General features: G+C 72.8%; 46 protein-coding genes and 1 tRNA gene (2 of these 47 only partly in view). 13 read left to right on the forward strand and 34 right to left on the reverse strand.

Features of this window, described 5'->3' with window-relative positions:
- From DEU32_RS17485 to DEU32_RS07745, 21 genes are all read right to left on the reverse strand, one after another.
- Positions 1–1758: the 5' portion of an FHA domain-containing protein gene (locus tag DEU32_RS17485; RefSeq protein WP_258554812.1), read on the reverse strand. The gene continues 15 nt to the left of window position 1, outside the view; only the first 1758 of its 1773 coding nucleotides appear in the window; the start codon lies at positions 1756–1758; its stop codon lies beyond the left edge, outside the window.
- Complete coding sequence (locus DEU32_RS07645; RefSeq protein WP_147281423.1) at positions 1755–4220, reverse strand: transglutaminase domain-containing protein; 2466 nt, start codon at positions 4218–4220, stop codon at positions 1755–1757. The genes DEU32_RS17485 and DEU32_RS07645 overlap by 4 nt, the downstream gene beginning before the upstream one ends.
- Positions 4217–5629, reverse strand: a complete 1413-nt coding sequence (locus DEU32_RS07650) for a DUF58 domain-containing protein (RefSeq protein ID WP_114849996.1) — start codon at positions 5627–5629, stop codon at positions 4217–4219. Before DEU32_RS07650 ends, DEU32_RS07645 begins: the two co-directional genes overlap by 4 nt.
- Entirely contained in the window at positions 5626–6597 is a 972-nt protein-coding gene (locus DEU32_RS07655; RefSeq protein WP_114849997.1) for a MoxR family ATPase, read from the reverse strand. Before DEU32_RS07655 ends, DEU32_RS07650 begins: the two co-directional genes overlap by 4 nt.
- Before the next feature lie 67 nt (positions 6598–6664).
- Entirely contained in the window at positions 6665–12478 is a 5814-nt protein-coding gene (locus DEU32_RS07660; RefSeq protein WP_147281424.1) for an Ig-like domain-containing protein, read from the reverse strand.
- A complete protein-coding gene (locus DEU32_RS07670) occupies positions 12475–13884 on the reverse strand; it encodes a serine/threonine-protein kinase (RefSeq protein WP_114850000.1) in 1410 nt (469 codons plus the stop codon). The genes DEU32_RS07660 and DEU32_RS07670 overlap by 4 nt, the downstream gene beginning before the upstream one ends.
- A 185-nt stretch (positions 13885–14069) precedes the next feature.
- Positions 14070–14891, reverse strand: a complete 822-nt coding sequence (locus tag DEU32_RS07675; protein ID WP_229666818.1) for a PP2C family serine/threonine-protein phosphatase — start codon at positions 14889–14891, stop codon at positions 14070–14072.
- A 60-nt stretch (positions 14892–14951) separates the two neighbouring features.
- Complete coding sequence (locus DEU32_RS07680) at positions 14952–15617, reverse strand: FHA domain-containing protein (RefSeq protein ID WP_114850001.1); 666 nt, start codon at positions 15615–15617, stop codon at positions 14952–14954.
- A complete protein-coding gene (locus DEU32_RS07685; RefSeq protein ID WP_114850002.1) occupies positions 15614–16210 on the reverse strand; it encodes a hypothetical protein in 597 nt (198 codons plus the stop codon). Before DEU32_RS07685 ends, DEU32_RS07680 begins: the two co-directional genes overlap by 4 nt.
- Before the next feature lie 89 nt (positions 16211–16299).
- On the reverse strand, positions 16300–17070 hold the full coding sequence (locus DEU32_RS07690) for a YaaA family protein (RefSeq protein WP_114850003.1): 771 nt from the start codon (positions 17068–17070) through the stop codon (positions 16300–16302).
- Positions 17067–17330, reverse strand: coding sequence for a F0F1 ATP synthase subunit epsilon (locus DEU32_RS07695; RefSeq protein ID WP_058740380.1), 264 nt, complete (start codon positions 17328–17330; stop codon positions 17067–17069). The genes DEU32_RS07690 and DEU32_RS07695 overlap by 4 nt, the downstream gene beginning before the upstream one ends.
- 1 nt (position 17331) lies before the next feature.
- Entirely contained in the window at positions 17332–18786 is a 1455-nt protein-coding gene (gene atpD, locus DEU32_RS07700) for a F0F1 ATP synthase subunit beta (protein ID WP_114850004.1), read from the reverse strand.
- Positions 18787–18834: 48 nt separating this feature from the next.
- Positions 18835–19737 carry a F0F1 ATP synthase subunit gamma gene (locus tag DEU32_RS07705; protein WP_058740382.1) on the reverse strand — a complete coding sequence of 301 codons (903 nt, stop codon included), beginning with the start codon at positions 19735–19737 and terminating at the stop codon, positions 18835–18837.
- The gene (gene atpA / locus DEU32_RS07710) at positions 19738–21366 is read right to left on the reverse strand and encodes a F0F1 ATP synthase subunit alpha (RefSeq protein ID WP_058740383.1); all 1629 of its coding nucleotides are present in this window, start codon (positions 21364–21366) and stop codon (positions 19738–19740) included.
- Between the two features lie 107 nt (positions 21367–21473).
- Positions 21474–22268 carry a F0F1 ATP synthase subunit delta gene (locus tag DEU32_RS07715; RefSeq protein WP_058740384.1) on the reverse strand — a complete coding sequence of 265 codons (795 nt, stop codon included), beginning with the start codon at positions 22266–22268 and terminating at the stop codon, positions 21474–21476.
- Between the two features lie 2 nt (positions 22269–22270).
- Positions 22271–22825: a F0F1 ATP synthase subunit B gene (locus tag DEU32_RS07720; protein ID WP_058740385.1), complete on the reverse strand. Its 555-nt coding sequence runs from the start codon at positions 22823–22825 to the stop codon at positions 22271–22273.
- A gap of 9 nt (positions 22826–22834) precedes the next feature.
- Complete coding sequence (gene atpE / locus DEU32_RS07725) at positions 22835–23071, reverse strand: ATP synthase F0 subunit C (RefSeq protein WP_027465781.1); 237 nt, start codon at positions 23069–23071, stop codon at positions 22835–22837.
- Between the two features lie 56 nt (positions 23072–23127).
- Positions 23128–23913: a F0F1 ATP synthase subunit A gene (gene atpB / locus DEU32_RS07730; RefSeq protein ID WP_114850005.1), complete on the reverse strand. Its 786-nt coding sequence runs from the start codon at positions 23911–23913 to the stop codon at positions 23128–23130.
- Between the two features lie 180 nt (positions 23914–24093).
- Positions 24094–24573 (reverse strand): hypothetical protein, encoded by a 480-nt coding sequence (locus tag DEU32_RS07735; protein WP_058740386.1) that lies wholly within the window; start codon positions 24571–24573, stop codon positions 24094–24096.
- The gene (locus tag DEU32_RS07740; RefSeq protein WP_114850006.1) at positions 24570–25796 is read right to left on the reverse strand and encodes an MraY family glycosyltransferase; all 1227 of its coding nucleotides are present in this window, start codon (positions 25794–25796) and stop codon (positions 24570–24572) included. The genes DEU32_RS07735 and DEU32_RS07740 overlap by 4 nt, the downstream gene beginning before the upstream one ends.
- On the reverse strand, positions 25793–26467 hold the full coding sequence (locus DEU32_RS07745) for an L-threonylcarbamoyladenylate synthase (RefSeq protein WP_114850007.1): 675 nt from the start codon (positions 26465–26467) through the stop codon (positions 25793–25795). The genes DEU32_RS07740 and DEU32_RS07745 overlap by 4 nt, the downstream gene beginning before the upstream one ends.
- A gap of 37 nt (positions 26468–26504) precedes the next feature.
- Here DEU32_RS07745 and DEU32_RS07750 point away from each other — a divergent pair, with 37 nt between their 5' ends.
- Positions 26505–27167 carry an HAD family phosphatase gene (locus tag DEU32_RS07750; protein WP_147281425.1) on the forward strand — a complete coding sequence of 221 codons (663 nt, stop codon included), beginning with the start codon at positions 26505–26507 and terminating at the stop codon, positions 27165–27167.
- Here the strand turns inward: DEU32_RS07750 and prmC are convergent.
- From prmC to argS, 9 genes are all read right to left on the reverse strand, one after another.
- Positions 27164–28039, reverse strand: a complete 876-nt coding sequence (prmC, locus tag DEU32_RS07755; protein ID WP_058740389.1) for a peptide chain release factor N(5)-glutamine methyltransferase — start codon at positions 28037–28039, stop codon at positions 27164–27166. The two genes, DEU32_RS07750 and prmC, sit on opposite strands and share 4 nt — an antisense overlap.
- A 16-nt stretch (positions 28040–28055) precedes the next feature.
- Positions 28056–29141, reverse strand: coding sequence for a peptide chain release factor 1 (gene prfA / locus DEU32_RS07760; RefSeq protein WP_058740390.1), 1086 nt, complete (start codon positions 29139–29141; stop codon positions 28056–28058).
- A 3-nt stretch (positions 29142–29144) separates the two neighbouring features.
- A complete protein-coding gene (gene rho / locus DEU32_RS07765; protein WP_114850009.1) occupies positions 29145–31316 on the reverse strand; it encodes a transcription termination factor Rho in 2172 nt (723 codons plus the stop codon).
- Between the two features lie 161 nt (positions 31317–31477).
- Positions 31478–32434, reverse strand: coding sequence for a homoserine kinase (thrB, locus tag DEU32_RS07770; protein WP_058742866.1), 957 nt, complete (start codon positions 32432–32434; stop codon positions 31478–31480).
- Between the two features lie 32 nt (positions 32435–32466).
- Positions 32467–33546 carry a threonine synthase gene (thrC, locus tag DEU32_RS07775; RefSeq protein ID WP_058742856.1) on the reverse strand — a complete coding sequence of 360 codons (1080 nt, stop codon included), beginning with the start codon at positions 33544–33546 and terminating at the stop codon, positions 32467–32469.
- Positions 33547–33595: 49 nt separating this feature from the next.
- A complete protein-coding gene (locus DEU32_RS07780) occupies positions 33596–34915 on the reverse strand; it encodes a homoserine dehydrogenase (RefSeq protein WP_058742857.1) in 1320 nt (439 codons plus the stop codon).
- A 26-nt stretch (positions 34916–34941) separates the two neighbouring features.
- Positions 34942–36363 carry a diaminopimelate decarboxylase gene (gene lysA, locus DEU32_RS07785; protein ID WP_114850010.1) on the reverse strand — a complete coding sequence of 474 codons (1422 nt, stop codon included), beginning with the start codon at positions 36361–36363 and terminating at the stop codon, positions 34942–34944.
- A gap of 100 nt (positions 36364–36463) precedes the next feature.
- Positions 36464–37222 carry an LmeA family phospholipid-binding protein gene (locus DEU32_RS07790; RefSeq protein WP_058742859.1) on the reverse strand — a complete coding sequence of 253 codons (759 nt, stop codon included), beginning with the start codon at positions 37220–37222 and terminating at the stop codon, positions 36464–36466.
- Positions 37223–37423: 201 nt separating this feature from the next.
- Complete coding sequence (gene argS, locus DEU32_RS07795; protein WP_114850012.1) at positions 37424–39088, reverse strand: arginine--tRNA ligase; 1665 nt, start codon at positions 39086–39088, stop codon at positions 37424–37426.
- A gap of 71 nt (positions 39089–39159) precedes the next feature.
- On the opposite strand from argS, the gene DEU32_RS17130 reads away from it, so the two are divergent.
- The 4 genes from DEU32_RS17130 to DEU32_RS07815 all read left to right on the forward strand — a co-directional run bounded on the left by DEU32_RS17130 (position 39160) and on the right by DEU32_RS07815 (position 45519).
- Positions 39160–39738: a hypothetical protein gene (locus tag DEU32_RS17130; RefSeq protein WP_180225392.1), complete on the forward strand. Its 579-nt coding sequence runs from the start codon at positions 39160–39162 to the stop codon at positions 39736–39738.
- A gap of 322 nt (positions 39739–40060) precedes the next feature.
- Positions 40061–40132: transfer RNA gene (locus tag DEU32_RS07805), tRNA-Arg, on the forward strand.
- 135 nt (positions 40133–40267) lie between these two features.
- Positions 40268–44194 (forward strand): Pls/PosA family non-ribosomal peptide synthetase, encoded by a 3927-nt coding sequence (locus tag DEU32_RS07810; RefSeq protein ID WP_114850013.1) that lies wholly within the window; start codon positions 40268–40270, stop codon positions 44192–44194.
- A complete protein-coding gene (locus DEU32_RS07815) occupies positions 44191–45519 on the forward strand; it encodes a M1 family metallopeptidase (protein WP_114850135.1) in 1329 nt (442 codons plus the stop codon). Before DEU32_RS07810 ends, DEU32_RS07815 begins: the two co-directional genes overlap by 4 nt.
- A 15-nt stretch (positions 45520–45534) precedes the next feature.
- Here the strand turns inward: DEU32_RS07815 and DEU32_RS07820 are convergent, their stop codons facing one another.
- Entirely contained in the window at positions 45535–46182 is a 648-nt protein-coding gene (locus tag DEU32_RS07820) for a 4'-phosphopantetheinyl transferase superfamily protein (protein WP_114850014.1), read from the reverse strand.
- 31 nt (positions 46183–46213) lie between these two features.
- On the reverse strand, positions 46214–46417 hold the full coding sequence (locus DEU32_RS07825; protein WP_058729997.1) for a hypothetical protein: 204 nt from the start codon (positions 46415–46417) through the stop codon (positions 46214–46216).
- Positions 46418–46726: 309 nt separating this feature from the next.
- Between DEU32_RS07825 and DEU32_RS07830 the strand changes: the two genes are divergently transcribed.
- The 5 genes from DEU32_RS07830 (at position 46727) to DEU32_RS07850 (ending at position 52482) form a co-directional block, all read left to right on the forward strand.
- Positions 46727–48655: a YgcG family protein gene (locus tag DEU32_RS07830; protein ID WP_181819228.1), complete on the forward strand. Its 1929-nt coding sequence runs from the start codon at positions 46727–46729 to the stop codon at positions 48653–48655.
- Between the two features lie 113 nt (positions 48656–48768).
- Entirely contained in the window at positions 48769–49494 is a 726-nt protein-coding gene (locus DEU32_RS07835) for a PspA/IM30 family protein (protein ID WP_114850016.1), read from the forward strand.
- 50 nt (positions 49495–49544) lie between these two features.
- Entirely contained in the window at positions 49545–50363 is an 819-nt protein-coding gene (locus tag DEU32_RS07840; RefSeq protein ID WP_114850017.1) for an arginase family protein, read from the forward strand.
- Positions 50364–50716: 353 nt separating this feature from the next.
- The gene (locus DEU32_RS07845) at positions 50717–52120 is read left to right on the forward strand and encodes an NAD(P)/FAD-dependent oxidoreductase (protein ID WP_114850018.1); all 1404 of its coding nucleotides are present in this window, start codon (positions 50717–50719) and stop codon (positions 52118–52120) included.
- A gap of 2 nt (positions 52121–52122) precedes the next feature.
- The gene (locus tag DEU32_RS07850; protein ID WP_175325499.1) at positions 52123–52482 is read left to right on the forward strand and encodes a Fe-S oxidoreductase; all 360 of its coding nucleotides are present in this window, start codon (positions 52123–52125) and stop codon (positions 52480–52482) included.
- 147 nt (positions 52483–52629) lie between these two features.
- On the opposite strand, the gene DEU32_RS07855 is transcribed toward DEU32_RS07850, so the two are convergent.
- Together DEU32_RS07855 and DEU32_RS07860 are read right to left on the reverse strand one after the other, a co-directional pair.
- Positions 52630–53457, reverse strand: coding sequence for an ABC transporter ATP-binding protein (locus tag DEU32_RS07855; protein ID WP_114850136.1), 828 nt, complete (start codon positions 53455–53457; stop codon positions 52630–52632).
- Entirely contained in the window at positions 53454–54386 is a 933-nt protein-coding gene (locus DEU32_RS07860; protein WP_258554814.1) for a siderophore-interacting protein, read from the reverse strand. The genes DEU32_RS07855 and DEU32_RS07860 overlap by 4 nt, the downstream gene beginning before the upstream one ends.
- A 77-nt stretch (positions 54387–54463) precedes the next feature.
- Between DEU32_RS07860 and DEU32_RS07865 the strand changes: the two genes are divergently transcribed.
- The 3 genes from DEU32_RS07865 to DEU32_RS07875 form a co-directional block, all read left to right on the forward strand.
- A complete protein-coding gene (locus tag DEU32_RS07865) occupies positions 54464–55411 on the forward strand; it encodes an alpha/beta fold hydrolase (protein WP_167510093.1) in 948 nt (315 codons plus the stop codon).
- Between the two features lie 61 nt (positions 55412–55472).
- Positions 55473–56999, forward strand: coding sequence for an ABC transporter substrate-binding protein (locus tag DEU32_RS07870; protein ID WP_114850020.1), 1527 nt, complete (start codon positions 55473–55475; stop codon positions 56997–56999).
- 37 nt (positions 57000–57036) lie between these two features.
- Positions 57037–57671, forward strand: the 5' portion of a protein-coding gene (locus DEU32_RS07875) for an ABC transporter permease (protein ID WP_114850021.1). Its footprint extends 319 nt past the window's final position; 635 of the gene's 954 nt are visible here — the first part of the coding sequence; its start codon is at positions 57037–57039; the stop codon falls past the right edge of the window.

The raw sequence follows: 57671 nt of genomic DNA on the forward strand, positions 1-57671 counted from the left end.
GAACTGCTCGCCGATGTCCACCCGGGCCCCGCGCTCCACGCGGTAGCGTCGCCCCGGCTCGCAGCGGCGGATGGAGCCGTCGATGTGCCGGATGACCGTGCCGTTGCCGGAGAACCGGTCGGAGACCCAGAGGTCGTCGCCGTCCCGGCCGAGCTCGAGGTGCGTCTTCGACACGGACTTTCCCGGGTCGTGAACGGTCACCAGGTCGTCGAACCGCTCCCCCGGCTGCGGCCGCGGCAGGCGTCCGAGCAGCCCGGTGCCGTGCACCTCGACGCGTTCCCCGGTGCTGCAGTGCAGGACGAAGGGATCCCGGCCGGTGTCCTTCGTGACGATCCGAGTCGCTTCGACGTCCTCGTCCAGGTCATCCGCGCTCGACGGAGCCGTCGCCGAACCGGTGGGCGGCAGGACCGGTCCGGTCGTCCCCGGAACAGGCGGGAGCGGTGCGGCGATGGGGGCGCTCGAGGCCGGGGACGCGACGTCCGTGACGGGCGGCGCGGTCCACTCGGCCACGGGGGCGGACGGTACCGTCGGCGAACCGGGTACCGGTGGGAGCGGCGCGGCACCGACGGCCCCGGGCGCTCCGCCGAACGCGCCTGCACCGGTGTCGTGCTCGTCCGCGCTGGGCGCATTCACGTCGGCGGCGTGCTCGTCGGCGTCAGCGTTCATGTCCGTGTCGTGCTCGGTCGCGTCGTCCCCGTCCGCACCGTGCTCGTCCTCGGCGCTCGCGTCGCTCGCATCAGCGTCGGCGGCGGTCGCGTCGTCGCCGCGACTGTCCTGGTCGCCGTCGTCCACCGCGTCGGCTGCGACGAGCGCTTGGTCGTCGGCAGCCCAGTCCGGGCGGGCGATCGGCAGCGGGACGACGGGTCCGGTGAACGCTGCGGTCACCGCGGGACGCACGGCTCCGCACTCGGCGCAGAAGATGTCGTCGGGCTCGAGCGGGTGTCCGCAGACGTGACAGGTAGCGGGTCCGCTCCCGGGGGTCACGAGCGGTGTCGGGCGCGAGGGGCGCCGGTCGACGAGGGGCTCGACGACGGCGGTGTCGTTCTCCGTGGGTCGCGACACGTCCTGGGCGGCGGCGGTGTCGGTCCGCTCGGCGTCGGTGACGTCGGTCAGGGTCTCCTCAGCGGCCGGCGGGCGGCCGACCCACCACGACGGACGGGAGGGCGCGACGGGGGTCGACTGCGTCGGAGGCTGCCAGACCGGGGTGGTGGGCGGCTCGGGCACGTCGACCGGGTCCGTCTGCTCGGCCGCTCGCTCACGGGGAGCCGCGGGGCGCGTCCACTCGGCGTCGGCACCGTCCGGCACCGAGGTCGACGGGTACTGCTCCGGGTCGAGGGGCGGCTCCGGCTGCGCGGACGGAGCGCCCGTCGCGGGGACGTGGACGCCGGAGACCGCACCGTGCGCGTGCGTCCGTGCACCACGCGGATCGGCACCACGCGGATCGGCACCGCGCGGATCGGCACCACGCTGGTCGATGCCGTGCGGTGCGGCGGGGGCGGGGGTCGGGTTCGGGTCTGAGCCGGTCAGCCAGGCCCGGGTCGCGGGGTCCAGGGTCGCCTCGGGCAACCACGCCTCGGTGGCCGGGTCGGGGCGACGGCCCTGCGGATCCGGCTGCTGCAGCGGCGGCGGTGTCGTCTGGTCGTTCCGGGCTGCCGGCGCGGGACGACGGTTCGCCGCGACGTTCACCGATCGCCCGCACTCACCGCAGAAGATCGCCCCCTCGGGGAGCATCGACCCGCAGTGTTCGCATCTGATCACGGTTGTTGGTCCTCACTCGGCCGTCCACGACGCTCGCCGGCCTCCGGCCCATCGTAGTCACGCGTGCCCGGACGACCGCGGTGCCACCGGCCGTCCGACGGGACACGTCGGGACCCCGTTCGGGGGCTGCTGCCCGTTCGCAGGGACCGGACGGACACCGCCGCACGCCACCGCTGCCGTCGGTTCCGCCCGGTGCGGAGGCTCCGGACCGCTTCCTCGGTCGCCGACCACATCCGGCTCGCGATGCGGTCGTCGGGGTCGTCCGGCCCGAAGACCGCACGGTCCGCCAGCGCAGCGAGGCCCGTTCCGCCCTCGCCCGGTGCACCGACGACCGCCTCCTTGCGGGTGGCTGCTCGGGTGACGTCGTGCCCTCGGTCGACGAGGGCGTCGCGGTACTCGTCCCAGGCGCCGACGATCCGCCCGCGCGGGGTCGGGGCTCGGCGCCGCCGTCGTCGTCGCAGGCGCTTGAGCAGGACGACGACGGCGAACGGCAGGAGCACGAGGGCCGACAGCGCGAGGACGCCGAGCACCCACGGCAGCACGGCGAGCAACACCTGCAACCAGAGCGGCTGCACCGGCGGGGTGCTCCGGTCGCTCTGCGGCGGCGCCTGCCGGTCCGGGTCCTGCTGCTCGACCGGCGGCGGCGGGACGACGGTCTCCGGACGCGTGACCGGCTGCGGCGTCTGGTCCTGCTCCTCGGGGATCTCGCGCACGACCGGGTTCGGGTCGAGCATCACCCACCCGTACTGCGCGGTGTCGACCTCGATCCGCGCGGTGACGTCGGAACCGCGGAACGTGGTGGTCCCGCCGGAGCCGCCCGCCGTCTCGGCGGCGTCCCCACCGGCGTCTCCCCCGGCGGTGAAGCCCATCACCACCCGTGCCGGGAAACCGAGCTCGCGCGCCATCAGGGCGGCCGTGACGGCGTACTGCTCCTGGTCGCCGATCATGAGCGGGGACGTCAGGAGTTCCTGGATGCGGTCCGCCCCGTGACCCGAGCGGCTGGCGCGGTCGTCGCCGACGCCGTGGCTCACGTAGCCCGTCCGCCTGAGGTCCTGCACCGCAGCCAGGAGCTTCGCGCCGTCGGAGCCCGCGTCGGCGGTCGTCGCCTCGACCCGCTCGCGGACCGCGTCCGGCACGCCGGACGGCGTCGGGACGGAGGCGGTGCCCGGTCGGGCGTCGGCGAGCTCGGCGTCCGTCGGCTGGTTCGGGACCACGGCGTCGAGCTGGTAGCGGGTGCGGTCACCCACCCCGCTCACCACCGCTCCCGTGCTGGTGGTGCGGTTGTAGAAGAACGCACCGCGTTCGGAGCCCGCGTCGCCGCCCTGGAACGTCACCGAACGGAGGTCGCCGACGGTCGGCAGCCACACGCCCCGGTACCCGTCGACCCGCACGTCGACGCGGACGTCGGTGCCGGACACGCCGCGCACGTCGACGCTCGTCGGCACGCGCTCGAAGGTGCCGGACGCCGACGCCCCGTCGTCGCCGCCGACGCGGTACACGACCCCGTCGTACGTGTCGAGGGTCGCGATCCGGACGAAACCGTCCGCGGGCAGACCCGTCACCGTCAGCTGCGGTGCATCGGCGGCGCCGAACTCCTCGTACGCGCGGAACCCGCTCAGCGGACTCACGTGGTCCCGTGGGTCGAAGGGCTTCACGACGTCGCTGCGGGCGACCGTCCGGTCCGCGGCCGGTGGCACGACGAGTCCGAGTCCGGTCGCCACGACCCCGGCCGCGACGATCGTGCCGGTCCCGACGAGCGCGGGTCGGAGCACCGAACGCCAGACCGGCACCCGCGCCCCGACGGTGCGCGACACGGCCGCGGCGCGACGGACGTACCGCACCGTCAGCGCCCAGACGAGTGCGATCCCGCCGAGCAGGACCGCACTCGCCACGGACACGTCGAGTCGCGTCGGACCGACGACGACGCCGGCGGCGAAGAGGACGAGAGCCGGGATGCTCGCGAGTTCCGGACGGGAGGCACGGGTCGCCACGCTCACGGCCGTCACCGTCGCGACGAGGAGCGTGACGAAGAAGGGGACGAGCAGCGACTCGTAGGACCCGACCGGCAGGCTGATGGTCACCAGACGCTTCCAGTCGAGTGCGACACCGGCCGCGAGGTCCACCAGACCGGGTCCGGTCGGCAGCAGACCGGCCGCCTCGGACGGCACGGCAGCGGGGACGCCAGTCACGGCGAAGGCCGCAGCGGTGGCGACGCCGACGACGAGGGCGGGCAGGCGGAGCGCCGCCCCCGCGAGGGCGACCGCCGAGCCGGCGACCACCGCGGTGACGGCAGCGGCGACCATGGACCCGTCGCGGTAGATCGGCCACCACGACACGCTGCCGACCGCGAGCAGGAGCCAGACCACGAGCGTGCCGCCGACCAGGCGCAGCGGTTCGCGACGCGCGTCCCGACGCCGGGCTGCACGCCGTGCGTCGGCCCGCGTCCCGGTCACGGCGCTCACGCGGCGGCCGCCTGCCGGTGCAGGGCGGTGCGGAGGTCGTCCAGGTAGCCGATCGTCACGACGGTCAGACCGGCGACGCGGAGGAACCGGGGCTGGGCCTCCGGTTCGCAGATCACGGCGACCACCTCGACGCCGACCGGGAAGCGTGTCGCCGCGAGTCGGAGGGCGGGCAGGCCGACCGTGGAGCCGACCACGAGGAACGCGACGGAGATCCCGGTGGTCTCGACCCCCACGATGCGCGACACCTCGGCCACGGGCAGGCACGAGTCGGCGAGCCCGACCGTCGCGAAGGCGTCGAGCAGTCGGGTGGGCGTCACCGTGGGCAGTGGCTGGACGGCGTAGACGGCGCGCTTGGCGTACTCCGGGGTCCGCGCGGAGACGACGACGGAGACCTCCCTGCCGTCCCGGACGGCCCGGGTGCCGAGCGACGCGGCGGCGCTCACGGCGAGCTCGAACTCGTCGTCGTCCGCGAACTCGCCGCGTCCGACGCCGAGGGCGACGACGAGGTGGGACCGGCGCGTGTCCTCGAACTGCCGGACCATCAGGGCGCCCGACTTCGCCGTCGACTTCCAGTGGATGGTCCGGGGGTCGTCACCGGGCAGGTACTCGCGGATCGCGTGGAAGGCGATGTCCGCCGGCGAGAGGTCGGTGGTCGCCTGTCCCTCGAGGTCCCGGACCAGACCGGTGCTCGTCGAGGGGATCGCGATCGTGCGGGGGTGGACGATGACCTGCTCGCGGGCGGTCCACACGACCTCGCGCCGGACCAGCCCGACGGGGTCGGCACGCACACCCGTGACGGGTCCGACGTCGAGCACGCCGCGTCGGACCGTCGGGACCGGGACGCGCTGCTCGAACGTGCCCCGCGGCGGGATGCCCGGGATCGCGACGTCCACCAGCCCCGGACCGACCGGGACCTCGACCGTGGCGGGCACCGACGGCAGGCGCGCCGGGTTCTCGGCCGTGACCACGACACCGGCCTCGTCCCCCACGGCGACGCGGTGCTGTGGCAGGCGCATCCGGATGAGCAGGCGCGAGCGACCGACGAGGGCGACGGCCGCGACGAGGACCAGGACGGTCCCCGCCCACCCGACCACGACGACCTCGCGCAGCCCGGACCGGTACCCGACGACGAACGCGACCAGCGTGACGGCGGCGACCGCCCATCCCAGGCCGGTGACCACCGAGGCGACCTCTGCCCACCCGCGACGGACGAGCCTCCAGGCCGTGGACCAGGCCTTCGCGAGCCCGACGACCGCGTCGGCGGCGACCCCCTCCCGGTCGCCGACCAGGCGGGTCCGGACGTTCGTCAGCCCGGCGACCGTCCCGGTGCGCTCCGTGACGGTGGCGCCCCGACGTGACCGGGTCGCGGCGCGCCGTGAGCGCGTCGCGGCGGACCGACGATCGTTCACGAGACCGCCCGGTCGCTCGGCGGCGGCGTCTCGACGAGGAGCTGCGCGACGACGCTCGTCGTGCTGACCCCGTCGAACTCGGCTTCGGCGTCGAGGACCAGCCGGTGCGCGAGCACCGGGACGGCGAGGGCCTTGACGTCGTCGGGCGTGACGTAGTGGCGGCCGTTCAGCGCGGCGAGGACGCGCGACGCCCGGACGAGACCCATGGCACCGCGCACGCTCACGCCGAGGCGGACCTCGTTCGCGGAGCGCGTGGCGTCCACCAGGCGCGCCACGTAGTCGGCGATCGTCGGGTCGACGTGCACCGTCCGGGCGAGGGCGGCCATCTCGGTGATCGTCGCGGCCGGCACGACGGCGGCGAGCGGTACCGAGGCCGACGGCGCGGACGAGGTCTCGAGGATCCGGACCGTCGCGGCGTGGTCCGGGTACCCGATCGAGGTCTTCATGAGGAAGCGGTCGAGCTGCGCCTCGGGCAGGCGGTAGGTGCCGGCCTGCTCGACGGGGTTCTGCGTCGCGATGACCATGAAGGGTGCGGCGAGGCGGTGGTTCACGCCGTCGACCGTGACTGCGGACTCCTCCATCGCCTCGAGCAGGGCGGACTGGGTCTTCGGGCTGGCACGGTTGATCTCGTCGGCGAGCACGATGTTCGCGAACACCGGGCCGCGGTGGAAGTTGAACTCCTGGGATCGCTGGTCGTAGACGCTGATCCCGGTGATGTCACCCGGGAGCAGGTCCGGCGTGAACTGGATGCGGTTCGTCGACCCCTGCACGCTCTGCGCCATCGCGCGGGCGAGGCTCGTCTTGCCCGTGCCCGGGACGTCCTCGAGCAGCAGGTGTCCCTCGCTGAGCATCGCGGTGACGGCCAGACGGATCACGAACGTCTTCCCGAGGAGCACCTGCTCGACGTTGGTCACGATGCGGCCGGCGACGTCGGCGAACCAGGTGGCCTGCTCGGGGGTCATGCTCATGCGGGAGGGTCCTCGTTCTCGGGGATGCGGTGTCAGCAGCGTACGGGGAGCGGGGCTCGGCCCGGGGTCACCCGGCCGTGGGTGTGGAGGGATCGTTGCTCGGCGCCTGGTCGACCTGACGGGTGACGCCCTCGGGATCCTGGACGCCATTGACCGTCGCCCGGACCCAGATCGTCGCGTAGCCCGACGGCACGGCGTCTGAGGTCGTCCAGGCTGCCCCGGTCGCCGGGTTGGTCGTCGAGCACAGCAGGTGCGGCGCGATCGGGCAGTACTGGACGTCGTAGGCGCTCGGCTGGAACCGGCCGTTGTTCGCCGGAGGGTTGATGACCGGCGCCTGTCCCTCGGTCGCGACGGAGACGCTCGCCCGTGTCGCGAACGCGGTCGCGGTGGACGCGCTGCTCGATGCGCAGTAGTCACCGTCGACAGCGCAGGACGTGAACACCACGCTGCTGTCGACCCCGTAGCCGGCGCCCGCGCCGATCGAGGCGGAGCCGGAGAACCGCTGCGGCGATCCGCCGTTCACCGAGTAGTACAGGAACGGCGACGTCGGCGTGGCCTGCACGGTCAGGTCGACGTTCCCGTCGCTGTCGACGCCGTCGGTCGTGACCGATCCGCTCGGAGCGTCTGGGGTCTCGTAGCCCTGGACGCTCGCGGCTTGGGACGCGGAACAGAACGATCCGTTGTCGGCGTACGCGACGTAGCGGAACTGCGTCGAGATCCGGTCCGTGGCGGAGGCCGCGCTCCAGACCTGCACCGCTCCGCTCGTCGAGCAGCCGTTCGGGATCGGGGTGCTCACCGCGTACTTCGCGATCTTCCAGCTCCGGCTCCCACCGCCACCCCAGTCGCCCTCGGATGCCTGCAACGACACCGCTGTCGAGGTGCCGTCCTTCTGGCCGGTCGCGTTCAGGCTCGGCGTCCCGGGGACGCCCACCGCGGTCCCGGACGCCCGCGCCTGGTTCCACTCCACGACCGAGCCGTCACGGTCCGCGGCGTTCCGCGCCGAGACCTGCACGTCGTACGACTGCCCGCTCTGCGCGCCCGAGAACGAGGTCGACGTCGACGACCCCGTGCTGCGGGTCGTCGAGAGCCCCGGTCCGGAGATCGTCACGACGTAGTTCGACACCGGGGTGCCGCCGTTCGGTGCGGGCACCGCGTCCCACCGCACGTCGAGCTGGTTCGGCGTGCCCTGGCTCGCCGTCACCGCGAGGCCCTTCGGCGCGGTCGGCACGAAGTCCGCACTGATCGGTGCCGAGGACGCCGACGCGACGGAGTCCCCGATCGCGTTCGTCGCGACGACGGTGAAGCGGTACGAAGCGGACGGGTCGAGACCGGTCACGGTGCAGACGGTCGACGTGCCGCAGTCCTTCGCGACCCCGTTGGTGCCCTGCACGCGGTACCCGGTGATCGGCGAGTTGTTCGCCTGCGGGGTGGACCACGCGAGGGTGACCTGTCCGCCCTGGTTCGACCCGGTGCGGCTCGGGGCGCCGGGTGCGTCCGGGACGTCCTGGACCGAGATCGTCACGTCGCCCCAGACGTACCGGTCGGGGTCGTTCGTCGCGTCGGCGACCTGGTACTGCAGGTGAGCGTCGACCGGCTGCGCACCGTCCGCGACGGACACCTGGAGTCGCGAGCGGTCGCTGCTCGGCGTGACCGAGACCCCGGCGGGCAGACCGCCGCCGAGACCACGGATCGCGACGACGCGGAGCGCCTCGTCCGGGAACGGGTTCGTCGGTTGGTCGTTCGACAGGACGTCGATGGTCGTCGTCGCACCGCGCTTGGTCACGGCCCGGTCGGCCCCCGGTTGCACGAGCGGCCGGGTGGAGCCGACGACGTCGACCGTCACGCTGCCGGCACGTCCGGCGTTCGCCGCGTCCGCGACGCCGATGCCGATCGACGCCGTCGTGTCCTTCGGCGCCGTGTCGGCGACCGAGATGCGGAGCTGCTGCCCGTCGATCGTCGCGGTCGTCCCGGACCCCGGTCGGCTCACCACGCTGTAGCGCAGCTCGGGGAGGTCGGCGGGGTACGGGTAGTCGGTGAGCTTCGTGAGGTCGATCGTCCGGGTGTCACCCGGTTGCATGTCGACCGTCGAACCCGTGAACGCCGGGGGTTGGTTCGCCCGCGGGGTCACCTTGATCGGCAGGACGAGCGTCGCGACGCGTCCCTTGCCCCCGTTCGCGCTCGAGCCGTCGGTGACCTCGAAGGAGATCGAGGCGTTGCCGTAGTAGAGCTTCGACGACGTGAACTGGAGCGTCGAGCGGTCCACGACCAGGTCGTCGCCGTTCGCGTGCGTGGCCTTGACCGTCGCGCGGTCGGTGAGCTGCGCGGTCCGGCCGTTCGCCGTCACGACGTACTTCTCGAGCGGGATCCGGACGGTCGCCTCGCTCTTCACGGTGACCACGCCGGCGCTCCGGTCGACCTGGGGCAGGGCGTCGTCGAACCCGGGGACGTGGATGAAGCCGTAGGACACCACGTCGGGGTGGTCCGAGCGCGTGACCGAGAACGGGATCACCTGTGACGCGTCGGTCAGGCGGACGGTGATCCGCCGGTCGGGGGTGGTCTGCGCGGTGTCGCCGTACCCGTCGACCACGCCCACCCGCAGGCGGGAGGTCGATCCCTCGGCGAAGAAGACGTTCCGGAGCACGTCCACGGTCACGCTCTGCCGGTGCAGGATGTCCTGCAGGTCGAGCGTGGTGTCCTCGACCTCGGGCCGGAGCGGCTGGGCGTCCGGGTCGACGGTCACGGTGAGGAACGCCGTGCTCGAGCCGCCGGTGTCGTTCGCGACGGTGTACAGCACCGCGAAGTCACCGGGGTCGGCGGAGCGCGGCGGGGTGACGCGCACCTCGGTCCCGCGGAGCACCTTCGCGGCGACCCCGCTCGCCGTGGGCTCGGCCGCGGTGACCCGGAGCGCGCCGCCCTCGGGGTCGGAGTCGTTCTGCAGCACCCGGACCGTGACGCTGCCGCCGGGGCGGATCGTGACGTGGTCGGCCTGCGCCACCGGGTTCGAGGCCTGCTCCGCCCGCGGCGAGATGCCGACCCGGACGGTCCCGGTCGCACGGGCGCCGAGGGCGTCGACGACCGTGTAGGTGAACTCGTCGGTGCCCGCCGAGTAGTCGCCGGCCTCGTAGGTCAGCGCGTCGGAGGACACGTCGCTGACGGACCCCTTCTCCGGGTTGTCCGCGACACCGACGAGCTGCACGGAGTCACCGTCCGGGTCGATGCCGTTCAACGGGATCGACACCCGCACGGACTGCCCGGCGACGACGCGGGCGGTCACCGTCCGGGGCACGGGCGGGTTGTTCGTCGCCGCGTCGCGCTCGCGGACCGATATCGACACGGTGGCGTCGGCGTACTGGCCGTCAGGCCCGGCGACGCGGTACACCGCGGTGTAGTTGCCCGGGGTCTCGGGAGCGAGGTAGCGCAGCCGGTCCCCCGACACGAACAGCAGTCCGCCGTTGCCGGGCACGTTCTGCACGAGCTCGGGCTGCAGCGTGAGCGGCTCGCCCTCCGGCTGCGTGTCGTTCGCGAGCACGTCGATCTCGGCGACGTCCCCGACGCGCACGGTCGCCGTGTCCGCCTGGGCCACTGGTGGCTGGATGCGGTCGGGCTTCGGGATCTCGACCACGGTGACGGTGCCGGTCGCGGTGGCGAGCCCGTTCGACTCGGTGTAGCCGAAGGTGACCGGTCCGTCGAGCGGGGCCGTCAGGGTGACCCGGACGGTGTGCTGGTCGAGGACGCTCGCCTGGACGCCGCTGGACCGGTCCGGGGCGTCGAGCGCCGTCACCATGAGCACGCCGCCGGCGGGGTCGATGTCGGTCGCGGTGACGTCGGTGTCCTTCGTCGACAACGTGTTCACGAACACCGTCTTCGGGGTGGTGATCGGCGCGGTCGAGGCGTCCGGCGGCGCCGCGACCGTCACGCGCACGACGCCGCTCGTCGTCTTCGTGCCGTCCGTGACCGTGTACTCGAGCTGGTGGTCCCCGGCCGACGCCCCGACGACCCGGAACGTCCCGGCGTCGTAGGCCGGCGTGACCGTCAGGCCGGCCGACGACGACACGCTGGTCAGCGTGACGGTGCCGTTCCCGCCGCGGACGCGCCGGAGCGGCTGCACCTCGAAGGACTTGCCCGCGTACCCGGTGACCGCGAACGGGTCGGCGAAGAGCGGCACCTGACCGGGGTCCGCGACGTGCACCGTCACCGCGCCGCGGCCGTCGGCGCGGCCGTCGCTCACGACGATCTGCACGGTACGGTCGCCGGTCCGGCCGCTCTGGTTGCGGAAGTCGAGCAGCCCGTCCGGCGTGGTGGACACCTGGTCGCCCTCGGCGGACGCCGACTTCAGGTACACCGGGTCGCCGTCGGGGTCGACCCAGTCGGCGAGCACGTTCGTCACGACGTGGCCGCCGCGGACCACGTCCGCCGACGTGTCGCGCACCTGTCGCGGCGGTTCGTTCTCGGACTCCGGCCGGATGCTGACGCGGACCGTCGCGGACGCCGACCCGCCGTTGCCGTCGGTGATCGTGTAGGGGAACGAGACGGTGCCGCTGGCACCCGCGGCGAGCGTGATCTGCAGCCGCTGGCCGTCGCCGACGATGCGCACCGTCCCGACCCCCGCGTCGATCGTGCCGACCTCGCTGATCACGAGTGGGTCGCCGTTCGGGTCGTAGTCGTTGAGCAGGACCGGGAGGCTCGTGGTGCGTCCCGGACGCGCGCCCAGGTCGTCGTCGACCGCCACCGGCGGCTTCTGGTCCTTGTCGACCTCCGGGTCGTCGGACGACACCTGCTCCTGCCGCTGCTCGTCGTCCCGCTTGACGAGGTCGGCCCAGTTGTCGATGAGCTGACCGCTGCGGTCGATCGCCCACGAGCGCCCGCTGCGCGGGTCGTTCGCGACAACGGTGTCGCCGTTGTGCACGATCTGCAGGTCACTCGCGCCGGCGGTGTCGCTGAGCCGCTGGAGCGCGCGGCCGTCGCACGTGTCGAGCGCCTGTCCGCCGGTCCACGCGGCGTACGTGCACGACCCGACGACCGTCGGCCGTGCGGCGCGGCCGGAGACCTGGAGCGCGGTCTGCTCGACCTGGCCGGAGGCGCCGACGCGGACCATGCCCGCCGTCCCCGCGACGACGACGTCGGCAGCGTCGTCGACGGAGTGCTGCAGCGCCGGTGCGCTGCCGACGCGCTCCCCCAGGTCGACGGTGTCGCCGTCCACCGACAGCGCGCCGCTGGTGCGGTCGAGCACGGCGACGTGGTCGCCGAAGGACGCCACCTGGAAGTCGTGGTCGCGGTCGAACCGGACGTCCCACCGACGGTCCACGGTCAGACCGGTCCCGACGTCGACGAGGGACGCCCGACCGGTCCGCGGCGAGTACACCGCGACGTGCGAGTCGGACGCGTCGAACACCGCGTCCGCGCCGAGCGTGAGGTCGGCCTTGGCGGCAGCGTCGAAGTCGCCGAGCTCCGACGCGGGTGTGGCCCAGAGCTCGCCGGTGTCGCCGTTCCCCACGACGGCGGTGTCCCCGGCGAAGAACACCTGCGGCGCTCCCGCCGGCAGCGTGACCGGGTCGCCGACCGTCGCCGAGGCCACGTCGACCTTCGCGACCGTGCCCTTCGTGCCGTCGACGCTGTACACCTGGCGCCCGCGCTGCAGGACGGACAGGTCGTCGCTGGCCGTCTCGACCGCGGTGTTGAGCTCGAGCACGCCGGTGTTCGCCCGACCGACCGCGCCGTACTCGGCGGACGGGACCCAGACGGTGCCGTCCCCGAGGTCCACGCGCTGCGTGTGGTACCCCGTCGAGACCACCGCGGCGGTCGCGACCACGGCGGCGACGACGACCGAGGCGCCGACGCCGACCACGGCGGACCGGTGCTTCGCGAGGAAGGCGCGGATCACCCGGCGCTCCCGACGGTCCCGCACTGCTGCGCACTGGCCGCACCGGTCTTGCCGTCGCGGTTGACCGCGACGGTGATGCACTCCTCGGTACCGGAGGTCCCGGACACGACGAAGGTCGTGCCGGTCTGCTGGCTGGAGGCCCCACCGGAGGTGATGACGTAGGTGTCGCCGGCGCGGAGTCCGGGGTCGGCCCAGCTGAACGACACCGCGTCCGCGCCGGCCTCGGCCCGCACGTCCTGCACCACCGGGATCGACCCCGTGCCCAGTCGGGTGACGACGAGCACCGCGACCACGGCGAGGGCCGCCACGACCACGGCGGACAGTGCGGTGGCCCAGACGAGCGTCGACCGGCCACCTCGCCGGGAGCGGGTGGCCGAGCCGGTGCGGTGCAGGGTACCGATGCTCTCGGCCCCGCTCGCCGCCCCGCCCTGGAGCGCCCGACGGGTCCGACGGCGGACCGAGGACCGGCCCGCGGGCCGGAGATCCCGGACGACCGTGTGGTCGGCGTCGAGCGTGGGCGTCGCAGCGGCCCATGCCTCGACCGCGACGTCGGCGGGCGTCTGCGGGATGCCGAGTTCGGCCTCCACCTGCTGCAGTCCGCGGACGAACTCCATCACGGTCGCCGGACGGGCGGCGGGCTTCCGCGACATCGCGGTGGCGAGCAGCCGCTCGAGCGACGGCGGCGCGTCGGCCCGACCGGTCGGCTTGACCCCGCCCTTGTCGATGCGCGCCATCAGGTCGGCCGCGCCGTTCTTCCCGCCGCGCACCTCGAACGGACTGCGGCCGGCGAGCAGCGAGTACACGGTGGCGGCGAGGGAGTAGACCTCGGACTGGATCGACCCGCGCGACTCGTCGGCCAGGACCTCCGGCGCGGACCACGGGATCGACATCCCGACCGGTTCGTCCGGGTCGGCGCTCCCGATGCTGGCCGCGATGCCGAAGTCGGACAGGACCGGGTTGCCGTAGGCCGTCCGGAGGATGTTCGACGGCTTGATGTCGCGGTGGAGCACGCCCTCGCGGTGCGCGGTCTCGAGGGCCGACCCGATCCTGACCCCGATCGACAGGACCTCGGACACGGGGATCGCTTCGCGGCGGTAGCGCTCGCTGAGGGACGAGGAGCACAGCTCCATCACGAGGTACGGCCGCCCGTCGGACGCGACGCTCGCCTGGAACACCGTGAGGATCGACGGGTGGGTGCTGAGCCGGGCCATGAGGTTCGCCTCGGCCTGGAACATCTGCCGCACCCGGTCGTCGACGACCTCGTCGAGCAGCACCTTCACGGCGACCTGGCGGCGCGGCATGTCCTGTTCGTAGAGGAACACGTCGGCGAAGCCACCGCTGCCCAGGACGTGCACGGGCGTGGAGCCGGCGATCACGGGCGGGGTGGACGGCAGGCGTCGCGTCATGGTCGCCCTCCCTCTCCCCGGCCGGACGGCCGGCTGTGTCGTCTCGGCCCTGACATCCTACGGACGAGGCACCGACGCCCTGGGCCCGCTGCAGCCCCACAGCACTGACACACGCCCCCACTTCGGGGGTGGCGACCCGGCGGGGACCGGCGACAGTGGTCGGCGCCGGACGTCGGTGTCGGCAGTCAGTGGCGGGGCAGCGTGTCCTCGACGTCCGGATCGGCGGGCGCCTCGTCGACCTGCAGCACCACGACGGTGACGTTGTCCCGCCCACCCGCGACGACGGCGTCGCCGACGAGACGCTCGGCGAGGTCCTGCGCGGCGGGCACCCGGGCCGCGATCCGGCCGATGCCGACGTCCCCGAGCTCCTTGGTCAGCCCGTCGGAGCAGACGATGTAGCGGTCGCCGGCGCGCAGCGGCAGCGTCCACCAGTCCGGCTCCGGCGGCTCGCCGAAGCCGACGGCGCGCGTGATGACGTTGCTGTCCGGGTGCTGCTCGGCGTCCTCGGCGCGCAGGAGCCCCGCGTCGACCATCTCCTGGACGACCGAGTGGTCGACGGTCACCCGACGCAGGGTGCCGTCCTCGATCCGGTAGGTGCGTGAGTCGCCCACGTTGAACACGAGCGCGGCCGGGAGTCCGTGGGACGCGACCAGCGCGACACCCGTCACGGTCGTGCCGGCACCGAGCGCGTTGCCGCCGGCCGCCCGCTCGATGTCCGCGGTCGCGAGCAGGAGCGCGCGCTGGATCTGCTGCCGTGTCGTGAACGGACCGTCGGCGACCTGGTCGAGTCGGCGGACGACCGCGTCGCTCGCCCGGTCCCCCGCGAGGTGCCCGCCCATCCCGTCGGCGACGACGAAGAACGGTGCACCGACGACGTAGCTGTCCTCGTTGTGGTCCCGACGGCGCCCGACGTCGGTGGCGGCGCCCCACGAGAGCGTGAGGGTCGTGCCGGCGGCGCCGGGGACGTCGATGGCGTGCTCGGTGGCTGCTCGGCCGAGTTCGGTCACGGTTTCAGGGTCGCTCTCTGGTCGTCAGGGGAACGGGCGGCGTCGGGCACACCGGCGGCGTCATGGGATCCGCGGGAACGGGGACGGCGGGAACGGTGGGATGCCGTCCGCGGGTCCGACGCGGAGGTGCGGCGACAGGACCTCGATCACGTTGCCGTCACCGATCTCGATGAGCGTACCCGTCAGCACGACGATCGAGGCACCCGACGGCATCCGGAACGGCGCGGACCCCGCGGGACGGACGACGGTGCCGTTGGTCGAACGGAGGTCCTCGACCACCGCGGCCTCGCCGTCGGCGTGCACGAGCACGTGCGAGGACGACACCTGCCCACTCGGCGACGGCACGGTCACGAGCTCGGGAGTCGGACCGCGCACCACCCGGGGCAGGGTCGGCCGTCGGCCGACCACGACCGGGTGGTCGAGCCGGACGACACGACCGGCCACACGGATCGACGGCAGTCGACGGACCGGTGCGGGATCGGCCGGGAGGATCGTCGCTGCCCCGTCGGACCGGCTCGCGCCCACCGGCGCGCCCGGCCCGGCGACCCGGATGACCGTGTCGTCGTCGGGAGCACCGAACGAGCCGTGCGATCCGGGCTCATCGGCCCGGGGTCGGATGACGGTGTCGTCGTCCGGAGCGACCGCCGGGTCCGCGCCGGTCCGCCCGGGTCGGATCACCGTGTCGTCGAGGTCGTCCTCGTCCGTCCACTGTCGCTGCATCGTCATCCCACCGTAGACGATCCGGTCCGCCCCGTGTGGTCCGTCGACCAGCTCGGCCCGTTGCCGGCGCGGACCGAGCGCGCCACGAGCGCCGCGAGGGGATCGTCGGCCCAGGTGTCGAGCGCGTGTTGTGCGCGCACGAGCGCCCGTGCGGGCGACCCGAGTGCCCACGAGCACCACGCGGCGAGGGCCAGGGCGCCGGCAGCCCCGATCGCGTCGTCCACCCCGCCGGGTCGCTCCGCCCGCCAGCGGCGCCACGCAGAGGCGCAGCGGTCCCCCGCGACCCGCAGCCGGACGCCGTCTGGAGCCGGCCCCGTCCCGGTGAGCGCCGGCGGGGTCGGGTCGCGGAACGGGTCGAACGACCGTACCGAGCGCGGCGTCGGGGTGTCGCGCGCCGCGATGAACGCGACCAGCGCGAAGCGCGTGGCGAGTGCCCCGCAGGCCGTCGTGACGACGACGGCGCGGCGCGGGTCGAGCACATCCTCCGGATGCTCCGGGGCGACGAGCGCGGCGCAGGCCGCGCGGAGGGTGACGGCGGCCGCGATTTCGCGTGGCCAGCGCACGAAGGTGGACGGGTGGGTGTTCGTCGACGAGGTCATGCACGAGATCGTGACGCGCCACGCGCCTCCAGGCCGGCGTCCGCGGCCCGTCTGTGGACGGACAGCCGCCGGAGCGCTCCTGTGGAGGATCAGACCGAAGCTGGTTCCAGGCTCTCGGCGACGAGGTCCCAGCCGTCGGCCGTGCGGTCGAACGTCACGCCGTTCGCACGAGCCCACGCGACGAGGTCGTCGACCGACGCGACATGCGCCCCAGTCCGACCGAGGAGCGCGACGAGCCGACCCTTCGCGGTCTTGTTCCAGTGGTTCAGCGCCTTGCGTCGTCCGCCGGCGTCGACGCTCACCACGCGCGGAGCGACCGCTCCGGGCACGGGACCGAGCGCACGGTACCCCTCGGACCGCAGGTCGAGCACGAGCCCGGCACCGCGGCTGCTGATCGCGCGGGACGACACCTCCGGCCAGTGCCGGGCGAGCCGGAGCGGGCCGAGGCGCGAGTCGTGCGACAACCGGTAGGCGGGGATCTGGTCTCCGGCACCGATCGGGCCGAACATCGCGGACTGCACCACGACGTGGTCCGCCCACCAGCGTCGGGTGGCGTCGTCGGCCGCGTCGGCGGCGAGCGGGTCGTAGAGCACCCCGGTGTACCGCTCGATCGCCGGCAGGGTCGCCGCGGTGTCGAGCTCGAGGTTGCGGAGCCGCTCGGCGATCGACTTCGGGCCGAGCTTCAGGGCCGTCCGTGCCGTGGACTCCTCGGAACTGACGGAACGGGCCGCGGTGATCACCGCGGCCCGTTCGTCGGCCAGTTCCGGGAAGGACAGCGCACGCAGGTCGAGCGTGCGGTCCGTGTCCCCGCCCTCCCGCTTCGTCTCCGAAGGCGGGAGGAGGACGGTCAGTCCGGTCAGGACGCCAGCGCGGCCTGGCGCGCCACGATCGTGACCGTGTCGTGCTCGACCGACAGGAAGCCGTCCTCGGCGTCCGCCGCCACCGTCGAGCCGTCGGCTCGGGTGATGCGGACCTGCCCCTGCGCGAGGGTGGCGAGCAGCGGCTCGTGCCCCGCGAGGATGCCGATCTGGCCCTCGGACGTCCGAGCCACGACCATGGTGGCGTCGCCCGACCAGACCTCGCGGTCGGCCGAGACGACGCTCACGGTGAGTGCCGCCATGTCAGCGGTTCTCCTTCTGGATCTGCGCCCACTTCTCTTCGACGTCGTTGATGCCACCGACGTTGAAGAAGGCCTGGGTCGCGACGTGGTCGAACTCGCCGTCGGCGATCGCGCGGAACGACTCGATGGTGTCCTTCAGCGGGACGGTCGAACCCTCGACACCCGTGAACTTCTTCGCCATGTACGTGTTCTGCGAGAGGAACTGCTGGATCCGACGAGCGCGCTCGACCGTGATCTTGTCCTCCTCGGAGAGCTCGTCGACACCGAGGATCGCGATGATCTCCTGCAGCTCCTTGTTCTTCTGGAGGATCTGCTTGACACGCGTCGCGGTCTCGTAGTGGTCGGCGCCCAGGTACCGGGGGTCCATTATCCGCGACGTCGAGGTCAGCGGGTCGATGGCCGGGTACAGGCCCTGCGACGCGATCTCACGCGAGAGCTCGGTCGTGGCGTCGAGGTGCGCGAACGTGGTCGCCGGCGCCGGGTCGGTGTAGTCGTCGGCCGGCACGTAGATCGCCTGCAGCGAGGTGATCGAGTGACCACGCGTCGAGGTGATGCGCTCCTGGAGCACACCCATCTCGTCGGCGAGGTTCGGCTGGTAGCCCACCGCGGACGGCATGCGACCGAGCAGCGTGGAGACCTCGGAACCGGCCTGCGTGAAGCGGAAGATGTTGTCGATGAAGAGGAGCACGTCCTGCTTCTGGACGTCGCGGAAGTACTCAGCCATCGTCAGCGCCGACAGGGCCACGCGCAGGCGCGTTCCCGGCGGCTCGTCCATCTGGCCGAACACGAGGGCGGTCTTGTCGAAGACACCGGCCTCTTCCATCTCACCGATGAGGTCGTTGCCCTCACGGGTGCGCTCACCGACACCGGCGAACACCGAGACACCACCGTGGTCCTGCGCGACGCGCTGGATCATCTCCTGGATGAGGACCGTCTTGCCGACGCCCGCGCCACCGAAGAGGCCGATCTTGCCACCCTGCACGTACGGCGTGAGGAGGTCGATCGACTTGATGCCGGTCTCGAACATGGTGGTCTTCGACTCGAGCTGGTCGAAGGCCGGGGCCTTGCGGTGGATCGGCCAACGCTCGGTGACCTCGAGCGCCTCGTCGGTGTTGAGCACGTTGCCCAGCACGTCGAAGACCTTGCCCTTGGTGACGTCGCCGACGGGGACCGAGATCGGGGCGCCCGAGTCACGGACCTCCTGACCGCGGACGAGACCGTCGGTCGGCTTCAGCGAGATGGCGCGGACCAGGTCGTCGCCGAGGTGCTGCGCGACCTCGAGGCCGATCTCCTGCGAGTCGTCACCGATGGTGACGGTCGTGTGCAGGAGGTTGTAGATGTCGGGGATGGCGTCGTGCGGGAACTCGATGTCGACGACGGGACCCGTGACACGGGCGATCCGTCCGACACCGGGCGCCGACGACGTCTCGACCGCGGTGGTGGCGGTGTCGGTCATGGCGTGTGCCTTCCTGAGGGGTGGTGTCTGTCCGCGGGCGTCCGCGGACTACTTCTTCTTCGACGAGAGGGCGTCGGCGCCGCCGACGATCTCGGAGATCTGCTGGGTGATCTCGGCCTGACGCGCGTTGTTCGCGAGCCGGGTGAACTCGTTGATGAGCGAGTCGGCGTTGTCGCTCGCGGACTTCATGGCCTTCTGGCGGGCGGCGTGCTCGGAAGCGGCCGACTGCAGCATGGCGTTGAAGATGCGGCTCTCGATGTAGACCGGGAGCAGCGCGTCGAGCACCGCGTCGGCGTCCGGCTCGAACTCGTAGAGCGGGAGCGGCTCGTCGTTCGACGGCGCCTCGACCCCCTCGACGACCTCGAGCGGCAGCAGACGCACGACCTGGGGCTCCTGCGTGGCGAGGCTCAGGAAGCGGTTGAACACGATGTGGATCTCGTCCACACCGCCCTCCGCCGTGTCCTGGAGGAACTTCGACACGACCGCGTCGCCGATCTCCTTCGCCGTCGAGAACTCCGGCTGGTCGGTGCCGCCGATCCACTGGCGCTCCGACGCACGCTCACGGAACGTGAAGTACCCGACGGCCTTGCGACCGACGAGGTAGAACACCACGTCCTTGCCCTCGCTGCGGAGCAGGGAGGCGAGCTCCTCGCCCTGCTTGAGGACGTTGGAGCTGAACGCGCCGTTGAGGCCGCGGTCAGAGGTGAACAGGACGACCGCCGCACGGGTCGAGGACTCGGGCTCGGTGGTCAGCACGTGGTCGACGTTCGAGAACGTCGCCACGGCCGACACGGCACGCGTCACGGCCCGCGAGTACGGGCCGGACGCGGCCATGCGCGCCTGCGCCTTCTGGATCCGCGACGCCGAGATCAGCTCCATCGCGCGAGTGACCTTCTTCGTGGTCTTCGCCGACTTGATGCGCTGTCGGTAGACCCGGACCTGTGCCGCCATCTAGCGACGACCCTTGACGATCTGCTCCTGGTCGACGTCCTCGGCCTGCGCCGCGTCGAACTGCTCCGAGCCGAGCGTCTTGCCGTCGCTCGTCTGGAAGCCCTTCTTGAAGGCGTCGATCTCGCGGTCCATCGCGGCGACGGTGTCGTCGCTGAGCTGGTTGGTCTCGCGGAGCGTCGTCAGGACGTCCGAGTTGCGGCGGAGGTGCTCGAGCAGCTCCGACTCGAAGCGGAGCACGTCGGAGACGGGCACCTCGTCGAGCTTGCCGTTCGTGCCGGCCCAGATCGAGACGACCTGCTCCTCGACCGGGTACGGCGAGTACTGCGGCTGCTTGAGGAGCTCGGTCAGACGCGCACCACGGTCGAGCTGACGACGCGACGCCTGGTCGAGGTCGGACGCGAACATCGCGAACGCCTCGAGCGAGCGGTACTGCGCGAGCTCGAGCTTGAGCGTGCCGGAGACCTTCTTGATCGACTTCACCTGGGCGTCACCACCGACGCGCGACACCGAGATGCCCACGTCGACGGCCGGACGCTGGTTCGCGTTGAACAGGTCCGACTGCAGGAAGATCTGGCCGTCGGTGATCGAGATCACGTTGGTCGGGATGTACGCCGAGACGTCGTTCGCCTTGGTCTCGATGATCGGGAGACCCGTCATCGAGCCGGCGCCGAGGTCGTCGGACAGCTTCGCGCAACGCTCCAGCAGACGGGAGTGCAGGTAGAAGACGTCACCCGGGTAGGCCTCGCGGCCCGGCGGACGACGGAGGAGGAGGGACACGGCGCGGTAGGCCTCGGCCTGCTTCGACAGGTCGTCGAAGATGATCAGGACGTGCTTGCCGCCGTACATCCAGTGCTGGCCGATGGCCGAACCGGTGTAGGGGGCGAGGTACTTGAAGCCGGCCGGGTCGGAGGCCGGAGCGGCGACGATGGTGGTGTACTCCATCGCGCCGGCGTCCTCGAGCGCACCCTTGACGGAGGCGATCGTGGAGCCCTTCTGACCGATCGCGACGTAGATGCAGCGGACCTGCTTCTCGACGTCGCCGGACTCCCAGTTGGCCTTCTGGTTGATGATCGTGTCGATCGCGATCGCCGTCTTGCCGGTCTGGCGGTCGCCGATGATCAGCTGACGCTGACCGCGGCCGACCGGGATCATGGCGTCGATCGCCTTGATGCCGGTCTGGAGCGGCTCGTGGACCGACTTGCGGGACATGACGCCCGGGGCCTGGAGCTCGAGGGCACGACGGCCCTCGGCCTGGATCTCGCCGAGGCCGTCGATCGGGTTGCCGAGCGGGTCGACCACGCGACCGAGGAAGCCGTCGCCGACGGGGGCGGACAGGACCTCACCCGTGCGGGTGACCTCCTGGCCCTCCTCGATGCCGGCGAACTCGCCGAGCACGATGGCGCCGATCTCGTCCTCGTCGAGGTTCTGCGCGAGACCCAGGGTCCCGTCCTCGAAGCGGATGAGCTCGTTCGCCATGACGCCGGGGAGGCCCTCGACGTGCGCGATGCCGTCGCCCGCGTCGGTGACGTGCCCGACCTCGGCCGTGGAGGCCTTCGTCGGCTCGTAGTTCGAGACGAAGTCCTTCAGGGCATCACGGATCTCATCGGGGCTGATGGTGATGTCTGCCATGGGATTTTCCTTGTTGGTTTCCGGGGCCCTTCGGCTCCGAGAGGGTGACGCTGCCTGACTCGGCAGTTCCCGTTGTGGACTTGGGTGGGGCGGCTTCGACCGTACGCTCAGCCGGCGAGCTGGAGCCGGAGCTCCGACAGGCGCGTGGACACCGTGCCGTCGATGACGTCGCCACCGACCTGCACGCGGACCCCGCCGACGACCGCGGGGTCGACGACGTGGTTGACGCTGATGTCCTTGCCGTACCGCTCGGCGAGACCCCGGGCGACGCGAGCCGCCTGGCCGTCCGAGAGCGGGGACGCGGTGATGACCGTCGCGACGAGCTTGCCCGCCTGGTCGGCCACGATGCGCGAGGCGTCGCGGACGAGCTCACCGATGCGACGGCCACGCGGCTGCTGCACGAGGTGGGCGACGATCGCGGTCGTCTGCGCCGAGGCCTTCGACCCGATCAGACGCTCGACGAGCGCGGCCTTCTCCGCCGGGCTGCCGAGCTTCGTGCCGAGTGCGAGCTCGAGCGACGCGTCCGAACGGACGGCGGTCTCGAACGCGAACAGCTCGGCCTCGATCGAGGTGTCCGACGACGCGGTGGCCGCGACGGCGCGGATGCCCGCGTCCTCGATGCCGGCGAGCAGGTCCTGCTGCGAGGACCAGCGCGAGCCGGCCACGGCGGTCAGGACCGCACGCGTCGCGTCGGACTGGCCGGCGAAGACGCGGTCGATGAGGACCTTCTTGCCGACGACGTCCGCCGTCGGGTCCGAGAGCAGTCCGAGCAGCTGGGGCGCACCGGCGATCGCACGCCCGGAGGCGAGGATCTCGACACCCGCGCCGAGGTCGACCGACCCGCCGAGGTCGGCGAGCACCGCCCTCGTCGACGTGAGTGCTTCCCTGGTGGCGCTGCGCATGCTCAGCGCTCCCCGGCCGACTGGCCCTGCGATGCCTCGAGGTCGGCGAGGAAGCGGTCCACGACCGCGGCCGACTTCGCGTCGTCGCGGAGCGACTCGCCGATCACACCGGAGGCGAGGTCGAGGGCGAGGGTGCCCACCTCGCTCCGCAGCGACTGGAGCGCGCTCTGCCGCTCGGCCTCGATCTGCGCCTGGGCGTTGGCGGTGATGCGTGCCGCATCCGCCTGTGCCTGCTCGCGGACCTCGTTGCCGATCGCGGTCGCGTCGGCACGGGCCTGCTCGCGGATCCGCGAGGCTTCGGCACGCGCGTCGGCGAGCTGCTTGTTGTACTCCTCGAGCGCGGCCGCGGCCTGCTCCTGAGCGGCTTCCGCCTTCTTGATGCCACCCTCGATGGCCTCGGTGCGCTCATCGAGCATCTTCGTGATGCGCGGCGTCACGACGCGCCACATCACGATGAAGATGATGACGAAGGCCACCGCGGACCACACGATGTCGTACACCGGCGGGATCAGCGGATTGTGGGTCTCCTCCGCCGCGATGATGAGTGCAGTCTGCATCGAGAAGCCTTAGTTGGTGAAGATGAAGTACGTCGCGATACCGATGAAGGCCAGGGCCTCCGTGAAGGCGATACCGATGTACATGAGGGTCGTCAGACGGCCCTGGAGCTCAGGCTGGCGAGCGACGGACTCGATCGTCTTGCCGACGACGATGCCCACGCCGATGGCCGGACCGATCGCGGCGAGGCCGTAGCCAACCGTTGCGATGTTGCCGTTGATCTCCGCGAGAACGGTCGTTGCGTCCACGTGTTTTCCTTTCGAGTGCGGCCCGACGGATGTCGTGCCGTATGGGGGTCAGTAGGTCAGTGCTCGTCAGCCAGCGCGAGCTGGATGTACACAGCGGTCAGCAGCATGAAGACGTACGCCTGCAGCAGCGCGACGAGGATCTCGAAGAAGCTGAACGCGATGCCGAACGCCAGGGTCCCGATGCCGAACAGCTTGAAGAGGCTGTCGGCGTCGAAGAAGAAGAACCAGGTCGCCGAGAAGAACAGCACCAGGAGGAGGTGGCCGACGACCATGTTCATGAGCAGTCGCAGGGTGAGCGTCACCGGACGGAGCACGAAGGTCGAGACGATCTCGATCGGCGTCACGATGATGTACAGCGGCCACGGCACCCCGGGCGGGAACAGCGCGTTGCGCAGGAACGTGCCCGGGTGCTTGCGGAGACCGGCGTAGATGAAGGCGACGTAGGCGACGATCGCGAGGATCATCGGCATCGCGATGCGGCTGGTCCCGGCGATGTTCATGAACGGGATGAGACCCGTCAGGTTCATGAACAGCACACCGAAGAAGACCGTGGCGAGGAGCGGCAGGAAGCGCTTGCCGTCCTTCTCACCCAGGTTGTCGAAGGTGTTGCGACGGACGACGTCGAACGCGTACTCGATGAAGGCCTGGCCCCGGTTCGGGACGAGCTTCAGCGCGCGCGTCCCGACGAACGCGAAGACGAGCAGCACGGCCACCGCGAACAAGCGGATGAGGACGATGCGGTCCATCTCGATCGGGGTCCCGGCGAAGAAGATCGGGTCCGGGAAGAACTCGTTGATCGACGGACCATGGAATTCGGCGGCCTTGCTGCTCCCCGCCGCCACGGTGTTGGCCGCAGCGGTGAGGGACAGGGGAAGAGCGTGGGATAGCAGCGCTGTCTCCTGTGTCGGCGCGCGCACGTCATGGCACGCGATGGTGGACTGTGTGGAGGCTCGTCCGCTCCGAGCGAGGCTCCGGACGCGGACTTCGAGAAGCCTATCAGGTGCGAGAGGCTTCCCGGGCTCTCAGGAGCGGGGGGTGTCGTTCCCAGGAGCGGAGCCGTCACCGGGCAGGCTGACGCCGATCGGGATGCGCGCCTTGGCGACCGCGACGACGTCGATCACGAGGGATCCGACGACGCCGACGATGATCACGACCGCGAGCACCGGGAAGTCCACCCACGCCCGGTCACGCAGCGCGATGAGCACCACGAGGAACAGGATGAACTTCAGGATCCAGGTGCCCATCACGATGCCGAAGAAGGCACCGGAGATCATCTGCCCCTTCGACACCCGCAGGGCGACGAGCACGGACAGCGCCGTGAGCCCGAGGAACACCACGCTGAGCACCGCGCCGAGCAGTCCCCCGACCAGGCCGGGCGTACCGCTCACGACGAGCCCGACGACGCCGCCGACGACCGCCAGCGCGACGGCGAGCAGGCCCGCCCAGAGGAGGATGCGGCGGAAGACCGGCCGGACGTGGTCGAGGGCATTCGGTGCGGTCACGAGGGGTCTCCAGGGATCGATCGGTCGTTGGCGGCGCGGTCGAGGGGGTCGAGGCGGGCGTCCACCACGGGGGACGACCGCGTGGCAGCCTGCGCGGCGAACTCGGCGCGCTTCCGCCCGAGCGGGGCGAACGTGGCGACGGCGCACACGGTGAACCCGACGGCGACGAAGGTCAGCACCCAGTACCAGTCCACGAACAGGAACAGCAGACACCCGAACGCGACGGTCGCGGTCCACGCGTAGAAGATGAGCACCGCGTGGAAGTGCGAGTGCCCCATGTCGAGCAGCCGGTGGTGCAGGTGCTTCCGGTCAGCCGAGAACGGCGACTTCCCCGCGCTCAGGCGCCTGGTGACGGCCAGCCCGAAGTCGAGGATCGGCACGATCAGGATCGCGAACGGCAGCAGGATCGGGATGAACGCCGGGAGCAGGGCCTGGCGCGTCTGCACCGCCGCCGGGTCGATGTTGCCCGTCACCGACACCGCGCTCGTGGCCATCAGGAAGCCGACGAGGAGCGCGCCCGCGTCCCCCATGAAGAGCTTCGCGGGGTGCCAGTTCAGGATGAGGAAGCCGAAGCACGCCCCGACGAGCACCGCCGTGAGCAGCGACGGCAGGTTGAAGAAGAACTCCGTCTGGACGACCACGCGGTTGATGAAGAACGTGTACAGGAAGAACACGCCGCCGGCGATGATCGCGACGCCGGCGACCAGGCCGTCCAGCCCGTCGATGAAGTTCACGGCGTTCATCACGAGCACGACCGCGAGCACCGTGAAGATCAGGCTCATGTACGACGAGCCGACGCCGAGCGTGTTGCCGATCGGCAGCGAGACGATCGCCACGCCCTGCCACGCGAGGATGCCGGCCGCGATGATCTGCCCGGCCAGCTTGGTCATCCAGTCCAGGTCCCAGATGTCGTCGGCTACGCCGAGCACGACGATGATCGTCGCCCCGCCGAGTACCGCGAGCACGCGCCCCGGTTCGCTGAACACCAGGCGGAAGTAGTCGGTCCCCGCGATGGACGGGAACAGGAACCACGCGGCGAGCATCGCCACGATCACGCCGATGTACATCGCGATCCCGCCGAGCCGCGGGGTCGGCGTGCGGTGCACGTCGCGCTCCCGGACCTTCGGGTACCAGCCGTACCGCAGGCCGAGCTTCCACACGATCCAGCTCATGCAGAAGCTCACGACCGCGGCGATCGCGCCGGCGAGCAGGTAGTACTTCACGTGAGCAGGTCGGCTCCGACGACCCGGGCGATCTCGTCGTCGGGGATGACGCCGTGCCGCACGATCGTCAGCTTCCCCCCGGTGGACAGCCCGGTCGCGTCGACGATGGTCGATCCGGTGGACGCCGCGACGCCGTCCCGCACGGCGATCGGGCCGCCGTCCAGGTACACCGACACGCTGTCGCCGAGCATCGCCTCGGCCCGGTCGACGTCCATCGCTGCGGGGTCGCCCGTGGAGTTCGCGGAGGAGACTGCGAGCGGTCCGACCTCCTGCAGGAGCTCGAGGGCGATCCGAGAGTCGGGCATCCGGAGCGCGACGGTCCCCCGCGTCTCCCCCAGGTCCCAGTCGAGCGAGGGCTGCGCGCGGAGGATCACGGTGAGGCCGCCGGGCCAGAACTCGTCGACGAGGTCGCGGACCTGCTGCGGGATCTCGGTGGCCAGCGCCTCGAGCGTCGGCGGCCCCGGGATGAGCACCGGCGGCGGCGACTGCCGCGTGCGGCCCTTCGCGTCGAGGAGGCGCTGGACGGCGCTCGCGCTGAACGCGTCCGCCGCCAGGCCGTACACGGTGTCGGTGGGGACGACGACGAGCTCTCCGCGCCCGAGCGCGGCACGTGCGAGCCGCATCCCGGTCAGGAGCCCGTCGGGGTCGGTGCAGTCGTATCGGGAGGCCATGACTCGACGATGATAGTGCGACACAATGGGTGGCATCGTGAACGAGACCGACGCGCCCCGCCTCCTGTTCCTCTTCGACATGGACGAGGTCCTCGTCCGGTACGACTGGCGGGTCCGGATGGCCGCCCTCGCCGAGTTCACCGGACACGACTTCGCGGAGCTCCGCCGCCGCTGGTGGGACTGCGGGAACGAGGCCCGCGCCGAGGCCGGCCACTACGCCGACGGCGACGACTACCTGGCCGCGTTCGCCGACGCGATGGGCACCGACGTGCCCGAGGCCGACTGGGCGCGGATCCGCGGCGCGGCCATGACGGAGCTCCCGGACCGGGTCGAGGCGGTCCGGACCGCCGCCGAGCACGGGCGCGTCGGACTCCTCACGAACAACGGACCGCTCGCCGGGCGGTGGATCGGCCGCTGGGTACCGTCGCTTCCGCCGCTCTTCGGCGAGCACCTGGACACGACGAGCAACTTCGGGGCCAGGAAGCCCGAGCCCGAGGTCTTCGAGCGGGCGCTCGCGCACCACGGTGTCCCCGCCGAGCGCACGTTCTTCGCGGACGACATGCCGGTCAACGTCGAGGCGGCGCGGTCGGTGGGCATCCACGCGGTGCTCGTCGAGGAGCACACGGACCTCCGCGACGCGGTCCGCGCCTTCGTCGCGATGACCGACGACAGCCTGGAGGCGCGGCTCGGGTCCGTCTAGCGGGTCGCTGTGGTCGTGCGGTCGCGCCCGGTGAGGTCGACGTGCGTCTCCGGGGACCGGAACCCCCGGCGCGCGAGGACCTCGCGCACACCGACGCCCTGCTGCTCCGCGTGCTCGATCACGAGGAGACCGCCCGGCACGAGCAGGCGCCAGGCCGTCTCGGTGAGGGCCCGGACGGCGTCGAGGCCGTCCGCTCCCCCGTACAGCGCGAGCGCCGGGTCGTGGTCGCGGACCTCGGGGTCGACCGGCACCATGTCGTCGGGCACGTACGGCGGGTTCGAGACGACGACCGACACCGTGCCGTCGAGCTCCGGGAGAGCATCAGCGAGGTCGCCCTCGACGAGCCGGACGGTCCCGCCGTGGGCGTCGACGTTGCGCCGGGTCCACGGGAGCGCCTCGGGCGAGCGCTCCACCGCGTACACGACCGCGTTCGGCACCTCGGTGTCCATCGCGATCGCGATCGCCCCGCTCCCCGACCCGAGGTCGACGGCGACGGGCTCCGGGACCGCGGCGGCGCGCAGGGCGTCGATCCCGAACTGCACGACCCCCTCGGTCTCCGGTCGCGGCACGAACACGCCGGGTCCGACGGCCAGGGTCAGCGCGCGGAAGTGCGCCTCGCCGGTGATGTGCTGGAGCGGCTCGCGGGTGGTGCGCCGCGCGACCGCGTGCCGGAAGCGGTCGACGTGGTCGGCAGCGATCGCTCCCCCGGTCATCGCGCGTGCCTGCACCGCGCCGCGCGACGTGTCGGTCGCCCAGGCGAGCAGGAGTTCGGCGTCCACACGCGCGGACGGGACCCCGTGCGCGACGAGCGCCGCGGTCGCCTCGTCGAGGAGGCGATCCGCGGTGAACGTCGGCTGACCGTCGGAGGTGATCCGATCCTCCAGGCCGCTACTGGCCGTCCTGGTCGCCGATGGCGGCCAGGCGGGCCTCTTCGTCCGCCGAGATGGCGGACTGGATGACGGGCTCGAGCGCCCCGTTCATCACGCGGTCCAGGTCGTACGCCTTGTAGCCGGTGCGGTGGTCCGCGATCCGGTTCTCCGGGAAGTTGTACGTGCGGATGCGCTCCGAGCGGTCCATGCCGCGGATCTGCGACTTGCGCGCGTCCGAGGCGATGGCGTCGAGCTCCTCCTGCTGGCGGGCGAGGATGCGGGCGCGGAGGACGCGCATGCCGGCCTCGCGGTTCTGCAGCTGCGACTTCTCGTTCTGCATCGCGACCGTGATGCCCGTGGGCAGGTGCGTGATGCGGACCGCGGAGTCCGTCGTGTTGACGGACTGCCCGCCGGGGCCGGACGACCGGTACACGTCGATCTTGAGGTCGTTCTGGTTGATCTGGACCTCTTCGGGCTCGTCGACCTCGGGGAACACCAGCACGCCGGTGGTCGAGGTGTGGATGCGGCCCTGCGACTCGGTGGCCGGCACGCGCTGCACGCGGTGCACGCCGCCCTCGTACTTCAGGTGTGCCCAGACCCCCTGCGAGGGGTCGGTCGCGTTCGACTTGATCGCGACCTGGACGTCCTTGTAGCCGCCGAGGTCGGACTCGGTGCGCTCGAGGAGCTCGACCTTCCAGCCCTTCGCCTCGGCGTAGTGTGAGTACATCCGGAGCAGGTCCGCGGCGAAGAGCGCCGACTCCTCGCCGCCCTCACCGCCCTTGATCTCCATGATCACGTCGCGCCCGTCGTCCGGGTCGCGCGGGATGAGGAGCCGGCGGAGGCGCTCCTGGCGCTCCGCCAGCTGCTCCTGCAGCCCGGGGACCTCGTCCGCGAACGCCTCGTCCTCGCGGGCGAGCTCCTGGGCGGCGGCGAGGTCGTCCCCCGCCGCCTGCCAGGACTCGTACGCGGCCTTGATCTGGCTCAGCTCGGCGTAGCGCCGGTTGACCTTCTTGGCCCGGGCGGCATCGGCGTGGAGCGCGGGGTCCGACAGCTGCTGCGTCAGGTCCTCGTGTTCCGCCAGCAGCCCCGCCACCGACTCGAACACGCGTTACTCCTGGTGGCCGTCGTGGCGCCCGCCGGTCGTCGGGACCGACTTCTGCACCTGGACGAGGAACTCGACGTTGGACTGCGTCTCCTTGAGGTTCCGCAGCACGATCTCGAGCGCCTGCTGCGGGTCGAGCCCGGCGAGGGCCCGACGCAGGCGCCACGTGATCTTGACCTCGTCGGCGGAGAGCAGCTGCTCCTCGCGACGGGTCCCGGAGGCGTTGACGTCGACGGCCGGGAAGATCCGCTTGTCGGCCAGGTGGCGGTTCAGGCGGAGCTCCATGTTGCCGGTGCCCTTGAACTCCTCGAAGATCACCTCGTCCATCTTCGAGCCGGTCTCGACGAGCGCGGTCGCGAGGATGGTCAGCGAGCCACCGTCCTCGATGTTGCGCGCGGCGCCGAAGAAGCGCTTGGGCGGGTAGAGCGCCGCGGAGTCGACGCCGCCGGAGAGCACGCGACCGGAGGCCGGGGTCGCCAGGTTGTAGGCACGGCCCAGGCGGGTGATCGAGTCGAGCAGCACGACGACGTCGTGACCGAGCTCGACGAGACGCTTCGCACGCTCGATGGCGAGCTCGGCGACCGTGGTGTGGTCCTCGGCGGGCCGGTCGAAGGTCGAGGCGATGACCTCGCCCTTCACCGAGCGCTGCATGTCGGTGACCTCTTCGGGACGCTCGTCCACCAGGACGACCATGAGGTGCGCCTCGGGGTTGTTCTTCGCGATCGCGTTGGCGATGGCCTGCAGCACGACGGTCTTGCCGGCCTTGGGCGGGGACACGATGAGCCCGCGCTGGCCCTTGCCGATCGGCGACACGAGGTCGATGATCCGCGTGGACAGCTTCTGCGGCTCGGTCTCGAGGCGCAGGCGCTCGTTCGGGTACAGCGGGGTCAGGTCGGAGAAGTCCTTGCGGGCCGCTGCCTCGTCCGTGGTCTGCCCGTTGATCGAGTCGACCTTGACCAGGGCGTTGTACTTCTGGCGCCCCTGCTGCTCGTTGTCCCGCGGCTGCTTGATCGCACCGACGACCGCGTCGCCCTTGCGCAGGTGGTACTTCTTCACCTGGCCGAGCGAGACGTAGACGTCGCTGGGGCCGGGCAGGTAGCCCGTGGTGCGCACGAACGCGTAGTTGTCGAGCACGTCGAGGATGCCCGCGATCGGGATGAGGACGTCGTCCTCGGTGATCTCCGGCTCGAACTCGTCGTTCTGGGCGCCACGGCCGCGCTTGCGGTCCCGCTGACGACGGCCGCGGCCATTCTCGGCGTCGTCCTGCTGGCCGTTCTGCTGCGGGCCGTTCTGCTGCTGGCCGTTCTGCTTCTGCTGGCCGTTCTGGCTCTGGCGGCCGTTCTGCTTCTGCTGGCCGTTCTGGCCGTTCTGCTGCTGGCGGTCGTCCTGGTCGGCGTCGGCCTTCTGCTCGTCCTGCTTGGCGTGCTGCTGACCGGCCTGCTTCTGCTGGCCGTTCTGCTCGCCGGACTGCTGCTCGCCGTTCTCGCCGTTCTGCCCGCGGCCGCGACCGCGACCCCGGCTGCGGCGTCCGCGGCGCGAGCCGCCCTCGCCCTGCTGGTCGTCCTGGCCCTGGTCCTGCTGGCCCTGGTCGTCCTGCGTCCGACCCTGGTCGGCCTGCTGCTGACCGGCGTCGGCCGGCTGCTGACCGGCGTCGACCTGCTGGTCGGCGGCGTCGGCCGTCGGCGCCTCGGCGGCGGGACCGCGGCCACGGCCACGGCGCTGTCCGGCCTGGGCGGCCTCCTGGGCGTCCTTCTCGGCGCGCACCTGGTCGAGGCCCGCGAGCAGGTCCTCGGTGCCGGTGTGGCCGTGGTTGGTGTGCTCGGCGGCCGAGGTCGGCGCGGCGCTGACCGTGCCGCCGGACGAGGCACGGCGCGAGCGACGGCCACGGGCGGGCTGCTCGGCGGCGGGGGCCTCGGTCGGCTCGGCTGCCGCGGGGGTCTCGACTGCCGGGGCCGGCTCCGCCGGGGTCTCGACCGCTGGGGTCTCGACCGCGGGGGTCTCGGCGGGGGCGGCGTCGGCGGGACGCTTGTCCTCGATCGAGGCGATGAGGTCGCCCTTGCGGAGCTTGGAGAGCCCGGTGATGCCGAGCGAGGAGGCGATCCGCTGGAGCTCCGGGAGCCGGAGGGCGCGCAGGTCGCTGGGGATCTCCACCGGGGTGGAGTCGTTGACGTTCGTCAAGTCGGTGTTTCCTTTCGAACCGCAGAACGCGGAGAGTTTCCACCGTCCCGGCGCATGGGTGCGCGTCGACCGTCGTTCAGACGACGGACCGGGCTTCGGTGATCAGAAAGAGAGTGCCCCCGCGCACCGGACCCTGCGCTGGTGAGGAGCAGTCCTTGCGCCTACGCGGGATCGGCTTCGAGCGCCGAGTGCGGAACCACTGTAGCACCACCCAGGTCCACGGCCAGCATGAGGGCCCGCCAGTCGGACTGCGCGTGTCGCGCCACCAGGTCCGCGGCCGTCAGGCGCTGCGCCGGGTCGCTGCCCAGGACGAGCAGGCTCGGTCCCGCGCCGGAGACGACCGCGGCGAGGCCCTGCTGCCGGAGGAGACCGATGAGCGCGTCCGTCTCGGGCATCGCGCTCGCCCGGTACGACTGGTGCAGGCGGTCCTCGGTCGCGGCGAGCAGCAGCTCGGGGCTCTGGATGAGCGCGGCGACGAGCAGGGCGGACCGCGACACGTTGAACGCGGCGTCCTCGTGCGGCACGCTCGCGGGTTGCAGGGACCGCGCGAGCTTCGTCGACAGCGTCGAGGTCGGCACGAAGACCACCGGCGAGACACCGCGGTGGACGAGCAGCCGCTTGTACGCGGGGCCCTCTGGCGTCATCCACGCGATCGTCAGACCGCCGAACAGGGCCGGGGCGACGTTGTCGGGGTGCCCCTCCATCTCGGTGGCGAGCGACAGCAGGGTCGATGCGTCGAGGTCGACGATCCCCTCGAGGAGTCCGCGGGCGGCCATGAGCCCGGCGACGATCGCCGCGGCGGACGAACCCATGCCGCGCCCGTGCGCGATCGCGTTGACGGCGTGCAGCTCGAGCCCGGGCTGGGCCACTCCGGCGTGCTCGAGGCCACGGCGGACGGCCCGGACGACCAGGTTCGCGTCGTCCGTCGCGACCTCGCCGGCACCGACGCCCTCGACCGTGACGGTCGCGCCCGGCTCCGGACGGACCCGGACGACGACCTCGTCGTAGAGCGACAGCGCGAGCCCCAGGGAGTCGAACCCCGGGCCGAGGTTCGCGGAGGTCGCCGGGACGCGCACGCGGACCGCCCGTCCGGCCGGTACAGCGTTGCGGGCGGTCATGCCCTCCCCCGGCCCGGACGAGCGGTCGACGCTCACGCGGAGCCGACCAGTCCGAGCACGTCGGCGACCGACTTCGTGTCGACCGGGACGCTCGTCGGGGCGACCTCGCCGCCGTCCGGCGTGCGGAGGGCCCACTGCGGGTCCTTGAGGCCGTGTCCGGTCACCGTGATGACGACCTTCGCACCCTTGGGCACGATGCCGGCGTCGGCACGCTCGAGCAGTCCGGCCACGCCGATCGCGGACGCGGGCTCGACGAAGACGCCGACCTCGGCGGACAGGATGCGGTGCGCGGCGAGGATCGCCTCGTCGGTGATCGCACCGAAGTAGCCGTCGGTCTCGTCCCGGGCCTCGAGCGCGTACTGCCACGAGGCCGGGTTGCCGATGCGGATCGCCGACGCGATGGTGTCCGGGTTCGGGACGACCTCGCCGCGGACGATCGGGGCTGACCCGGCGGCCTGGAAGCCGAACATGCGCGGCATCTTCGTCGACCGGCCGGCCGCGACGTCCTCGCGGTAGCCGCGGGAGTACGCCGTGTAGTTGCCGGCGTTGCCGACGGGCAGGAAGTGGAAGTCCGGCGCGTCACCGAGGACGTCGACGACCTCGAACGCGGCGGTCTTCTGCCCCTCGATGCGGTCGTTGTTGACCGAGTTGACGAGGTGCACCGGGTAGTTCGCGGCGAGGTCGCGCGCGATGTCGAGGCAGTCGTCGAAGTTGCCCTGCACCTGCAGCAGCTGGCCGTCGTGCGCGACGGCCTGGCTGAGCTTGCCCATGGCGATCTTGCCCTCGGGCACGAGCACCGCCGCGGTGATCCCCGCGTGCGTGGCGTAGGCGGCGGCCGACGCGCTCGTGTTGCCGGTCGAGGCGCAGATGACGGCCTTCGCACCGTGCTCGACGGCCTTCGAGATCGCCATGGTCATGCCGCGGTCCTTGAAGGAGCCGGTCGGGTTCATGCCCTCGTACTTCACGTAGACCTCGGCGCCGGTGCGCTCCGACAGACGACGAGCCGGGATGAGCGGGGTCCCGCCCTCGCCGAGGGTGACGATCGGCGTCGTCTCGGTCACGTCGAGACGATCAGCGTACTCGCGCAGGACTCCCTGCCACTGGTGGGCCATCAGGCTCTCCTTGTTCGGTGTGTTGCAGTCGGGGGCGGTGGGGTGACGGTCAGGCGCCGACGACGCGGAGCACGCTCGTCACCTCGACGACGACGTCCTCGTCACGGAGGGCCCGGACCGTGTCGGCCAGGGCGGACTCGCGGGCGAGGTGCGTGCCGATCACGAGGTTCGCGGTGCCGGCCGTGCCGTCACCCGGGTCGGTGGCGGCGGTCTGCTCGACGGTCTCGACGCTGACGCCGTGGTCGGCGAGGACGCCGGCGACGGTGGAGAGCACGCCAGGGGCGTCCGCGACGTGCAACGTGATCTGGTAGCGCGTGCTCACCGAGCCGATCGGGAAGACCGGCAGCGCCGACTGCGTCGACTCGGCGATCCCGGGGCCGCCGATGACGTGGCGACGGGCGGCGGACACCAGGTCGCCGAGCACCGCGGACGCCGTCTCGACGCCGCCGGCACCCGCGCCGTAGAACATGAGGTCGCCGGCCGCCTCGGCCTCGACGAACACGGCGTTCTTCGCGCCGTGCACGCTCGCCAGGGGGTGCGACTCCGGGACGAGCGCCGGGTACACCCGGGCGCTGACGCCCTCGACGCCCTGCGCGTCGGTCAGGCGCTCGGCCGTCGCGAGGATCTTCACGACGTAGCCGGCCTTGCGCGCGGCCCGGACCTGCTCGATCGTGACCGAGGTGATGCCCTCGCGGTGCACGGCGGCGAGCGGGACCGAGGTGTGGAACGCGAGCGACGCGAGGATGGCGGCCTTCTGCGCTGCGTCGTAGCCCTCGACGTCGGCGGTCGGGTCGGCCTCGGCGTACCCGAGCTCGGTCGCCGTGGCCAGGGCGTCCTCGAACGTCGCGCCCTCGCGGTCCATCAGGTCGAGGATGAAGTTGGTCGTGCCGTTGACGATGCCCATGATCCGCTCGATGCGGTCACCCGCGAGCGAGTCGTGCAGCGGCCGGATGATCGGGATCGCCCCGGCGACGGCGGCCTCGTAGTAGAGCTGCGCGCCGACCTGCTCCGCCGCGGCGAAGAGCTCCGGGCCGTGCGTGGCGAGGAGCGCCTTGTTGCCCGTGACGACGTCGGCGCCGGACTGCAGCGCCTGCAGGACGAGCGTGCGCGCGGGCTCGATGCCGCCGATGAGCTCGACGACGATGTCCGCGCCGAGGATGAGCGACGCCGCGTCCGTCGTGAAGAGCTCCTTCGGCAGGTCGACGTCCCGAGGCGCGTCGGTGTCGCGGACCGCGATGCCCACGAGCTCGAGGCCGGCGCCGGCACGGGAGGCGAGCTCGTCGCCGTGCTCCAGGAGCAGCCGGGCCACCTGGGAGCCGACCGAGCCGGCTCCGAGCAGCGCGACGCGGACGTTGCGGTATTCGATCATCTGGTGCGGGTCCTGTCGTTCTCGGGTCATCCGGCCGCGCCGGCTGCGGGCGCGGGGACGACCCCGGTGTCGCGGGCGAGGAGGTCGTCGATCGACTCGCCCCGGACCAGGGTACGGGCAGCGCCGTCCGCCACCGCGACGACCGGCGGGCGGCCCACGTGGTTGTAGTTGCTCGACAGCGCCCAGCAGTAGGCACCGGTGGCCGCGACGGCGAGCAGGTCGCCTCGGTGCACGTCGCCGGGCAGGTACTCGTCGTGCACGACGATGTCGCCCGACTCGCAGTGCTTGCCGACGACGCGCGTCAGGACGGCCGGGGCGTCCGAGGTGCGGGCGAGCCGGGCGGTGTAGTCGGCGCCGTACAGCGCGGGACGGGCGTTGTCGCTCATGCCGCCGTCGACCGAGACGTACGTGCGCGTGGCGGTCGCGCCGTCCTCGGTCTCGAGCGCGACCGGCTTGATCGTGCCGACGCGGTAGAGCGTGACGCCCGCGGGGCCGACGATGTAGCGGCCGGGCTCGACCGCGATCTCCGGCACCGGGATGTCCCGCTCGGCGCAGGCCTCGGCGACGATGGTGGCGAGGGCCTCGGCGACGTCCTCCGGGGCGAACGCCTCGTCCGCCTCGGTGTAGTCGATCCCCCAACCGCCGCCGAGGTTCAGCTCCGGCACCGGACCGGACTGCACGAGCTCGGCGTGCACGTCCATCAGACGGCGGGCGGCCTCGCGGAAGCCCGACTCGTCGAAGATCTGCGAGCCGATGTGCGAGTGCAGACCGACGAACGCCAGGCTCGGCTCCGCGCGCACGGCTGCGGCGGCCTGGACGGCCTCGGTCAGCGGGATGCCGAACTTCTGGTCCTCGCGCGCGGTCGCCAGGTACTCGTGCGTCGATGCGTGGACGCCGCTGTTGATCCGGATCCGGACGCGCTGCACGGTCCCGGCGTCCGCCGCGGCACGGGCGACGCGGCCGATCTCCTCGTGGCTGTCGAGCACGATCGTGCCGAGGCCGACCTCGACCGCGCGGGCGATCTCGGCGTCGGACTTGTCGTTGCCGTGGAAGCCCAGGCGTGCCGGGTCGACGCCGCCGGCCAGGGCGACCGCGAGCTCCCCGCCCGTGCAGACGTCGACGCGGAGGTCGGCCTCGGCCATCCACGCGGCGACCTGGGTCGTGAGGAACGCCTTCGCGGCGTAGTAGACGTGCGCCCGGGTGCCGATCCGGCCGAAGGCGTCGTCGAACGCGGTGCGGACGCGGACGGCACGGGACTGCACGTCGCGCTCGTCGACGACGTAGAGCGGCGTGCCGTACTGCGCGATCAGGTCGGCGGCGGCGACGCCGCCGATCGCGAGCGAGCCGTCGTCGGTCCGCGTCGCGGACGCAGGCCAGATGCGCGCGCTCAGCGCGGAGGCGTCGTCGGGGACCCGCAGCCGCGGCGGGGCAAGGGGGTTCTCGCTCACGGGACCCGATCCTAGCGAGCCGGGACGAGCCTCCAGTCCGCTGTTACGGGCCGCGGCGCGCCGACACGCGCCGCGACGGGACGCGACTCCCCCCGCGCCGTCAGCTGCTGCAGGTCCCCACGGTCTGCAGTCCCTGCTCCGTGAGCGGCAGCCGGTCGGCCGTGACCCGCACCGTCGCGTCCGACCCGGTGATGTCGAGCGAGCGGACCCGCAGCTGCTCCGGCAGGAACTGCGCCGTGCAGACCGTCACGGGCACGTCGGTCACGCCGGGGATGGAGTCCACCTTGAGCCCGAGCGCCGAGTTCGTGATCCGGACCGTCTGCGGCGTGATCGTCACGCCGCGGCCGTCGGGCTGCGCCACGACATCGCCGGTGGCCGCGTACGAGATGTCGTAGCCGAGCACCGCGGTGGAGCCGGAGAGCTCGACCCCGCCGTCGACGAGCCGGAGCCGGTCGAACAGCGGGCTGTACTTCGCCAGGTCCTTCACGCTCGAGGCGGCGAGCGTCACGTGCCCGTCGACGTCCCGGACGTCGCCCTTGCCGTCGACCGGGACGTCGTGCACGGTGACGTCCGCCGCGAGCGGGACGCCGTCGACCGTGATCCGGTCCGACGAGATGTCCACCCGGTCGAGCGTCCCGGCGATCAGCTGCGGCAGGACGATGCCCTCGGCGTGGGCAGTGACCTCGCCGGTCGTGCCGTCGGGCAGGGACTGCTCGACCTGGTCGGCGATCGTGCGGTCCACCACGCCGCGCAGGACGAACTCGGCGACGACCGCGAGCGCGGCCAGCACGACGAGGAGCACGACGAGGACGATCGGCCAGCGACGGCGCTTCCGGGCGGGTGCGGGGGCGACGGACATGCGTCCCACCCTGCCAGGGTCCCCCGGCAGCCGGCCTGGAGGCACGGGTGCGGCCCGGCGCGTCGGCTGCGGCGGGCGCGCGGCTGGCCGGTGTGCGGTCGGGCGGGGGCGGGCGCGTGTCGAACCAGGAAACCGACGTCGAACCAGCCGCGGGGGCTGGTTCGACGTCGGTTCCGTGGTTCGATCCGGGGCGGGGCCGCGCTACATGCGCTCGGGAGCGGAGACGCCGAGCAGCCCCAGGCCGTTGCGGACGACCTGGCCGGTGGCGTCGTTCAGCCAGAGGCGGGTGCGGTGCAGGTCGGTCACGGCCTCGTCGCCGAGCGGCGTCACGCGGCAGGCGTCGTACCAGCGGTGGTACAGCCCCGCGAGCTGCTCGATGTACCGCGCGATGCGGTGCGGCTCGCGCAGTTCCGCGGCCTGCCGGACGACCCGCGGGTACTCCGCGAGGGCACCGAGGAGTGCACCCTCGGTGTCGTGGGTGAGCAGCGAGGCGTCGAACGCCGAGCGGTCCACCCCGGAGGCGGCGGCGTTGCGCGCCACCGACTGCGTGCGGGCGTGGGCGTACTGCACGTAGAAGACCGGGTTGTCGTTCGTCCGCTTGGTGAGCAGGTCGAGGTCGATGTCGATCGCGGTGTCGCTGGCGAACCGCACGAGGGCGTACCGGCCGGCGTCCACACCGACGGCGTCGACGAGGTCCTCCATCGTCACGATCGTGCCGTTGCGCTTCGACATCCGGAACGGCTGGCCGTCCTTGAGCAGGTTGACCATCTGGCCGATGAGGATCTCGAGGTTCGTGCCCGGCTCGTCGCCGAACGCCGCGCACATCGCCATCATCCGACCGACGTAGCCGTGGTGGTCCGCGCCGAGCATGATGAGGTTCCGCTCGAACCCCCGCTCGCGCTTGTCGAGGTAGTACGCCAGGTCACCGGCGATGTACGCGGGGTCGCCGTCGGACTTGATGACGACGCGGTCCCGGTCGTCGCCGAAGTCGGTCGTGCGGAGCCAGAGCGCCCCCTCGGCCTCGTACATCATCCCGAGCGACTGCAGGCGCTCGATGGCGCGCTCGACGGCCTTCGACTCGTGCAGCGAGTTCTCGTGGAAGTACACGTCGAAGTCGACGCCGAAGTCGTGCAGCGACTGCTTGATGTCGGCGAACATGAAGTCGACGCCTTCGCGGCGGAACAGCTCCTGCGCCTCGTCGCGGGGCAGGTCGCGCACGTCGCCGTCGTACGTCGACAGCACGCGGGCGGCGATCTCGCTGATGTAGGCGCCGCCGTAGCCGTCCTCGGGCGTGGGCTCCCCGAGCGCGGACGCGACGAGGGACCGGGCGAAGCGGTCGATCTGCGCGCCGTGGTCGTTGAAGTAGTACTCGCGGGTGACGAGGCCGCCCTGCGCGGCGAACACGCGCGCCAGGCTGTCGCCGACCGCGGCCCAACGGACGCCGCCCATGTGGATCGGGCCGGTCGGGTTGGCGGACACGAACTCGAGGTCGATGCGGACGCCGTCGTACAGGTTGCCGTGCCCGAAGGACGAACCCCCGTCGACGATCGTGCGGGCGATCTCCCCCGCGGCCGCTGCCTCGAGCGTGATGTTGATGAAGCCGGGTCCGGCGACGTCGACGGACGCGACACCGTCGAGCTCGGACAGCTCGCCCGCGATCTCCGTCGCGAGCTCGCGCGGGTTCGTGCCGAGGCGCTTCGCGAGCTGCATCGCCGCGTTCGAGGCCCAGTCGCCGTGTGCGCGGTTCTTCGGCCGTTCGAGCGCGACGTGCGACTCCCCGACGGTCACGGTGTCGGACGCGCCTCGTCGCTCGACGATCCCGGTCAGGATCGACAGGTACGCGGCGGAGAGTTCGGCAGGAGTCACGAGGGTCGATCCTACCGGGACGTCCAGGCGGCTCCTGGCCCGCGTCTGGTCGCGTGCACCATCATGTCCGGATGACCACCCGCAGCCGTGCCCGGGCGATCACCGTCGCCGTCCTCAGCGTGACCGCGTCCCTCGCCCTCACGGCGTGCACGGGCGGGTCCGGCGGCGGCTCCCCCAGCGCCAGTGCGAGCGCCGGACCGATCGGGCAGCGCGTGGCGCAGAGCTGCACCGACCTGCTCCCCGCGTCGGCGCTGCAGGTGTACGGCAGGACGTTCACGCAGGACACGTCCTGGACGCCCGCGAAGGGCACGCCGGCGGCCACCATCGAGCGCCAGCGCGGTCGCGTGTGCCGCTTCGTCGCGACCGACGACCCCGCCACCACGGTGACGCTCGCCGTCGCCCACCTGCCTGAGAAGTCGCTCACGACACTGAAGGACGCCCTGTACGAGCGCGGCGGCTCGGTGCCGACCTACCGCGTCGAGGGCTACTTCGCCCTGACCGACGGCGTCGGGCGCGCGGACGCGTTCCCCGACCCGTACTGGATCACCACCGAGTCGACCCTGTTCACGGAGCCCGGCGGCGCGCAGCCCGTCGTCGACGCCGTGCACGCGGCACTCGAGCCGAGCGCCTCGGCGGCCCCGGCCGACTGACGGGACGGCACGCCCGGCCGCCGGCCCACGTCCGACGCGACCCGGCAGCGGACGGGCGGCGCGTCCGACGCGATCCGGCAGCGGACGGGAGGCGCGTCCGACGCGACCCGGCAGCGGACGGGAGGCGCGTCCGACGCGACCCGGCAGCGGACGGGAGGCGCGTCCGACGCGACCCGGCAGCGGACGGGAGGCGCGTCCGATGCGACCCGGCAGCGGACGGGAGGCGCGGGGCGGGCCCGCACCGTGCCTCCCGTCCGGTGCGACGCGACACGCGCTGTCCTGGTGCGGTGCGCAGACCTGCTACGGTTGGTCTCGCCCACGAGCCCCCATAGCTCAGGGGATAGAGCACTGCCCTCCGGAGGCAGGGGCGGAGGTTCGAATCCTCCTGGGGGCACAGGAAACGCAGCACAGTCAGAAGCCCCGGCCTCACCGCCGGGGCTCTTCTCGTTCCGGCGCTCTCCTCCACTCAGAGCACGGTCGGCGTCATGGTTTGCCGGCGCGACACCCGGCGTCACTATGATCCGCGCCGATGAGCACCGGCACCTCGGACACCCAGGCACCCCTCGCCCGCGGCACGCATGCGCCCGACCCGCGCACCCTGCTCGACGTCCTGCGGGCGACCGCGGCCGCGACCCCGGACACCCTCGCGCTCGAGGACCCCGCCGGGACCGTCGACTACGCGACCCTGCTCGACCTCGTCGCCGCGCGGGCCGACGACCTCGCCACGCGCGGGGTGCGCCGCGGCGACCGCGTCGGCATCCGCATCCCGTCCGGCGGTCGGGACCTGTACGTGTCGATCCTCGCGGTGCTCGCCGCCGGCGCCGCGTACGTCCCCGTCGACGCCGACGACCCCGAGGAGCGGGCGGCGCTCGTGTTCGGCGAGGCCGGGGTCGTCGGTGTGATCGGGGCGGGCGGCGTCCTGCGGACCTCCGGCGCGCCCGACGCCGACCCCTCGCCGGTCGTCGACCCAGGCGCACGTGCGGCCGCTCCGACGGTGGACGACGACGCGTGGATCATCTTCACCTCCGGTTCGACCGGTGTCCCCAAGGGCGTCGCCGTGACCCACCGCTCCGCGGCAGCGTTCGTCGACGCCGAGGCGCGGATGTTCCTGCAGGACGCCCCGATCGGCCCGGGCGACCGGGTCCTCGCCGGGCTGAGCGTCGCGTTCGACGCGTCCTGCGAGGAGATGTGGCTCGCGTGGGGACACGGGGCGTGCCTGGTCCCCGCGCCGCGGTCGCTCGTCCGGACCGGGGTCGACCTCGGGCCCTGGCTCATCGCGCACACCATCACGATCGTCTCGACCGTGCCGACCCTCGCGGCGCTCTGGCCCGACGACGCCCTCGAGCAGGTGCGGCTCGTCATCTTCGGCGGCGAGGCCTGCCCGCCCGAGCTCGCCGCCCGCATCGCGTCCCGGGACCGCGAGCTCTGGAACACCTACGGCCCGACCGAGGCCACCGTCGTGGCATGCGGGTCCCTGATGGACGGCAGCCAGCCCGTCCGGATCGGCCTGCCCCTGGACGGCTGGGACCTCGCCGTCGTCGACGAGCACGGGCAGCGCGTCGCCCCCGGCGGCGTCGGCGAGCTCGTCATCGGGGGCGTCGGACTCGGCCGGTACCTCGACCCGGCGAAGGACGCCGAGAAGTACGCACCCTTCCCGGAGCTCGGGTGGGACCGGGCGTACCGGAGCGGGGACCTCGTGCGGTACGAGCCCGAGGGCCTGGTGTTCCAGGGCCGCGCGGACGACCAGGTCAAGCTCGGCGGTCGCCGGATCGAGCTCGGCGAGGTGGACGCCGCACTGCAGGGCCTGGACGGCGTCGCGGGCGGTGCCGCCGTCGTGCAGCGCACCCCCGCGGGGAACCAGGTGCTCGTCGGGTACGTCGCCCCGGTCGCCGGCGCGACGATCGACACCGCCGCCGCGAACGACCGCCTGCGGCAGGAGCTGCCCGCCGCACTCGTGCCGCTCCTCGCCGTCGTCGACGCCCTGCCGACCCGCACCTCGGGCAAGGTCGACCGTGCCGCGCTCCCCTGGCCGCTCCCCGGCGCCACCGACACCGCCCTGCTGCCGGACACCGTCGCGTGGATCGCCGAGCGGTGGGCGGCGATCCTCGGTGTCCCGGTGACGAGCGTCGACGACGACTTCTTCGCGCACGGCGGTGGCTCGCTGACCGCGGCGCAGCTCGTCTCGGCCATCCGCGAACGCTTCCCGACGACGACCGTCGCCGACGTGTACGACCATCCGCGGATCGGCGCGCTGGCCGAGGCGCTCGACGACGCCGGGCCGGTCGCCGCCGCCCGGCGCCCCGTCCGTCCGGTCCCGCCGACGACCGGGCTGCTGCTGACGGTGCTCGGCCTGCCGGTGCAGGTCCTCCGCGGGCTGCGGGTCACGACCTGGACGGCGCTCGCGTCGAGCGTCCTGCACGCGACGGCGTTCCCCGCCCTGCCGTCGCTGCCCTGGTGGGCCCTCGTGCTCGCGCTCGCGGTGTTCGTCACCCCCGTGGGCAAGATGGCGCTCACGGTCGTGCTCGCCCGGCTCGTCCTGCTCGGCGTCCGCCCGGGCGACCACCCCCGTGGCGGCTCGGTGCACGTGCGCGTCTGGCTCGCGGAGCGCATCGCCGAGGCCGTCGACGGCCCCTCGACGTCCGGCGCGCCGTGGATCAGCTACTACGCCCGCGCGCTCGGCGCCCGGATCGGGCAGGGCGTCGACCTGCACACGCTCCCGCCGGTGACCGGCATGCTGACGATCGGCAGACGGGCGTCGATCGAACCCGAGGTCGACCTCGCCGGGCACTGGGTCGACGGCGACGTGTTCCGTCTCGGCCGGGTCCGGGTCGACGCCGACGCGGTCGTGCACAGCCGCTCGACGCTGCTCCCGGGCGCGCACGTCGGCGCGAGAGCCGAGGTCGAGGCCGGCTCCGCCGTCTCCGGCCGGGTCCCCGACGGGGAGCGCTGGGCGGGTTCGCCGGCGGAACGCGTCGGCTCGGCACGGCACGGCCGGGAGGCACGACCGCCGTCCCGCAGGCGCTGGCTCGTCGCGTACGGGGTCGGCTCCGTCGTCGTCGCGGGGCTGCCCGTCGTCGGCGTCGCGGCCGGCGTGACGGTCGCCGCGGGCCTGGTCGGACGGGCGGACACGATCGGGTCCGCCGTGCTGCACGGCCTGGCGGCCGTCCCGCTCGCCACGCTCGTCGCGGGTGCCGTGTACGCCGGGCTCGTGGTCGCCGCCGTCCGGCTGCTCGGCATCGGCCTCCGCGAGGGCCGGTACCCGGTGCGGTCCCGGACCGGGTGGCAGGCGTGGTGCACCGAACGGGTGCTCGACGCCGCACGGACCCTGCTGTTCCCCCTGTACGCCTCGCTCGTCACGCCGCTGTGGCTCCGGGTGCTCGGGGCGAGGGTCGGTCGGGACACCGAGATCTCGACCGTGCTCCTCATCCCCTCGCTCACGCAGATCGCGTCGGGGGCGTTCCTCGCCGACGACACCATGGTCGCGACGTACGAGCTCGGCGGCGGGTACGTCCGGATCGGGCGGTCGAAGGTCGGGCGGCGCGCGTTCCTCGGCAACTCCGGCATGACCGGGGCCGGCCGCTCGGTCCCCCGCGAGGCCCTGGTCGCGGTGCTCTCCGCGGTGCCGAAGAAGGCCAAGCGCGGCTCGTCGTGGCTCGGATCGCCGCCGGTCCGACTGCGCCGGGCGACGACCGAGTTCGACGAGGAGCGCACCTTCCGTCCGCCGCGCCGCCTGAAGGTCGCGCGGGGGCTCTGGGAACTGCTCCGACTCGTGGCCCCGATGGTGTCCGCCGCGATCGCGCTCGGCGTCGCGGGGTCGCTGCTCGCGCTGTGGTCCTCGGTCGGGCTCGTCTGGACCGTCCTGCTCGCGGGTCCGGTCCTCATCGTCGCGGGCGCCGTCGCCGCCGCGGTGTCGACGGCCGCGAAGTGGGTCTTCGTCGGGCGGATCGACGCCAGGGAACGGCCGCTGTGGTCGTCGTTCGTGTGGCGCAACGAGGTGCAGGACACGTTCGTCGAGACCGTCGCCCGGCCCTGGTTCGCGGAGCAGGCCACGGGGACGCCGGCCCTGGCCGCGTGGCTCCGGAGCCTCGGAGCCCGGATCGGCCGCGGCACCTGGATCGAGACGTACTGGCTGCCGGAGGCCGACCTCGTCGAGATCGGCGCCGGTGCGTCCGTCGCGCGCGGGACCGTCGTGCAGACCCACCTGTTCCACGACCGGGTCATGCAGCTCGACGCGGTCCGCCTGGACACCGGCGCGACCCTCGGCCCGCACAGCGTCGTCCTGCCGGCGGCGGGCATCGGCCCCGGCGCGACCGTCGGTCCGGCGTCGCTCGTGATGCGCGGCGAGCAGGTCCCCGGCGGCACGCACTGGTCGGGCAACCCCATCGCTCCGTGGACGACCGCCCCGCCGGTGGCCCGCGCCGAGGACCCGGGCGTGGCAGACTCGACGGCACCGTGAAGCCGAACCCCGACGCCGACCCGTACACCCCGCACAGCGGCGACCGTCGGTGGAGCGCCCTGCACCACGACCTGCGTCTCGGCTACCGCGTCGCGACCAACCGGCTCGACGCGACGGCGACGATCACCGCGCGGGCGCTCGTCGCCCTGGACCGGATCGTGCTCGACCTGCACGGGCTGCGGGTCGACCGTGCGGACGTCGACGGCGTCCGGGCGGCGAAGGTCGCCGCGTCGACCCACAAGCTGACCGTCACCCCCGCCGAGCCGATCGCCGCCGGCGCCGAGTTCACGCTGCACCTGCGCTACCGCGGCGCGCCGCGTCCGCTCCGCAGCCCATGGGGCCAGATCGGGTGGGAGGAACTGACCGACGGCGTCATCGTCGCCGCGCAGCCGACCGGTGCCCCGAGCTGGTTCCCGTGCAACGACCGCCCGGACGACAAGGCCACCTACCGCTTCGAGATCACCGCCGAGACCGGCTACGACGTCGTCGCGAACGGCGACCTGCTCGGCCGTGAGCAGGCCCGCGCCGGCACGACCTGGACCTACGCGGTGACCGAGCCGATGGCCACGTACCTGGCGACCGTGCAGATCGGGCGCTACCGCTCGACGCGACTCCGCGGTGCCGTCCCGCCGGTGACCGTGCACCACCCGGCGGACCTGGCGTCCGCAGTCCGGACGGACTTCGGGCAGGTGCCCGAGATGCTCGCGCTCTACGCCGACCGGTTCGGCCCGTACCCGTTCTCGTCCTACGGGCTCGTGGTGACGGACGACGAGCTCGAGATCCCGCTCGAGGCGCACGGGCTCGCGGTGTTCGGCCGGAACCACGTCGACGGCGAGCACGGCACCGACCGGCTCATCGCGCACGAGCTCGCGCACCAGTGGTTCGGGAACTCGCTCACCGTCCGCCGCTGGCAGGACATCTGGCTGCACGAGGGCTTCGCCTGCTACGCGGAGTGGCTGTGGTCCGAGCACCGCGGCGGCGACTCGGCGGACGTGCTCGCCGCGCAGCACCGACAAGCGCTGGTCGCCGGGCCGCAGGACCTCGTCGTCGCGTCGCCGGGCGCGCGGGACATGTTCGACGACCGGGTCTACAAGCGCGGCGCCCTCGCCCTGCACGCCGTCCGACGGACCGTCGGCGACGAGGGGTTCTTCGCGGGGCTGCGGACGCTCACCGACCGGTACCGGCACGGCAACGTGGTGCCCGAGGACGTGCTCGGCGCGCTCGCGGACGCGGCGGGACTGCCCGTCGACGCGGTGCGACGGATCACCGGGCCGTGGGTCGACGAGCCCGGGGTGCCGGCGCTGCCGGTCGTCCATCCGGTCTGAGCGGCACCGAGGTCCTCACACTCCCCCGGCGCTGAACGGGACGTCCCGCGCGGCGACCGTGACCGGCAGACCACCCGCCGCGACCGCGAGCACGAGGTCCGCGTCGAGCCAGGTCACCGTCACCGGCTGCCAGCGGCCGTCGAGCCGTGCCCGACCGCGGCGCAGGTCGACCTCGACCCGGGCGGGGTCGACGCGGAGCCCGCGGCCGTCGCGCTTGAGCACCGCCTCGGTGACGGCCCACGCGGCGGCGCGGTCCTGCACCGTGCGGAGCCGGGCGGACTCCCGCGGGCCGGACGCGTCGAGCGGGGCGGCGGCGACGCGCGAGACCCGCTCCACGTCGACGCCGACGGTCGGAAGGGTCGTCCTCGTCGACCGGGCGGTCCCCTGCAGCGCGGCCACGGCGACGATGCCGGTCGTGCGCGCGAGGCTCACCGGGACGGCCGCGCCGGCGGCCTCCGCCCAGGGGCGCCCGTGGTCGGACGCGCCGCACGTCGGGCAGGACCGGCCGGTGCGCACGGTGACCGGTTCGACACCCGCAGCGGACGCGGCGGCGGTGACCAGTGCCTCCCGGCCGACACGAGCGGTGTCCGCATCCGCTGCGACGACGCGCACCGTCACGGCGACGGCGCCGCACCTGACGTCGTTGCGGGACCGGGCGACCACGCGGTGAGCCTACCCGCGGCGAGCAGGCGGATCAGGCGTGCGTGAGCGCGATGAGCGCGACGTTCATGGTGCTGTAGGCACCCTCGGACCGGGTGGCCTGCCGGACGCGGCCGCGCAGGACCTCGTAGCGACCGTCCTGTTCCCGGACGAAGCCGATCACGCCGCTCGCCGGCGTCGAGACGCGGTGGTAGCCGTCCTCCAGTGGGACGACCTCTGTGCTCGTCGTGCGCTCCATCGTGCTCCCCTTCCGTTCGTCGTCGAACAGTGGCCGCCAGCATACCCCGCCCGGGGGACAAACCCTCCCCAGGTTGCGCGTCCGGCGAGGTTCTCCCGAAGTCTGTCCGTCCGCGAAGGAGCGTGGATAGCATCGGGGCGACGGCAGCCTGCTCGGCGCGGTCACGGGGTGCGTCGCAGGGCACACCCGACGACGGATGGAGGACGGATGCGAGCGGTCCACGCCCGGACGAGCGCGACGACGGCGTCACACAGAGCGGACTCCGTCGGGGGACAACGGCGGCGCCGACGCCTCCGCTCGCGGCTCGGCGTGGCACTGGTGGCCGTCGGCCTCGTCGTCGGCCCCGTGCTCGTTCCCGAGACCGCCGCGGACGCCACCGAGCCGGTGGACCTCGCCGGAGCGTACGTGGTCGACGACGCCGGCGCGCTGTCGAGCGGGCAGCGGACGCAGGTCGAGCGGGCGATCCAGGACCTGTACGACAAGACGCGGACGCAGCTCTACGTCGTCTACGTCCCCACCTTCACGGACCCGACCGACCACACCGCCTGGGGCGATGCGGTCATCCAGCGGAACCAGATCGGCTCGGACAGCATCGTGCTGTCGGTCGCGGTCGACGACCGGATCGCGGACATCCAGCAGACGACCGAGGGCGAGCTGTCCTCGACGGACGTCGAGGACGCCTACCAGCAGGACGCGGTCCCCCAGCTGCGGGACGGGAACTGGTCGGGCGCGGCGGTCGCGCTCGCGGACGGTTTGGTGGCCAGCCAGGCGCCGCCGGACCTGACCTGGCTGTGGGTCGCGCTCGCCGTCGTCGTGGTCGGCCTGCTCGTCCTGCTGCTCGTCGTCCGAGCACGGAACAAGCGCCGGACGGCAGCAGCCGCGCGGGCGCAGCAGGAGTCGCTCGCGGGACTCGAGCGGGCCGCGGGCGGTGCCCTCGTCACCATCGACGACGAGCTCAAGACCGCCGAGCAAGAGGTCGGGTTCGCCGCCGCGCAGTTCGGCGACGACGCAGCGAAGCCCTTCGCCGAGGCCGTCGACGCCGCGAAGCGATCCGTCCGCCAGGCCTTCGCGTACCAGCAGCAGCTCGACGACGAGGTCCCCGACACCCCACAGCAGCGCGCCGAGTGGGCGAACCAGATCATCGCGATCTGCGAGCAGGCGCACGCGGCGATCGACCATCAGACCGAGGCCTTCGACCGCCTCCGCGCGCTCGAGGACGGGGTCGAGGACGCGGCACGGGCGCTCGACTCCGCGGTGGCCGCCGCTCCCGCGGACCTCGCCGCCGCACGGACGGCGCTCGACCGGGTGCGCGGGGCGTACGCCGGCCGGACCCTGGCCTCGGTGTCGGACAACGTCGACCAGGCGCAGCAGGTGCTCGACTACGCGACCGAGCGGTCCCGGGCCGCCACGGCTGCGATCGCCGCCGGTGACAAGGGCGAGGCCGTCATCGCCGTGCGGGACGCGCAGCACGCCCTCGCGCAGGTGCAGCAGCTGACCGGCAGTGCGACCGCCGCGGAGACGACCTTCGCCGAGGCCGCCGCCCGCGCGCAGGCGATGCGCGCGGACCTCGAGGGCGATGTCGCCGCGGCGCGCGCGATGCGATCGGGCGACCCGGCCCTCGCCGCAGCGGCGACGCAGGCCGACGCGGTGCTCCGGCAGGGGGTCGACCCGCGGGACCCGATCGCGGCGGTCGACGCCCTGACGAAGGCGAACACGGCCATCGACGCGGCGTTGGCCACCGCCCGCAGCCAACAGGAGCAGCGCGCGCGGGCCCAGCGTGCGCTCGACGACGCCCTGCGGGACGCGCGGACACGGATCAGCCAGGCGCGGGACTTCATCTCCGTGCGACGCGGCGCCGTCGGCACCACCGCGCGGACCCGGCTGTCCGAGGCCGAGCGGGCGCTCGACGACGCGGTCGACCTCGCCACCTCCGACCCCGCACGTGCGGTGCAGGCGGCGCGGTCGGCGGAGCAGTACGCCGCGGCTGCGATGGACGCGGCGAACGACGACATGGGCGGCTGGCCGGGGCAGGGCGGCGGCGGCAACGGCGCGCAGCTCGGCGGGCTGGTCACCGGCCTCGTGCTCGGCGGGCTGCTCGGCGGACGCGGGGGCAGCTTCGGCGGCGGGTCGTTCGGGGGCGGCGGCTTCGGGGGCGGGGGCTTCGGCGGCGGGGGCGGCGGCTTCGGCGGTGGCGGGGGCGGCGGAGGCGGCGGGTTCTCCGGCGGCGGCCGCTTCTGACCTCCGGGACTCCCCACCGCCCGCCCAGCGACACCTCCCCCGGCAGACCGCCGGACCGCCCATCCAGATCACCAGTCAGACCACCGACGGACCTTCCAGGAAAGGCAACGCACATGGCAAAGCAGACCATCTTCGGCCGGATCTCCGCGCTCATCCGCGCGAACGTGAACCAGATCATCGACGACGCCGAGGACCCGCAGAAGATGCTGGACCAGCTCGTCCGCGACTACACGAACAACATCGCGGACGCCAAGACCGCGATCGCGCAGACGATCGGCAACCTCCGCCTGCTCGAGCAGGACCACGAGGAGGACAAGCGCGCCGCCACCGAGTGGGGGCAGAAGGCCGCGAACGCCTCGTCGGCCGCGGACAAGTACCGCGCCGAGGGCAAGACGGCCGAGGCGGACAAGTTCGACAACCTCGCGAAGATCGCCATCGGCAAGCAGATCGCCGCCGAACAAGAGGTCAAGGACAACGAGGGCCCGCTCGCCACCCAGAACGAGCAGGTCGAGAAGCTCAAGTCCGGCCTCGCCGGCATGGAGCAGAAGCTCGAGCAGCTCAAGGCCAAGCGCGACTCGCTCGTCGCCCGACAGAAGACCGCCGAGGCGCAGTCGAAGGTGAACGACGCCATCGGCAACATCGACATCACCGACCCGACGAGCGACCTCAACCGCTTCGAGGAGAAGGTCCGCCGCGAGGAGGCGAAGGTCCTCGGACAGCAGGAGCTCCAGTCGTCGAGCCTGGACGCGCAGTTCGAGAGCCTCGAGGACGTCGGCCGGGACGCCGAGGTCGAGGCGCGACTCGCCGCGCTGAAGAACGGCGGGTCGTCGACGATCTGACCCGACACGCTGGTGCGGACGGCGCCGGGCCGTGCTGACAGACTGAGACGATGCAGTTCCTCGTCGTCGGGCAGTGGCAGGGTTCGGCGTCGTCGCGGGCGATGCGCCTCGGCGACGGCGCCCAGGCCGTCGCAGCCGATCTCCCCCGTGCCGCCACCACCGTCGTCGACGTGCCCGCGGGCGCAGGCGACCGACTCGAGACCGCCGTCGCGCGCTACACCTCGGTCCGCTCGGTCGCCGAGCGCGTCGCCGAGGAGGTCGGGGTCGCGAGCGAACCCGTGCTCGTCGTCGGCGGGGACGGCTCGAGCGTGCTCGGGGCAACGGTGCTCGTGCGTCCCGGCACGGCCTTCGTCCGGATCGCCGGGTCGAGCGGGTACCGCGCACTGAACCGCGCCCAACCCGTAGCCGCGGAGACCGCGGTGCTCCGGCTGCTCGTCGACCGGCCGGACGACCTGTTCCCGGACCTGCCCGTCGTCGACCCCGCGGCCGTCGTCGTCGCGGGCATCCGCGGCACCGAGGACGCCGAGCTCGCCGCGCTCGACCGGGTCGGGATCGCGCACCTCGACGTGGACGCCGCGACCCCGGACACCCTCGACGCCGCCGTCACCGCGACCGGAGCCGACGCGGTGTTCGTGCACGTCGACCTCGACGTCCTGGACCCGTCCGAGGTCGACGGGCTGCTCGAACCCGTGCCGTTCGGACTCGACGCGGCGGCACTCGTCGCGCAGATCCAGGCGGCGACCCGCGGCCGACGGCTCGTCGGTGCGGCGCTGACGGGGTTCGCGCCGGTCGACCCCGAGCGGGCCGTCGACGACCTCGGCGTGATCCTGCGCGCGGTCGGCGCCCTCACCACGGCGTCCCGCGCGTAGCGGGCGGTTCCGCTCATCGGGAGCCGTCCCGCGTATCGGAGGACATCCCGCGCATCGCAGGCCCTTCCGCGCATCGGAGGACGTCCCGCGCATCAGACGTCGTCCGTTCCGACCCCAGACGCGCGGGCCTGCATCCCATGTCGCGCGCGATGGGATCGATCGCTCACCCGCACCTCCACGCTCACCCGCGCCCCCACACGCACCCGCACCCGCATCCGCACCCGACTCCCCACCGAACCACCGCGCTGCGCGACGGGCGCGAACCGTCCTCGCCCGCCGACTCCGACGCGCCATCCGGACCGGTACCCATCGCACTCGGACGCCCCTCCGGCGGCCTGCGTACGCTCGGGCACATGACGGACTACGACCTCATCGTGATCGGCGCCGGCGCAGTCGGCGAGAACGTGGCGGACTACGCCCACAAGCGCGGCCTCTCGGTCGCCGTGGTCGAGGCCGAGCTGGTCGGCGGCGAGTGCTCGTACTGGGCGTGCATGCCCTCGAAGGCGCTCCTGCGCAGCGGGCACGCGGTCGCCGCGGCGAAGCGGCTCGAGGGCGCCGCCCAGGCCGTGACGGGTGACCTCGACGCCGCGAAGGTGCTCGCCCGTCGCAACTCGTTCACCTCGGACTGGAAGGACGACGGGCAGGTCGCGTGGCTCGAGTCCGCCGACATCGCGCTCATCCGCGGCCACGCCCGCATCACCGGTGAGAAGACCGTCGAGGTCGCCGGCGAGACCCACACCGCCCGTGCCGCCGTCGCCGTCGTGACCGGTTCGTTGCACCAGCTCCCCGACGTCCCCGGCCTGGCCGAGGCGAAGCCCTGGGGCACCCGCGAGGGCACCAGCGCCCAGCACGTCCCCGAGAGCCTGCTCGTGATCGGCGGCGGTGTCGCCGGCTCCGAGCTCGCGACCGCCTGGGCGTCCCTCGGCGCGAAGGTCACCCTGGTCGCCCGGCACGGCCTGCTCGGCGGCATGGAGCCCTTCGCGGGCGAGCTCGTCGCGGACGCCATGCGGGAGCTCGGCATCGACGTCCGGACGGGCGTCAACCCGACCCGTGTCGACCGGGACGAGCACGGCCTGGTCACGACGACCCTCGACGACGGCACGACCCTGGTGACGAGCGAGGTGCTCGCCGCCACCGGTCGGTCGCCGCACACCGCCGAACTCGGCCTCGAGACCGTCGGGCTGACCCCCGGCGATTGGCTGCAGGTCGACGACACGATGCTCGTGCAGGGCACCGACTGGCTCTACGCCGTCGGTGACGTCAACCACCGGGCGCTCCTGACCCACCAGGGCAAGTACCAGGCGCGTGCCGCGGGCGAGGCGATCGCCGCACGGCACCAGGGCCGTCCGGTGCACACCGAGCCGTGGGGCGCGCACGTCGCGACGGCCGACCACGCCGCGGTGCCGCAGGTGACCTTCACGGACCCGGAGGTCGCGAGCGTCGGCCTGACCGAGGACGCTGCTCGCAAGCAGGGGCTGACCGTCCGCGCCGTCGAGTACGACCTGGGCGCCGTCGCCGGTTCCGCACTGCAGGCCGACGGGTACACCGGGCGCGCGAAGATGGTCGTCGACGAGGACCGCGGGGTCGTCGTCGGCGTGACCTTCGTCGGTCAGGACGTCGCCGAGATGCTCCACGCCGCGACGGTCGCCGTCGTCGGCGAGGTCCCGGTCGACCGCCTCTGGCACGCCGTCCCGGCCTACCCGACCATGAACGAGGTCTGGCTGCGCCTGCTCGAGACCTACGGCCGCCCGGAGTAGCGGTGCGGAACCCGCTCCTCGACTCCCCCGTGTCGCGGGCCGGCTGGCTGTTCGCCACGGCCGTCGGCCTCGCGATCGGCGTGCCGCTGTCGACCGGCAGGATCCGGGTCGTCGACGGGCTGGTGGTCTGCAGCGGCCTGCCCCGGTGGGTCTTCCGCCGCGGCGGGACCTGCGTGGGATCGGTGTACCTGACGCGCGACAACGACGGCGACCGGGTGCTCCGGCACGAGCGCGTGCACGTCACGCAGTGGCGCCGCTACGGCATGGCCATGCCGCTGCTCTACGCACTCGCGGGCCGCGATCCCCTGCGCAACCGCTTCGAGGTCGAGGCCGGCCTCGAGGACGGCGGCTACGTCCGCTGACGCCGACGCTCGCCGAGCGTGCCAGATCTGGCACGTTCGGCGTGCTCGGGCGACGAATTGTGCCCTCCGGGCGGACGTGAGCGGCGTGTCCTGACCACTCGCGGGTGACCAAGCACGGCGGGGGCGAGCGCGCGATGCGAGCGCGCGTCAGGCGGCGCGGCGCCGCGGGACGACCAGGGGCGTGCCCGTCTCGGGGTCCGCGACGACCACGCACGGCAGGCCGAAGACGTCCTCGACGAGCTCGGCGGTCAGGACGTCGGCCGGACGCCCCTGCGCGACGATCGACCCCGCGCGCATCGCGACGAGGTGCGTGGCGTACCGCGCCGCCTGGTTGAGGTCGTGGAGCACCGCGACGACCGTGCGCCCGGCCGCGTGCAGCGCCGAGGCCAGTTCGAGCACGTCGTACTGGTGTGCGATGTCGAGGAACGTGGTCGGCTCGTCGAGCAGGACGATGTCGGTCTCCTGCGCGAGCACCATCGCGATCCAGACGCGCTGCCGCTGGCCGCCGGAGAGCTCCCCGACGCTGCGGTCGGCGAGCGTCACGGTGTCGGTCTGCTCGAGCGCGGCCTGGACGGCGGTGCGGTCGGAGCCCGACGAGGGGTGCAGCAGGTCCTGGTGCGGGAACCGGCCGCGGGAGACGAGGTCGCGGACGGTGATGCCCTCGGGGGCGATCGGCGTCTGCGGGAGCATGCCGACCCGGCGCGCGACGGCCTTCGGGCGGTAGGACGTGATCGGCGCACCGTCGAGGTACACCGTGCCCGCGCGGGGCGTCAGGGTCCGGGCGAACGCCTTGAGGAGCGTCGACTTGCCGCACGCGTTCGGACCGACGACGACCGTGAGCTCGCCGTCGGGCACGTCGACGTCGAGGGCGTCCACCACGACGCGGTCCTCGTACGCGAGCGTCAGGCCGCGGGCACCGAGCGCCGTCGTCGGGAGCGCGGCGGAGACGGGCGCCGTGGGGGCGGAGGTGTTCAGTGCTCGGCCCTGCCGTGCCGCCAGTAGCCCATGAACGCGACCTGCTCGCGGGCGATGCCAACGCCGCGGACGAGGTGGCGCCGGAGCTCCTTGACGCAGCCGGCCTCCCCCGCGATCCATGCGTAGACGGGCCGTTCGTCGGCGGCGGCCGGGACGTCCCAGAGCACCTGCTCGTCGTTGTCGAGAACAGCGTCGAGATCCGCGTCGACCCCGGCGAACGCGACCGTGGGCGCGCCCGCGGCGGCAGCGCGTCGGCCGCCGACGACGTCCGACGCCCAGGCGTGCACCTGGTGGGTCATGCGCTCGCCGTGCGAGGCGCCGTTCCGGGCGATCCAGCGGACCTCGACCCCGGCGGGCGCGGACACGGGCAGGCGGTCGGCGTCGGTCGGGACCTCGATGAAGACGTGGCCGACGGCCGTGACGTCGAGGGCCTCGAGGATGGCGCAGATCGCCGGCGCCGCTGTCTCGTCGCCGGCGAGCAGGATGCGGTCGGCGCGCCCCGGGGCGAACTCGGCGGCACCGCTCGGGAGCTCGGCCGGCGAGGACGGGACCGCCGGACCGACGATGCGGAGCTCGTCGCCGACGCGGCAGCCCGAGACCCAGCGGGACGCGGGGCCGGTGTCGCCGTGCGCGACGAAGTCGATGTCGAGCTCGCGGGCGTCCGGCCGGAACGAGCGCACCGTGTAGGTGCGCAGCGGGTTCCGCACGGAGTCCGGCAGCGCGCGCCAGGCGCCGTACCAGTCGTCGCTGTCGGGCAGGTCGGTGAAGCCGTGGCCCGGGATCGGCAGCACGATCTTGATCCGCTGGTCGAGCCCCACCGCGGAGAACTCCGCGAGGGCGTCTCCGGACAGCGTCACCCGGACGAACGAGGGGGTCAGCGCGGACACGGCCGTCACGCGGACGGAGAAGACGCGGTACCGGGCAGCCACGAACGCAAGTATGGCATGCCTCACCTAACCGTTCCAGGGTGGAACGGGGTACCCCGGACGGTGCGAGGATCGTCCCCGTGCACGAACCCGACGACGAATTCTCGGACCTGGCCGCGCTCGCCGCCGCGAGCGGCGTGACGGAGCCGCTCCGCGCCTCCAGGCAGGTGGTCCGCGGCGACGACGGACGCGAGACCGCCGCGATCCGGTGGGACACGGCGGACGGACGGGAGGCACGGATCACCTACCTGCACGGGCTCGGCATCGACGCGCACAGCTTCGACCAGACCGCGCTCGCCGTCGGCGAGCCGGCGGTCGCCCTCGACCTGCCGGGACACGGCCGGTCGAGCTGGCGCGACGACGCGGACTACGGCGCCGCGGTCACCGCCCCGCAGGTGCTCGCCGCGCTCGACGCGCTCGACGTGCCGCCGGGGATCGTCGTCGGGCACTCGCTCGGGGCGATCCTCGCTGCGCGGCTGGCGTCGCTCGCACCGGAGCGGGTGACCGGTCTCGTGCTCGTCGACATGTCGCCGGACTTCGCGCAGCGGGCCGTCGACCGGATCGCGCGGGCGCTCGAGGACGAGGAGCCGTTCGCGTCCCTCGACGAGGTGGTCGACCGCGCCGTCGAGGCCCGGGTCGGCGACGACCGGCAGGTGCTGCTCCGCGAGGCGCGGCACACCACCCGGCTCGGCGCGGACGGGCGGCTCGTGCGGCGGCACCACTTCCCGCACCTGCCCGCCGGCCGGACCGCCTCGGTGGGCCGCTTCGCCGACGCGTGGCCGGACCTCGAGGCGCTGGACGTCCCACTGCTGCTCGTCCGGGGGGACCGCGGCTACGTCTCCCCGAAACTGCACACCGGGTTCGTCGAGCGCCTGCCCGACGCCCGGGTCGTGACGGTCACGGCGCGGCACGCGGTGCAGAACCAGGCACCCCTCGAACTGGCCACGGCGATCCGGGCATGGGCCGGGGACCACGGATTGTTGCACTCCGTGGAGAAACCGTCCCCCGACGGTCCGGTTGATCGGTAGCCTCTTGCGAGCGCGACGCGACGACCGTCGCTCCCACGCGCCCGGAAGGAACCCACAACCCATGAGTCCGCTCCTCCCCCGCCTGGGTCGACGCGCAGCACGCGTCGCCCTCGCCAGCACGGCCGTCGCGGTCGTCTCGGCCCTCGCCCTGACCGGGTGCTCGGGATCGTCGAACGAACAGGGCGGCGCCGACGCGACCGTCCGGATCGGGCTCGTCCTCGAACCGACCAGCCTGGACATCCGCACGCAGTCCGGTGCCGCACTCGACCAGGTGCTCATCGACAACGTGTACCAGGGGCTCGTCGGCCGGGCGGCGGACGGCAGCGGTGCGATCCACGACGTGCTCGCGTCGAAGCACGAGGTCTCGTCCGACGGGCTCACCTACACGTTCACGCTCCGCGACGGGACGACGTTCCAGGACGGCAAGCCGGTCACCGCGGCCGACGTCGTGTGGTCGCTCCAGCAGGTCAAGGACAACGCGTCCTACGTCGACTCCGCGCAGCTCGCGAACGTCCGGTCGATCGCGTCGCCGTCGTCGGACCAGGTCGTCCTGACGCTGTCGAAGCCGGACTCCGACCTGCTCTGGAACCTGACCGGCCGCGCGGGACTCGTGCTCGAGCAGGCCGCGAAGAACGACCTGTCGGACTCCGCGAACGGCACCGGCCCGTACGAGGTGTCGAGCTGGAAGCAGGGCGACGCGCTCGTCTTCGCCCGGAACGCCGACTACTGGGGCACGAAGGCGAAGGTCGCCAAGGTCGAGTTCCGGTACATCACGGACGGGTCCGCGGCCGTGAACGCGATGGCCGCGGGCGACCTGGACGTGCAGACCTCGGTCGACGGCACGCTGAAGAGCCAGCTCGAGGGCAACGCCGACATCTCGCTGCACACCGGCAAGACGACCGACAAGTACACGCTCGCGTTCAACGACCGCAAGGCGCCCTTCACCGACGTCAAGGTCCGCAAGGCGATCCGGCAGGCGATCGACCCGAAGGCGCTCATCAAGGCGATCGGTGGGACCGGGGTGCCGCAGGGCGGGCCGATCCCGGAGCTCGACCCGGGCTACCAGGACCTGACCGACGTCGACGCGTACGACCCCGCGGCCGCGAAGCAGCTGCTCGCCGAGGCCGGCGCGAAGGACCTGAAGCTCACCCTGACCTACCCGAACATCTACGCGGCGACGATCGGCGACGTGCTGAAGTCGCAGCTCGCGGACGTCGGCATCACGCTGAGCGTCCAGCGCGTCGACTTCGCCACGTGGCTGTCGCAGGTGTTCGAGAAGCACGACTTCGACCTGTCGATGGTCAACCACGTCGAGTCGCGGGACTTCGGCAACTGGGCGAACCCGGACTACTACTTCGGGTACGACAACCCCGAGGTGCAGGCCCTGTACGCGCAGTCCGTCGCGGCGACCGACCAGGCCGACAAGACGAAGGCGCTCGAACAGGCGGCCCGGATCGTCAGCGAGGACGCCGCCGGCGAGTGGCTCTACACGGCGACGTCGGTCACCGCGGTCCGCAAGGGCGTGACGGGCGTGCCGTTCGACGGCACGAACTCCCGCCTGGACCTCGCGCAGCTGGCGGTGCGGTGACCGGGGTCGCCGCTGCCGGGCCCGTAGCATCGGACTCGTGACCCGGTTCCTCGTCGGGCGACTGCTGCTGCTCGTCGTCGGTCTGCTCGTGGCGAGCATCATCGTGTTCGCCGTGCTCCGGGTGCTCCCCGGCGACGTCGCGCAGGTCGTGGCCGGCACGCAGGCGTCCCCGGCGCAGGTCGAGCAGCTCCGGCAGCAGCTCGGCCTGGACCGGCCGGTCGTGGTGCAGTACGCCGACTGGATCGGCGGGCTGCTGCACGGCGACCTCGGCCGCTCGCTCGTCACCGGGGGCCAGGTCGCCCCCGAGCTGACCCAGAAGCTCGCGGTCACGCTGCCCCTCGCCGGGATGTCGCTCGCCGCGGCCCTGGTGCTCGGCGTGCCGCTCGGGGTGCTCGCCGCGGTGCTGCGGCGCCGCGCGGGCGGTGCCGTGATCGCGTTCGTCGCCCAGGCCGTCGCCGCGATCCCGATCGTCTGGGCGGGGCTGCTGCTCATCGCGCTGTTCGCCGTGACGCTCCGCTGGCTCCCGCCGCAGGGCTTCCCGCTCGACGGCTGGGGCGAGCCCGGGCGGGCGTTCTCGGCGCTCGTGCTCCCCGCGCTCACGATCGGCGCGGTCGAGGGCGCCGTGATCCTGCGGTTCACGCGCTCCGCCACGCTCGGGGTGCTCGACGCCGA

Source organism: Curtobacterium sp. AG1037 (assembly GCF_003349855.1).
GTDB lineage: Bacteria > Actinomycetota > Actinomycetes > Actinomycetales > Microbacteriaceae > Curtobacterium > Curtobacterium citreum.

Bases quoted from the DNA above. Each gene is read 5' to 3' on its own strand.
- DEU32_RS07655 (WP_114849997.1), bottom strand. From the start codon at position 6,597: ATGAGCATGACCCCCGAGCAGGCCACCTGGTTCGCCGACGTCGCCGGC.
- DEU32_RS07670 (WP_114850000.1), bottom strand. From the start codon at position 13,884: ATGACGCGACGCCTGCCGTCCACCCCGCCCGTGATCGCCGGCTCCACG.
- DEU32_RS07680 (WP_114850001.1), bottom strand. From the start codon at position 15,617: ATGACGATGCAGCGACAGTGGACGGACGAGGACGACCTCGACGACACG.
- DEU32_RS07685 (WP_114850002.1), bottom strand. From the start codon at position 16,210: ATGACCTCGTCGACGAACACCCACCCGTCCACCTTCGTGCGCTGGCCA.
- DEU32_RS07695 (WP_058740380.1), bottom strand. From the start codon at position 17,330: ATGGCGGCACTCACCGTGAGCGTCGTCTCGGCCGACCGCGAGGTCTGG.
- atpD (WP_114850004.1), bottom strand. From the start codon at position 18,786: ATGACCGACACCGCCACCACCGCGGTCGAGACGTCGTCGGCGCCCGGT.
- DEU32_RS07705 (WP_058740382.1), bottom strand. From the start codon at position 19,737: ATGGCGGCACAGGTCCGGGTCTACCGACAGCGCATCAAGTCGGCGAAG.
- atpA (WP_058740383.1), bottom strand. From the start codon at position 21,366: ATGGCAGACATCACCATCAGCCCCGATGAGATCCGTGATGCCCTGAAG.
- DEU32_RS07715 (WP_058740384.1), bottom strand. From the start codon at position 22,268: ATGCGCAGCGCCACCAGGGAAGCACTCACGTCGACGAGGGCGGTGCTC.
- DEU32_RS07720 (WP_058740385.1), bottom strand. From the start codon at position 22,825: ATGCAGACTGCACTCATCATCGCGGCGGAGGAGACCCACAATCCGCTG.
- DEU32_RS07745 (WP_114850007.1), bottom strand. From the start codon at position 26,467: ATGGCCTCCCGATACGACTGCACCGACCCCGACGGGCTCCTGACCGGG.
- thrB (WP_058742866.1), bottom strand. From the start codon at position 32,434: ATGACCGCCCGCAACGCTGTACCGGCCGGACGGGCGGTCCGCGTGCGC.
- thrC (WP_058742856.1), bottom strand. From the start codon at position 33,546: ATGGCCCACCAGTGGCAGGGAGTCCTGCGCGAGTACGCTGATCGTCTC.
- DEU32_RS07780 (WP_058742857.1), bottom strand. From the start codon at position 34,915: ATGATCGAATACCGCAACGTCCGCGTCGCGCTGCTCGGAGCCGGCTCG.
- DEU32_RS07790 (WP_058742859.1), bottom strand. From the start codon at position 37,222: ATGTCCGTCGCCCCCGCACCCGCCCGGAAGCGCCGTCGCTGGCCGATC.
- DEU32_RS17130 (WP_180225392.1), top strand. From the start codon at position 39,160: ATGACCACCCGCAGCCGTGCCCGGGCGATCACCGTCGCCGTCCTCAGC.
- DEU32_RS07810 (WP_114850013.1), top strand. From the start codon at position 40,268: ATGAGCACCGGCACCTCGGACACCCAGGCACCCCTCGCCCGCGGCACG.
- DEU32_RS07825 (WP_058729997.1), bottom strand. From the start codon at position 46,417: ATGGAGCGCACGACGAGCACAGAGGTCGTCCCACTGGAGGACGGCTAC.
- DEU32_RS07835 (WP_114850016.1), top strand. From the start codon at position 48,769: ATGGCAAAGCAGACCATCTTCGGCCGGATCTCCGCGCTCATCCGCGCG.
- DEU32_RS07840 (WP_114850017.1), top strand. From the start codon at position 49,545: ATGCAGTTCCTCGTCGTCGGGCAGTGGCAGGGTTCGGCGTCGTCGCGG.
- DEU32_RS07845 (WP_114850018.1), top strand. From the start codon at position 50,717: ATGACGGACTACGACCTCATCGTGATCGGCGCCGGCGCAGTCGGCGAG.
- DEU32_RS07870 (WP_114850020.1), top strand. From the start codon at position 55,473: ATGAGTCCGCTCCTCCCCCGCCTGGGTCGACGCGCAGCACGCGTCGCC.